Annotated in this window: 41 protein-coding genes and 4 pseudogenes; 12 read left to right on the forward strand and 33 right to left on the reverse strand. The window is 70.9% G+C overall.

The features are described 5' to 3' along the window. Window positions 1-156: 156 nt before the first annotated feature. Window positions 157-567, reverse strand: a complete 411-nt coding sequence (locus SSOG_RS12095; RefSeq protein ID WP_009714504.1) for a nucleotide pyrophosphohydrolase — start codon at window positions 565-567, stop codon at window positions 157-159. Then, the gene (locus SSOG_RS12100; RefSeq protein WP_039937314.1) at window positions 551-1,705 is read right to left on the reverse strand and encodes an AAA family ATPase; all 1,155 of its coding nucleotides are present in this window, start codon (window positions 1,703-1,705) and stop codon (window positions 551-553) included. Before SSOG_RS12100 ends, SSOG_RS12095 begins: the two co-directional genes overlap by 17 nt. Window positions 1,706-1,812: 107 nt before the next feature. Here SSOG_RS12100 and SSOG_RS12105 point away from each other — a divergent pair, with 107 nt between their 5' ends. After that, on the forward strand, window positions 1,813-2,337 hold the full coding sequence (locus SSOG_RS12105; protein ID WP_009714506.1) for a hypothetical protein: 525 nt from the start codon (window positions 1,813-1,815) through the stop codon (window positions 2,335-2,337). A gap of 19 nt (window positions 2,338-2,356) precedes the next feature. Here SSOG_RS12105 and SSOG_RS12110 read toward each other — a convergent pair whose 3' ends face one another. The 3 genes and pseudogenes from SSOG_RS12110 to SSOG_RS55905 all read right to left on the reverse strand — a co-directional run. Beyond that, window positions 2,357-2,797 (reverse strand): hypothetical protein, encoded by a 441-nt coding sequence (locus SSOG_RS12110; RefSeq protein ID WP_009714507.1) that lies wholly within the window; start codon window positions 2,795-2,797, stop codon window positions 2,357-2,359. Window positions 2,798-2,820: 23 nt separating this feature from the next. Continuing rightward, entirely contained in the window at window positions 2,821-4,422 is a 1,602-nt protein-coding gene (locus SSOG_RS12115; RefSeq protein ID WP_009714508.1) for a restriction endonuclease fold toxin-2 domain-containing protein, read from the reverse strand. 108 nt (window positions 4,423-4,530) lie between these two features. Beyond that, a pseudogene (locus SSOG_RS55905) lies at window positions 4,531-4,656 on the reverse strand (ATP-binding protein); the annotation flags it as partial. Window positions 4,657-4,871: 215 nt separating this feature from the next. On the opposite strand from SSOG_RS55905, the pseudogene SSOG_RS12120 reads away from it, so the two are divergent. The 3 genes and pseudogenes from SSOG_RS12120 to SSOG_RS12130 all read left to right on the forward strand — a co-directional run. After that, a pseudogene (locus SSOG_RS12120) lies at window positions 4,872-5,686 on the forward strand (helix-turn-helix domain-containing protein); the annotation flags it as partial. A gap of 8 nt (window positions 5,687-5,694) precedes the next feature. Further along, the gene (locus SSOG_RS12125; RefSeq protein WP_009714510.1) at window positions 5,695-5,880 is read left to right on the forward strand and encodes a DUF397 domain-containing protein; all 186 of its coding nucleotides are present in this window, start codon (window positions 5,695-5,697) and stop codon (window positions 5,878-5,880) included. A 123-nt stretch (window positions 5,881-6,003) separates the two neighbouring features. Further along, window positions 6,004-6,411, forward strand: a complete 408-nt coding sequence (locus SSOG_RS12130; RefSeq protein ID WP_039937317.1) for an MmpS family transport accessory protein — start codon at window positions 6,004-6,006, stop codon at window positions 6,409-6,411. 212 nt (window positions 6,412-6,623) lie between these two features. Here SSOG_RS12130 and SSOG_RS55910 read toward each other — a convergent pair. The 10 genes and pseudogenes from SSOG_RS55910 to SSOG_RS12170 all read right to left on the reverse strand — a co-directional run. Continuing rightward, a pseudogene (locus SSOG_RS55910) lies at window positions 6,624-6,967 on the reverse strand (hemerythrin domain-containing protein); the annotation flags it as partial. Window positions 6,968-7,046: 79 nt separating this feature from the next. Further along, window positions 7,047-8,390: a class I SAM-dependent RNA methyltransferase gene (locus SSOG_RS12135; RefSeq protein WP_009714513.1), complete on the reverse strand. Its 1,344-nt coding sequence runs from the start codon at window positions 8,388-8,390 to the stop codon at window positions 7,047-7,049. 99 nt (window positions 8,391-8,489) lie between these two features. Continuing rightward, the gene (locus SSOG_RS12140; protein WP_009714514.1) at window positions 8,490-10,571 is read right to left on the reverse strand and encodes an APC family permease; all 2,082 of its coding nucleotides are present in this window, start codon (window positions 10,569-10,571) and stop codon (window positions 8,490-8,492) included. Between the two features lie 88 nt (window positions 10,572-10,659). Continuing rightward, window positions 10,660-11,187 (reverse strand): cytochrome P450, encoded by a 528-nt coding sequence (locus tag SSOG_RS58415; protein WP_425385411.1) that lies wholly within the window; start codon window positions 11,185-11,187, stop codon window positions 10,660-10,662. Between the two features lie 48 nt (window positions 11,188-11,235). Next, window positions 11,236-11,772 carry a cytochrome P450 family protein gene (locus tag SSOG_RS58420; protein ID WP_425385412.1) on the reverse strand — a complete coding sequence of 179 codons (537 nt, stop codon included), beginning with the start codon at window positions 11,770-11,772 and terminating at the stop codon, window positions 11,236-11,238. Then, entirely contained in the window at window positions 11,757-13,142 is a 1,386-nt protein-coding gene (locus SSOG_RS55915; protein WP_009714516.1) for a cytochrome P450, read from the reverse strand. Before SSOG_RS55915 ends, SSOG_RS58420 begins: the two co-directional genes overlap by 16 nt. 138 nt (window positions 13,143-13,280) lie before the next feature. After that, entirely contained in the window at window positions 13,281-13,877 is a 597-nt protein-coding gene (locus tag SSOG_RS12155) for a GTP-binding protein (RefSeq protein WP_009714517.1), read from the reverse strand. Then, window positions 13,855-14,211 (reverse strand): DUF742 domain-containing protein, encoded by a 357-nt coding sequence (locus SSOG_RS12160; protein ID WP_009714518.1) that lies wholly within the window; start codon window positions 14,209-14,211, stop codon window positions 13,855-13,857. The genes SSOG_RS12155 and SSOG_RS12160 overlap by 23 nt, the downstream gene beginning before the upstream one ends. Further along, a complete protein-coding gene (locus tag SSOG_RS12165; protein ID WP_039937322.1) occupies window positions 14,208-14,636 on the reverse strand; it encodes a roadblock/LC7 domain-containing protein in 429 nt (142 codons plus the stop codon). The genes SSOG_RS12160 and SSOG_RS12165 overlap by 4 nt, the downstream gene beginning before the upstream one ends. After that, window positions 14,633-16,120 (reverse strand): ATP-binding protein, encoded by a 1,488-nt coding sequence (locus SSOG_RS12170; RefSeq protein WP_039937325.1) that lies wholly within the window; start codon window positions 16,118-16,120, stop codon window positions 14,633-14,635. Before SSOG_RS12170 ends, SSOG_RS12165 begins: the two co-directional genes overlap by 4 nt. 482 nt (window positions 16,121-16,602) lie before the next feature. Here SSOG_RS12170 and SSOG_RS12175 point away from each other — a divergent pair, with 482 nt between their 5' ends. Continuing rightward, window positions 16,603-17,271 (forward strand): potassium channel family protein, encoded by a 669-nt coding sequence (locus tag SSOG_RS12175; RefSeq protein WP_009714521.1) that lies wholly within the window; start codon window positions 16,603-16,605, stop codon window positions 17,269-17,271. After that, window positions 17,268-17,951 carry a potassium channel family protein gene (locus SSOG_RS12180; RefSeq protein WP_009714522.1) on the forward strand — a complete coding sequence of 228 codons (684 nt, stop codon included), beginning with the start codon at window positions 17,268-17,270 and terminating at the stop codon, window positions 17,949-17,951. The genes SSOG_RS12175 and SSOG_RS12180 overlap by 4 nt, the downstream gene beginning before the upstream one ends. Before the next feature lie 75 nt (window positions 17,952-18,026). Here SSOG_RS12180 and SSOG_RS12185 read toward each other — a convergent pair whose 3' ends face one another. From SSOG_RS12185 to SSOG_RS12245, 12 genes and pseudogenes are all read right to left on the reverse strand, one after another. Continuing rightward, window positions 18,027-18,872, reverse strand: coding sequence for a DUF3159 domain-containing protein (locus SSOG_RS12185; RefSeq protein WP_009714523.1), 846 nt, complete (start codon window positions 18,870-18,872; stop codon window positions 18,027-18,029). Window positions 18,873-18,875: 3 nt separating this feature from the next. Then, window positions 18,876-19,286: an OB-fold nucleic acid binding domain-containing protein gene (locus SSOG_RS12190; RefSeq protein ID WP_078510292.1), complete on the reverse strand. Its 411-nt coding sequence runs from the start codon at window positions 19,284-19,286 to the stop codon at window positions 18,876-18,878. A gap of 90 nt (window positions 19,287-19,376) precedes the next feature. Then, a complete protein-coding gene (locus SSOG_RS12195; protein ID WP_009714525.1) occupies window positions 19,377-20,060 on the reverse strand; it encodes a response regulator in 684 nt (227 codons plus the stop codon). Next, a complete protein-coding gene (locus SSOG_RS12200; protein WP_009714526.1) occupies window positions 20,057-22,636 on the reverse strand; it encodes a sensor histidine kinase in 2,580 nt (859 codons plus the stop codon). The genes SSOG_RS12195 and SSOG_RS12200 overlap by 4 nt, the downstream gene beginning before the upstream one ends. 59 nt (window positions 22,637-22,695) lie before the next feature. Then, complete coding sequence (gene kdpC / locus SSOG_RS12205) at window positions 22,696-23,352, reverse strand: potassium-transporting ATPase subunit KdpC (protein ID WP_009714527.1); 657 nt, start codon at window positions 23,350-23,352, stop codon at window positions 22,696-22,698. Between the two features lie 10 nt (window positions 23,353-23,362). After that, window positions 23,363-25,482, reverse strand: a pseudogene (gene kdpB, locus SSOG_RS12210) (potassium-transporting ATPase subunit KdpB). After that, window positions 25,479-27,164 (reverse strand): potassium-transporting ATPase subunit KdpA, encoded by a 1,686-nt coding sequence (kdpA, locus tag SSOG_RS12215; RefSeq protein ID WP_039937330.1) that lies wholly within the window; start codon window positions 27,162-27,164, stop codon window positions 25,479-25,481. The pseudogene kdpB and the gene kdpA overlap by 4 nt, the downstream one beginning before the upstream one ends. Window positions 27,165-27,171: 7 nt before the next feature. Next, window positions 27,172-27,261, reverse strand: a complete 90-nt coding sequence (gene kdpF, locus SSOG_RS47550) for a K(+)-transporting ATPase subunit F (protein ID WP_037817630.1) — start codon at window positions 27,259-27,261, stop codon at window positions 27,172-27,174. A gap of 318 nt (window positions 27,262-27,579) precedes the next feature. Next, the gene (locus SSOG_RS12230; protein WP_009714531.1) at window positions 27,580-28,449 is read right to left on the reverse strand and encodes a hypothetical protein; all 870 of its coding nucleotides are present in this window, start codon (window positions 28,447-28,449) and stop codon (window positions 27,580-27,582) included. 207 nt (window positions 28,450-28,656) lie between these two features. Continuing rightward, window positions 28,657-29,439 (reverse strand): DUF3710 domain-containing protein, encoded by a 783-nt coding sequence (locus SSOG_RS12235; RefSeq protein ID WP_009714532.1) that lies wholly within the window; start codon window positions 29,437-29,439, stop codon window positions 28,657-28,659. A gap of 1 nt (window position 29,440) precedes the next feature. Next, on the reverse strand, window positions 29,441-29,956 hold the full coding sequence (gene dut / locus SSOG_RS12240; protein WP_009714533.1) for a dUTP diphosphatase: 516 nt from the start codon (window positions 29,954-29,956) through the stop codon (window positions 29,441-29,443). Next, window positions 29,953-30,492, reverse strand: coding sequence for a PaaI family thioesterase (locus SSOG_RS12245; RefSeq protein ID WP_425385413.1), 540 nt, complete (start codon window positions 30,490-30,492; stop codon window positions 29,953-29,955). Before SSOG_RS12245 ends, dut begins: the two co-directional genes overlap by 4 nt. 101 nt (window positions 30,493-30,593) lie before the next feature. Here SSOG_RS12245 and SSOG_RS12250 point away from each other — a divergent pair, with 101 nt between their 5' ends. Then, complete coding sequence (locus SSOG_RS12250; protein ID WP_039937332.1) at window positions 30,594-31,046, forward strand: DUF3093 domain-containing protein; 453 nt, start codon at window positions 30,594-30,596, stop codon at window positions 31,044-31,046. A 16-nt stretch (window positions 31,047-31,062) separates the two neighbouring features. Here the strand turns inward: SSOG_RS12250 and SSOG_RS12255 are convergent, their stop codons facing one another. The 4 genes from SSOG_RS12255 to SSOG_RS12270 form a co-directional block, all read right to left on the reverse strand. Next, window positions 31,063-31,845 carry a hypothetical protein gene (locus SSOG_RS12255; RefSeq protein WP_245606285.1) on the reverse strand — a complete coding sequence of 261 codons (783 nt, stop codon included), beginning with the start codon at window positions 31,843-31,845 and terminating at the stop codon, window positions 31,063-31,065. A 35-nt stretch (window positions 31,846-31,880) separates the two neighbouring features. Continuing rightward, entirely contained in the window at window positions 31,881-32,183 is a 303-nt protein-coding gene (locus SSOG_RS12260) for a DUF4193 domain-containing protein (RefSeq protein WP_009714537.1), read from the reverse strand. A gap of 421 nt (window positions 32,184-32,604) precedes the next feature. Then, the gene (locus SSOG_RS12265) at window positions 32,605-33,840 is read right to left on the reverse strand and encodes a sensor histidine kinase (RefSeq protein WP_009714538.1); all 1,236 of its coding nucleotides are present in this window, start codon (window positions 33,838-33,840) and stop codon (window positions 32,605-32,607) included. A 7-nt stretch (window positions 33,841-33,847) separates the two neighbouring features. Then, window positions 33,848-34,501: a response regulator transcription factor gene (locus SSOG_RS12270; RefSeq protein WP_009714539.1), complete on the reverse strand. Its 654-nt coding sequence runs from the start codon at window positions 34,499-34,501 to the stop codon at window positions 33,848-33,850. A 310-nt stretch (window positions 34,502-34,811) separates the two neighbouring features. Between SSOG_RS12270 and SSOG_RS53485 the strand changes: the two genes are divergently transcribed. Continuing rightward, entirely contained in the window at window positions 34,812-34,979 is a 168-nt protein-coding gene (locus tag SSOG_RS53485; protein WP_167542486.1) for a hypothetical protein, read from the forward strand. Window positions 34,980-35,165: 186 nt separating this feature from the next. Here the strand turns inward: SSOG_RS53485 and SSOG_RS12275 are convergent, their stop codons facing one another. Continuing rightward, window positions 35,166-35,966 (reverse strand): inositol monophosphatase family protein, encoded by an 801-nt coding sequence (locus tag SSOG_RS12275; protein ID WP_009714540.1) that lies wholly within the window; start codon window positions 35,964-35,966, stop codon window positions 35,166-35,168. A gap of 89 nt (window positions 35,967-36,055) precedes the next feature. After that, window positions 36,056-37,198: a ferrochelatase gene (locus tag SSOG_RS12280; RefSeq protein ID WP_009714541.1), complete on the reverse strand. Its 1,143-nt coding sequence runs from the start codon at window positions 37,196-37,198 to the stop codon at window positions 36,056-36,058. 173 nt (window positions 37,199-37,371) lie between these two features. Between SSOG_RS12280 and SSOG_RS12285 the strand changes: the two genes are divergently transcribed. From SSOG_RS12285 to SSOG_RS54775, 4 genes are all read left to right on the forward strand, one after another. Then, window positions 37,372-38,628, forward strand: a complete 1,257-nt coding sequence (locus SSOG_RS12285; protein ID WP_039941007.1) for an MFS transporter — start codon at window positions 37,372-37,374, stop codon at window positions 38,626-38,628. Beyond that, window positions 38,582-39,907, forward strand: coding sequence for a D-arabinono-1,4-lactone oxidase (locus SSOG_RS12290; protein WP_039941008.1), 1,326 nt, complete (start codon window positions 38,582-38,584; stop codon window positions 39,905-39,907). The genes SSOG_RS12285 and SSOG_RS12290 overlap by 47 nt, the downstream gene beginning before the upstream one ends. 441 nt (window positions 39,908-40,348) lie before the next feature. After that, a complete protein-coding gene (gene sepH / locus SSOG_RS12295) occupies window positions 40,349-41,443 on the forward strand; it encodes a septation protein SepH (protein ID WP_009714544.1) in 1,095 nt (364 codons plus the stop codon). 32 nt (window positions 41,444-41,475) lie between these two features. Beyond that, the coding region (locus tag SSOG_RS54775) for a hypothetical protein (RefSeq protein ID WP_208867348.1) at window positions 41,476-41,722 on the forward strand (247 nt) is incomplete at its 3' end.

Genomic DNA, 41,722 nt, shown 5'->3' on the forward strand with positions numbered 1-41,722 from the left:
ACCGATCAGCCGCATCGCGTCCATGCCCCGAACCCCTCTCAACGGACTTTCCGCACCCGTCACTCCTCCACTACCCAGAGTGATGACTAACAGGCCGAAAAGCTAGGGGAATTCAGGAATCTGTTCACAACAGTTGCGTTGTGGATAACTTTATCGCTACGGAGAGTGACGAACGGGGCTTCCAGGCGCCGCAATCGGGAACCGGCCCTCGTTGCGGTCGATCTTCGCGGCCAGCGCGGCGAGCGCGTCGATCCCCAGCACTTCGCAGAACTGGAGCAGATACGCCAGCACATCGGCGACCTCGTCCTCGACCCGGGCCGCCTTCCCCGGCTCCTCCATCACCCGCGCCGACTCCTCAGGCGTCAGCCACTGGAAGATCTCCACCAGCTCCGACGCCTCGACGCTCAGCGCCGCCGCGAGGTTCTTCGGGGTGTGGTACTGCTGCCAGTCGCGCACCGCCGCGAAGGCCGCCAGCCTGCGCTGGAGGCCCGCCACATCAAGGCCGTCGGGTCGACGCTCACACGCGGCGGGAGGCGCACCGGACTCGGGTTCAAGAGACTCGCTCACGCTCCAGGTTTACCACCGTGACAGGAGCGTCCCCCGTGACGGGGGCGTCCCCGACCGCCCCCGTCACGTCCCCCACCGTCCCCACCAGCCGGATGTGCCCCCGTGCGCACATCCGGACCGCCACCCCCAGCAGCTCCCGCGCCTGCCGCCGGTCCAGGCACCGGTCGAAACCGTCCGCCAGCACCGTCAGCACCTGCCGCGCGGGAAGCACATCCGCCGCCGGTTCCATCGCCAGCACCCCCGGACCGGTCAGCAGCACCAGCGCGAGCGCCAGATAGCGCAACTCCCCGTCCCCCAGCCGCTCCACCGGCATCGCGCCCAGCTCCCCCTGCTCCACCAGGGCCCGCACCCCTCCTCCCCCGGCCCCCTCCGTCACCAGGCCCTCCACCGGCCCCGCGCACCCCGCCCGCACCGCCGCCACCAGCGCCGCATGCCGGGAGACGCACTCCCGGCTGGTGCGCCGCAGCACCGCCGCCAGGTTCTCGCAGCCGCCGCGCAGCCGCCCGTCGCGCGGCGCCGCGGGCGCCCGCATCCCATCCGGCCGCGGATCGCAGGCGAACACCGAACGCAGCGCGATCACCACCTGCTCGGCCCCCGCCAGCGCCAGCCGCTGCCCCTCGGTGATGCCCGCCACCCGCAGCGGCAGCAGCGAGGTCGCCAGCCGGTCGTCGGGCAGCGGAGCCCGGGTGACCGCGACCGCCCCCGCCGTATGCCAGGCGGCCTGGACGGAGCGCCGCTCCGGATCCCGCAGCGCCGTCTCCAGCAGCGTCTCCCCCGCCCCCGTCAACCGCTCGCCCACGATGCGCAGTTCGGGCTCGGCCTGTACGGCGACATCGAGCCGCACCGGCCCGACCGGGCCGTCCACGGTGCACCCGATACGGAAGCCGCGCCGCCCCTGCCGGTCCGGCCGCGCCCGGCGCGGGATGTACGACGCGGGCTCGCGGAACACCTCCGCGAGCCGGGCGCCCCCCGCCAGGCGCGCGAGCGCCGCGTACGCCTCCAGCACGCCCGATTTACCGCTTCCGCTCGGCCCGGCGAACAGCGTCAGCGGCCCCAGCGAAAAGGCCGCACGTCGATGGGACTTGAAGGCGGACAGCCTCAACTCGGTCACGGCGGGCCGCAGCCCGGATGCGCTCATGCCCGGAACATATCTGTGGGGACATACCGCCGAACCGTTACTCCTTCCGTATCTTCCTACCATCGGGGGATGGTGGATGTGACCGAAGATGACCACGGGGGCGCACGATGGCCGACAGCACGTTCTGGATCGCGGCCCTCACCGGTGGCACCGCCGTCGTCGCCAGTTGGGTCACCAGCCGTGGCAACACCCGCGCCGCCCAGATCCAGGCCGACACCGCGGCCCGCGCCCAGCAGACGGAGCGGCTGCGCGACAGCAGGCGGACCGCGTACCTGGAACTGATCGAACAGATCCACATCATGGGCGACTTCTACTGGGAGATCTCCGCCGCCCAGCGAAACGGCGACTTCCGCACCCGCCCCGCCCTGCTGGACGAAACGCTGGAGCGCGAGCGCGACCACTACGGGAAGCTGCGGCACCGTGCGCGGGTGGTCGAGCTGGAGGGTCCTGCCGCCGCGGGCGAGGCGGCGCGCAAACTCCAGAAGTCGACCGGCCGGTTCCACCGCTCCCTGGTGGCCATGGCCGCCGACGACCCGGAGGCGATACGCCGCTTCAACGACGCCTACAGCCCCTTCTGGGCCACCCTCGGGGACTTCGTGGACGTCGCGAAGACGTCGCTCCAGGAGCCGTAGGCACAGCACCGCTCGGGGATCACTCCCCGACAAGCGCTCCGGCAAGGTGCGTGGCCAGGGCTTCGGCCATGGGCCGCAGCCCCATGGCGCGCGGAAGCACGTGGTCGTCGTAGTCGCCGTCCTCGATGGACTCCCGGTTGTTGAACAGGACACGCACGTCGGAATCCAACATGGCCACGAACCAAGACATGAACTCGGCCGCGTCCAGGGCCGTATAGCCGGTCAGGGTCAACCCGGTGTGGCTGTACTCCCCGGACCGCTCGGCGCCGCCTTCGAAGATCATGGCGAACTCGGCTGACTCGGCCACCCCGGAGTCATCTTCGGTCAGGGCGGTCGTGCAATTGGGCCACCGGCCCCGAGCAGCCTGCGCGAAGTCCTCGAGCGTAACCCCCCACCTCCCGCCCCCGGCCGGGGCGAAGTAGTAACTTGTGATGACGAGGGCGGCTTCATCGGGAGTCATAGGTCACTCATTTCTCAGTCGTTCTAGCCAGGGTGGTACCGGACACTACCCGGCACTCCATCTTTCGCCATCAGGTACTGCCAATATGCCATGCTTTCCGGGCCATTTGTAATGATCTCCAAGCCTTTGACTTTACTTCCGTCAGCCTTTATAGCGCGACCGTAGTCCCTGACCTCCTTGGCGTCCTCTCTATGCGGACCCTTTTCCCACTGCTTCTTCGCATCTTCGGGAAGTTCGAGCTTTTCCAGCGTGCGCGGAGTCTTGCACGAGTTCGGATCATTGACGTACTTGGCGTCGAGAGCATACCCGTCCTCAGCCCGTAGTCCGTCGGCTTGCTGGACGCTCTTCTGACCTTCTTTGGGCGGCAGGGGTAGATCGTATTCGGGGTAGCCCGCGGTGTCGGCCTGATAGCGGTTGACCGGGTCCTTCTCGGTCCGTTGGTTGGCGAAGTCGTGTTGATGCAGGCCGGACGCCCACTTACGGAAGTCGGCCTGCTCCTTGGCACTCAGCCGAGTCGCGCCAGGCTCCGGCGGAATGGGCCCCTTGGGATTGACACCCGGGCGGGGCGGCCCCGGGACCGGAGGTTTGCGATTTCCGTAGAACGCAGCGAAGATGCCGCTCGTCCCTGAAGAAGCCGGAGCCTTCGCTACGACTGGAACGGCGGGCATCGGCACACGCAGAGGAGCCGCCGGAAAGATCGACGGGAGGTCGGGGTCCAAGGGGGCCGCTGGCTCGGGCAGCTTCACCTTGCGCCCCGAGCCGTCGAGGACGCCGGGAATGCGCCCGAGCCCGTTGATACGCGTGTCGCCACAGACAGCGTCGTTAAGGCCGTGATCGTTGTCGTTGTCCAGCAAGGAGTCACCGAGGGGCCCGCCGCCCGCCATCCAGTCCGCCTTGGCGTCCTCGACATGCCCGGCATAGGCGTCGCAGGCGCCAGCGATCTCATAACAAGCCGTGGCCAGGTTCGCCAACAACGCCTCGCCCTCGACGCTTTCGGCAGGACGGTCTCCGGCGCCTATGAACATGTCGAAGTAGTCGACGAACCCCGTGACAGCTCGCCCGGCCCAGTCTCCGACCAGCATCCGCTGGCCCGTCTGCGCACTGATACGCGTATCGTCCAGCAACTCCCCGGCCTTACGCCAAGCCTTGCCCGCTTCCTTGGCCTTGGCAGCGTCTCCCCGTGGCCCCTGAGTGTTGAAGTCATCGAGCCAGTCTTCCTTGGCCACGACTTCTGGAAGGTCGTCCTCGCTGCCCACGGGATTGCACTCGCTGTTCGTGGCGGGCCCTTTGAGCATATTGATGGCTTCGTCCGGTGAGAACTTCCCTATCATCGATGCCGCGATCTTGCTATCCGTCGCAAGGAAGTCGAAGGCCATCTTCATCACCGTGGCGGAGAGATTGCCCATCGTGTACGTGGAGAAGGACATCTGAGCCACGGCTTCACGGGCAGCGCCCTGGTACACCTTTGCGAAGTTGCGTCCGCCCTCGTCGTCACCGGCCATGCCCTTGGAGGTCTCCAACGCCACTACCAGAGCGTTGACGACCTCCACCAGAAAGTTCATGTGGGTACTGAAACCGCCGGATATGCCCACCAATTGGTCTGATTTGACATGCACGTCCGCCATTTAGCACTCCTCCCCCGACAGAAAACCGACCACGCCGAACAGTCTATCGACAGCAACACACTTATGCGCGGCACGACTTGCCAGCCCGGGAAGTCACAAGCACACACGTCACCGCGGCATGTCCAGTTCTGCGCGGACGGTTTTCCCGACCGGCGGGCGGTCAATTACCGTCCACCGGTTGGCGAGGGTGTCAACCAGAAGAAGCCCGCGCCGGGTCTCGGACAGAGTCGGCGGGGCGTGAACACACGTGCGGTGACGGGCCCTTGGCAGGTGGAGCGTGACGCCATGCGCCCACCGTGGCCTGCGGATTTCCCTGCGCACCAGGATGACGACGCGTACGCTGAGTCATCGTACGCACACAACTGGTGGACGGTACTCGTAACCGACCGTAAGCATGGGTGCGATCAGGAGGGGCACCGCGGGGCGGGTTGCACAGGAGGTGGCCAGCGATGGCCGAGGAAAGTGTCAGTACGGATGGTGGGTCGGAACCGGGTGAGGTGCCCGCGTCGCTGTGCGGCGGGGAACCGGAAACTTCCGGCAGTCTGCGGACGTTCGGGGCCGTCGTCGAGGCTCTGCGGGAACATGTGGGTCTGAGCAGGGCGGAGTTCGCGGAGCTCGTGCGGTTCTCCAAGCACACGGTGGCGTCGGTCGAACAGGGACGGCGCATGCCGGACCCCTCACTCGTGGAACGGGCGGAGGAGGCGTTGGGGAACACCGGCGCCGCGCGGGAGGCCGCCCGGCACCTTTGCCGACAGCCGGGGCTGGCGGCCTGGTTCCGGCAGTGGGCGCGCCTGGAGAGGGTGGCGATCAGCCTCTACACCTACGAATGCCCGGGTGGTGCCGGGCCTGTTGCAGACCGAGGCATACGCGCAGGCAGTGTCGCTGAGCGTCCCCGCCCCGTGCCGGACGAGGCGGAGGATGGCCCGAGCGCATCGCCGCCCGGCTCGCACGACAGGAGCTGCTGTCCACCAGCCGTAAGCCGCCGGCGGTGTTCAACTTCATCATCGAACAGGCGGTGCTGGAACGGTACACGGGTGGCGAGGACGTCACGCGGGAGCTGCTGGATCATCTGCTGGACGTGGACGAGCGGCACTGGAACGTGGAGTTGCAGATCATGCCGTTGCGGAAGCCGGTGCGCGCTGGGCTGGACGGTCCCGTGCAGTTGCTGGAGACCCCCGAGCACCGCTGGTTCGGGTACTCCGAAGGGCAGAAGAACGGCCGCCTGATCTCTGACCCAAAGGAGATCAGCGTGGAGCGGATGCGAGGAGACCTATGAGCACGTCGGAACTCATCTGGCACAAGTCCAGCTACAGCAGCGGCAGCGAAGGCGACTGCGTCGAGGTGGCCACCTGCCCCGGCACAGTCCATGTGCGCGACTCGAAGGACAAGGCGGGCGCACAGCTCGCCTTCTCCTCCACTGAGTGGGCCGATTTCGTGGCGTACGCCGCCGGGCGCTGACCTACCCGCCCCGAACCGGATCACCCCCCGGTACGGGGCGGCTTCATGGGGGCAACCTTCGGCATCACTCGACTGTCTATCTGTGATGAGCTGCGGCGTCTGTTTCTGACATCGGGGTCCCGCATGAATCGCACCGTACGTACCGCCGTCCTGTCCATCGCCCTCACCTGCCTCGCGCTGAGTGTCTCCGCCTGCTCGGAGGAGAAGGCCGTCGACGCCGTGGACAAGGCGGTGGACCAGACGTACGAGGTCACCTACGAGGTGACGGGGAAGAACGTCCAGTCGATCGAGTTCCACGGGGGCGGCGGTAAGGCCATGAACCCCAGAACCGCGACAGTGAAGAAGCCCGCACTGCCCTGGAAGAAGACGGTGACGCTGCGGGGCATCATGCCGTCGGCGGTGGCGCCGGTCTCCACGGACGCCTCGGTGACCTGCAAGATTCTGCACAAGGGCAAGGTCATCGCGGAGGCCAAGGGCAAGAGCATGATCAACGCCGGTGGCTGCGTCGCGGAGTCGCCGATCGGCAAATGACCCGGCGGGGTGCCCCCCTCCGGTCCTGGCGGACCTTCCATCCGTGCATGGGCGTCGCGTATCCGGGGCAGCCAGACCGCGTGCGGGCCGATGCGGTGGGCGACGCGGGTGGGCGGGGAATCCCTTGCAAACCGTCTCGACCGCAGCTGCCCCGCCCGGCCCCTGGGCTTCCTGCCACGAGCGACCGGGCCCACGAGGGCCGCCCTGCTCCGTCAGTCCTTGCCACGCCGTGTCAGGGCGTCCCTGAAACGGTCCACGATGCCTGCTCCCGGGGGCAAGCAGCTTGTTGGCGGGCGAGGTGTGCGGGGCGGAGGGGCGCGGCCGGGTCGGAGCGGTCTTCTTCGCCTGGCGGACCTTGTCGGTTGTCCTCCTCGTCACGCACGTGCGAGCACATCTCCGTCATCAGCTCACCGACCCGGTCGAACGCGGGGGCGTCAGCGTTGACGCCCCCGAGTTCCTTCATGGTCCGCTCGGCATCGGCGTGGTCCGCGATCTCCTCGTCGGCGACGCTGTCGCCGTCGGGCAGGAACTCGCGGACGGCTGGATAGAGGTATGCGGGCGTCCCGGAAGTCCATCGCGACGACCGTTCCCTCGCAGGAGGTCGACCGTGGCGCCCAAGGAGGGGAACAGGCAGCTCAGGAGCCCTTCCCCGCCGGCTCCAGCACCGCCACGCACTCCACGTGGTGCGTCACCGGGAACAGGTCGAACGCGCGCAGGCGGCGCGGGGCGTAGCCCGCGTCGTGGAAGTAGGCGAGGTCGCGGGCCAGGGCTGCCGGGTCGCAGGCTACGTAGGCGATGCGGCGGGCGCCCAGGGAGGCGAGGTGGGCGACGGTCTCCTTGCCCGCGCCCGCGCGGGGCGGGTCGAGGACGATCAGGTCGGCCTCGGTGATGCCGGTGCGGGGCAGGACCTGCTCGACCTTGCCGTGTTCGATGCGGACGCGGTCCAGGTCCTGGAGGTTGTGGCGGGCGTCCTCGGCCGCGCGCTTGGAGGACTCGATGCCGAGCACCGCGCCGCGCTCGCCGACGCGCTCGCCGAGGGCGCCCGCGAAGAGGCCGACACCGCAGTAGAGGTCGAGCGCGGTGTCGCCCTTGCGGGGCATGAGGCCCTGCATGACGGCCTCGACCAGCAGGTCCGCGGCCTTGGGGTGGACCTGCCAGAAGCCGCCCTCGCCGACGCGCCAGGTGCGGTCCGCGGCGCGTTCGCGGACGAAGGGGCGGCCGTGGACGCGGTGCACCAGGCGCTGGCGCTCGCGGCCGCGGGACTCCGCGATGCGCAGGACGGAGACCGGGCGGTCGAGCTCGACGATCGGCAGCCGGGCGCCGGGGCGGGGGGTGAGGACGACCTGACGGTCGGAGGAGCCGGTGGCGGCGATGGCCTCGATGCTTTCGATCTGCGGCCATTCCCGCTTCTCGATGCCGAGTTCGGTGACCCCGGGCGCGGCGATCAGGCAGTGGTCGACGGGCTCCACCTCGTGCGAGCGGTGGCGGCGCAGCCCGGGGCGACCCTGCTCGTCCACCGCGTACTGGAGCCGGGTGCGCCAGGCCGGGACCTCGCCGCGGGCCACCTTGTCGCCGGGGGCGGGTTCGACGGTGCCGTCCCAGCGGGCGTCCTCGGGAGTGAGCCCGGCGAGCCGCTGAAGCTGCTCGGTGATCACCTCGGCCTTGAGCCTGCGCTGGGCGCCGGGGGCGACGTGCTGCCAGTCGCAGCCGCCGCACCGGCCGGGGCCGGAGAACGGGCAGGGGGCTTCCACCCGGTCCTTGGCGGGGTCCAGGATCCGCACCGCGTCGGCGCGCAGGAAGCGCGCGCCCTCCTCGCCCTCGGTGATCCTGGCGACGACCCGTTCACCGGGCAGGGTGTGGCGTACGAAGAGCACCTGGCCCTCGGCGGTGCGGGCGATGCAGTGACCGCCGTGCGCCACCGGGCCGACCTCGACCTCGTACTCCTCGCCGACCAGCGACGTCTTGGGCTCACTTGGCATGGCGGGCTCGGCTCCAGAGGGGGTGAGGGTGTGGTGGGAACAGCAGCCCACCAGTCTACGGCCCCGCACCCCCGGCCCGTCCCGCGCGGGCCCGCGGGGCTACCGCCCCGGCGTGCGGACGCCCGTCTTCTCGGCCTTGCGCTCGCCCTTCGGCCGCTGCGGGACGACGGGGCCGCGCCGGACCGAGCCCGGGGCGTTCCACTCGGCGCGCTTGCGGGCGCGCTTGCGGGCCAGCTCCGAGGAGTCCAGCTGCCAGGGTACGGAGGTCACCATCACGCCGGGGGTGAACAGCAGCCGGCCCTTGAGCCGCAGCGCGCTCTGGTTGTGCAGCAGGTGCTCGTACCAGTGGCCGACCACGTACTCGGGGATGTAGACGGAGACCACATCGCGCGGGCTCTCCCGGCGCAGCCCCTTGACGTAGTCGATGACCGGGCGGGTGATCTCGCGGTACGGCGAGTCGAGGATCTTCAGCGGGACGTCGATGCCGCGCTCGTGCCACTCGGTCTGGAGCGCCTTGGTCTCGGCGGGGTCGACGTTGATGCTCAGCGCCTCCAGCCGGTGGGAGCGCATCAGCTTGGCGTAGGCCAGGGCGCGCAGCGTCGGCTTGTGGATCTTGGATACGAGGACGATGGAGTGCACCCGGGAGGGGCGGACCTCGTCCTCGTCGTGCTGCTCCTCGGCCGCGGCCAGTTCCTCGGAGACGCCGTCGTAGTGGCGCCGGATCGCGCTCATGGTGATGTAGAAGACGGCCATGCCGAGCAGCGCCACCCACGCGCCGTGGGTGAACTTGGTGAGCAGCACGACGACCAGGACAAGACCGGTGAAGAAGGCGCCGAAGGTGTTGATCGCGCGGGCGCGGATCATGCGGCGGCGGGCGGCCTGGTCGCGCTCGGTGGCCAGATGGCGGTTCCAGTGCCGCACCATGCCGGTCTGGCTGAGGGTGAAGGAGACGAAGACGCCGACGATGTAGAGCTGGATCAGCCGGGTCGAGTCCGCGCCGTAGATGTAGACGAGGACCGCGGCGGCCCCGGCGAGCAGCACGATGCCGTTGGAGAAGGCGAGCCGGTCGCCGCGGGTGTGCAGCTGGCGCGGCAGGTAGCGGTCCTGGGCGAGGATCGAGCCGAGCAGCGGGAAGCCGTTGTACGCGGTGTTGGCGGCCAGGAACAGGACCAGCGCGGTGGCCGCGGCGAGCACCACGAACAGGAACGAGCCGTCGCCGAAGACGGCGGCCGCGACCTGCGAGATCACGGGGTTCTGGGTGTAACCGGAGCCGAGCGCGGCGCCGTCCTTGAACAGATCGTGGGCCGGGTCCTCGGCCATCTTGACGTTGGTGACCATGGCGAGGGTGATGATGCCGACGAACATGGTGACGGCGAGGCCGCCCATCAGCGCCAGCGTCGTCGCGGCGTTCCGGCTCTTGGGCTTGCGGAAGGCGGGCACCCCGTTGCTGATGGCCTCGACGCCGGTGAGGGCGGCGCAGCCGTCGGAGAAGGCGCGCAGCAGCAGGAAGATGAGGGCGAAGCCGGCCAGCCCGGTCTGTTCGGCGTGGACCTCGAAACCGGCGGTGGGGGCCTTCATGTCGTCGCCGAGGACGAGCGCGCGGTAGGCGCCCCAGAGGATCATCACGAAGACGCCGCCGACGAAGACGTACGTGGGGATCGCGAAGAGCTTGCCCGACTCGCGGACGCCGCGCAGGTTCATCAGGGTCAGCAACAGGATCATCGCGACCGCGACGAGCGTCTTGTGCTCGACGATGAAGGGGACGGCGGAGCCGAGGTTCTCCACCCCGGAGGAGATCGACACGGCCACCGTCAGGACGTAGTCCACCAGCAGGGCGCTGGCGACGGTGAGACCCGCCTTGGGGCCGAGGTTGGTGTTGGCGACCTCGTAGTCGCCGCCCCCGCTGGGGTACGCGTGCACGTTCTGGCGGTAGGAGGCGACCACCGTGAACATGAGCACGATGATCGCGATCGTGATCCACGGTGAGTAGTGGTAAGCCGACGCACCCGCCACGGAAAGGACGATCATCACCTGCCCAGGCGCATACGCGACGGAGGACAGGGGGTCGGAGGCGAAGACAGGGAGCGCGATGCGCTTCGGGAGGAGGGTCTCCCCCAGCTTGTCGCTGCGCAGCGCGCGCCCGATCAGGATCCGTTTCGGGACGTCGGTCAGTTTGGACACGCTGAGGATCGTAAAGGGTGGGCCGGGCGCCCGCCCAGCCGCCTGCCCACGCTGAGACGGGCGGGCGGCGGGACGGGCCGTACGGCGGTCAGGACAGCCGAACCGGCAGGGCGCGGTGGCCGTTGGAAATGAAGGACTCCACCGGCTCCAGCGCGTCCTGCCCGGACGCTAGCGAGAGTCGAGGGAAGCGGTCGAACAGGGCCGGGAGCGCGATCGCGGCCTCCAGCCGGGCCAGCGGTGCGCCGACGCACAGATGGACACCGTGGCCGAAGGCGAGATGGCTCTTGAGCTGCCGGGTGACGTCGAAGGCGGCGGCGTCCTCGCCGTGGATCTCGGGGTCGCGTCCGGCGGCCGCGTAGGCGGCGAGGATCGCGTCGCCCTTGCGCAGCACCACCCCGCCCTCCAGCTCGATGTCCTCGACGGCGTAGCGCAGCGGCAGGTTGGCGACCGGGGCGGAGTGCCGCAGAGTCTCCTCGATCACGTCCTCCCACGAGGCCCGGCCCTCGCGCACATGGGCGAGCTGCTCGGGATTGGTGAGGAGCGCGTGGACCGCGTTGTCCAGGAGGTTGACCGTGGTCTCGTGCCCGCGGTGAGCATCAGCGCGAGGGTGTCGCACAGCTCACGCTCGCTCAGCGGCGGAGTCCTCCTCCGCTGCGTACGGCGATCAGCCGCTGGTCAGGTCGTCGCCTGGCCGCTCGCGCTTGGAGGCCACGAGCGCCGCCATGATGGCGTCCATCTCGGCGGAGGCGGCCGCGACCTCCTCCGGCGAGGTGGTGGTGCGGAAGGAGCTGTCAGCGAACGCGCTCATCCGCGCGCGCAGCCCCTCGTCGGTGAGCCCGAACAGCTCGTAGATCACCTGAAGCGGCAGCGGGTACGCGTACCCCTCGCGCAGATCGACCGGCTCACCGGGCGGGGCGGCGGCCAGGCGGTCCAGCAGATCGGCGGAGATCGCCTCGATGCGCGGCCGCAGGGCGGCGGTGCGCCGCGCGGTGAACGCCTTGGAGACCAGGGTGCGCAGCCTGCGGTGGTCCGCTCCGTAGGCCGTGAACATGTTCTGCACGGCCACCCAGTTGATCAGCGGCCAGTCGGACGTGACCTCACCCTCGTGCCAGGCCCGCCAGTGCAGGCGCGGGTTCTTGGACACCCGCGGGTCGGTCAGGAGCTGCTTGAGCAGGCTCTGGCGGCTTATTGCCCACGCCACCAAGCCCCCAGGAAGCCCCACAGGCGTCGCGGGCCCTTGGCTTCGGACGCGGTCGGCTTCGGCGTTGATGTCGCTGCCGGTGGGGTCGAGGACGAGGGGACGGGACTCGTGGACCACTGGTTGTCTCCCTGGGGCTCGGCGGGCTGTCGTTGCGCGGGCACGGCCGCGGCGGGCGGCATGGAGGCGGGTTCAGGGGCCGGCTTCGTGAGGACGGGGAACCGCACGGGGAGCGACGCCAGAGCGCGGTTGAAGGGGCCGGGGCGCCAGGTCAACTGGTCGGACGACACCGCGAGTTGCATATCGGGGAGGCGGTCGAGAAGCCTTTCGATGGCCACGGAGGCGATGACCCGGGCGGGACCCTCGGCGGGGCAGCGGTGGGCGCCCACGCTCCAGGCGAGGTGGGCACGGTTGCCCGCGCGGCCCTGGGAGGTCAGCACGGGGTCGGTGTTGGCCGCGGCGTAGCTGGTGAGCACCACGTCGCCCTTGCGCAGCCGCACGCCGCCCATCTCGACGTCGTAGCGGGCGAACCGGGTACCGAAGTTGGCCAGCGGCGGATCGGCCCACAGCACCTCGTCCAGGGCGTCCTGGACGGGCAGGCTGCCGCCGGACAGCTCACCGGCGAACCGGTCGTCCGACAGCAGCAGCCGCAGCGCGTTGCCGATCAGGTTCACCTGGGGTTCGGTACCGGCCGCCATCAGCAGCGCGATCTGCTGCATCAGCTCGTCGTCGGCCAGCCGCGAGGGGTGGGCGATCATCCAGGAGGTGACGTCGGCGCCGGGCTTCTGGCGCTTGGCGTCGACGAGGTCCGCCATGTAGCGCGACAGGTCCTCGTTGGCCTGCCCCGTTTCGGCGCTGCTCGCGTCGAACATGATCGTGAGGATCCGGATCAGTTCGCTGCTCTGCTCCGGAGGGGCACCGAAGAGCCGGTTGAACACCATCAGCGGGATGATCCCCGCGTACTCGCTCAGCAGCTCGGCCTCGCCCTGCTCCACGAAGGAGTCGATGAGGGTGTCCGCGCTGCGCTCCACGTAGTCGCTCAGCGCGTGCGAGTCCACCCGGCTGAGGCTGTCGGTGATCGCCCCGCGGTAGCGGGCGTGCTGCTCGCCGTCGGTGAACAGGGCGTTGGGCCGGAACTCCATCATCGGCAGCACGGGGCTGTCCGCCGGGAGCCGGCCCTCAGTGAGGGCGGCCCAGTGACGGGGGTCCTTGGCGAACCGCTCGGTGTCGCGCAGGACCTCCAGCGCCGTGGAGTAGCCGGTGACCAGAAACGCGTCGACCCCCGGGGCGAGCTCCACCGGGGTGATGGGCCCCGCGGCCCGCATCCGCGCATAGATCCCGTGCGGATCGGCGGCGAAGTCGGCGCCGTACATCGGCACCCGGGCGCCATGCCCCAGGGGACCGGCGGAACCGGACACACCGCCTTGGTGCGCGGGGCAGCCCGGCGGTGGTGCGGTTCCGGTGACGGCCTCGAGGTCTGGACGGTGGGTCACACATTCTCCTGGGACGAACTAACGGGTGTGCCGGGCCTGTAGATACTGGACGAGGGCGATCAGGGCGTGGGTGGAGGAGATCCGGTCCCTGGCGTCACAGGTGACCAGCGGGGTCTCCGGCAGCAGATCGAGCGCCTCCCGGACCTCCGTCTCGGCGAAGCGGGGCGCCCCCTCGAAGTGGTTGACGGCGACCGCGTACGGCAGCCCCTGCTCCTCCAGGACGGCCATCACCGGGAAGGACTGCTCCAGCCGACGGGTGTCGGCGAGCACCAGCGCGCCCAGCGCGCCGTGCGTCATGTCCTTCCACATCCGGGTGAAGCGCTGCTGTCCGGGCGCGCCGAAGAGGTACAGGACCAGGGACTCGCTGAGGGTGAGCCGGCCGAAGTCCATGGCGACCGTGGTGGTCGTCTTCTCCTCGATGCCGGCGAGGTCGTCGATCAGCGCACCGGCCTGAGTCATCGTCTCCTCGGTGCGCAGCGGGCGGATTTCGGACAGCGAGCCCACGAAGGTCGTCTTGCCGACCGCGAAGTGCCCGACGACCAGCAGCTTGGCCGCGGTCCGTACGGTCTGGGGCAGATAGACCGCGCCCTGGTCAGAGGCGAGCGCGGAGTCCATCGAGCACCTCCTGGAGGAGCTGGGTCTCGGGGAGTTCGGCCTTCGGGATGGGGGCCCGGGTGCTGATGTGGCCGCTGTCGACCAGATCGCCCAGCAGGACCTTGGTGACGCTCACCGGCAGCTCCAGATACCCGGCGACCTCGGCGACCGACAGCGCGCCGCCGAGGCAGAGGTCCATGACCCCCCGCTTCTCCGGGCTGAGCCCGGTGAGCGGCCGGTCGGGGTGGGCCATGACCAGGGTCACCAGGTCGAAGGTGTTGCGGCTCGGGTAGGCACGGCCGTCGGTCACGACATACGGCCGTACCAAACCTCGTTCGTGCCTGCCCGGACTCATGCGGGACTGCCGATCCCCTGCCAGGCCGCGCCCTGCCGCGGCGGGCTGGTCAGTTCCTTGCCCAGCCGGTCGACCAGCTTCTGCATCCGGTAGCTGACCGCCTCCATGTCCACGTGCTCGGTGGCCGAGACGGCCAGGTACGCGCCGGGACCGGCGGCGATCAGGAAGACGTAGCCGCCGACGAACTCGACCAGCGTCTGCTGCCAGGGCGTCTCGTCGCGGTCGCAGAACTCGGAGGTGCTGCGACTGATCGACTGGAGCCCGGAGAGCGCCGCGGCCTGGCGTTCGGCCTCGTCCCGCGCGATGCCCGCGGAGTGCGCCCGCAGCATCCCGTCCGCGGAGAGCAGGATCGCGTGCTGTGCCTCCGGCATCTTGACCACCTCGTCGAGCATCCATCCCAGCTCGTTGTTCATGTGGTCGTTCATGCCTGGCGGTTCCCTTCTTCGGTGTGAGGGGCGGCATCCTGTGTGACGCCACGGCCGGAGCGCGTACCGCGCGCGAACGCGCCCATGCGCTTGGCGGTCTCTTCGGCCGAGCGGACACGGTGCGACCCCGTGTCGGTTTCGGGGGCGCCGGACCACGGTCCGGACGCGGGCCCGTCCGCCGGTGGGGTGGCGGTGGGCTGCCGGCGGCGGCGCTTGGGCAGACCGCCCGCGGTCTCCCCGTACACGCGCGTCGCCTCTTCGTCCGCGGGCGCGTGCGCCGGGGCCGCGGCCTGGGCCGGTGCCGGGGCGGGCTCCGGGGCCGGTGCGGGGGCCTGTACGGGCGCCTGCGCGGGCGCCTGGGGCTCGGCGGGGGCCTGGGGCGCGGCCCGGCGGCGGGTCGCGCGGGACGGGAGGGTACGCAGCGGGGCGGCGGCCTCGGCCTCGTACGGGTCGTGGGCCGCCGGAGCGGCGGCGGGCGCCTCCGCGTCGACGTGGGTGAGCAGCGCGCTGGGGAGGAACAGGACGGCGCGCACACCGCCGTACGGGGACCGGGTGTCCACCGAGACGCTGAAGCCGTACCGGGCGGCGAGCAGGCCCACCACGGCGAAGCCGAACTGCGGCGGGTCGCCCAGCCGCGAGACGTCCACGGCGCGCTGGCCGGACAGCAGCCCCGCGGCCCGCTGGACCTCCAGGCCGTCCATGCCGACCCCGGCGTCGTCGATCACGATGCAGGCGCCGTTGTGCACCGGCTGGAGGCTGACCTCGACGTTGGTGTTGGGCTGGGAGTGCCGGGCGGCGTTGTCCAGCAGTTCGGCGACCGCGAGCACCACGGGCTCCACCGCGCGGCTCACCACGCCGATGTCGATCAGGGCGTGCACCTGGACCCGCCGGTAGTCGCGGATGCGCGACTTGGCGCCCCGGACGACGTCGGTCATCGGGGAGGCGGTGCGCTGACGGCCGGGCCAGGAGCCGCACAGCACGGCGATGGCCTGGGCACGGCGGCCGAACTGCGCGTTGGCGTGGTCGATCTCCAGCAGGTCGCGCAGCACGTCGGGGTTGTCGTGCCGGTCCTGCATCTCCGAGATCGATACCTGCTGTTCGTTGGCGAGGCCCTGGAGGGCGCGCATCGACGCCTTGAGCGCGGCCTTGGCGGAGGCGTCGGCCCGCGACTGTGCCTTGTCCACCGCGCGCGCGAAGTGTTCCATGACCGCGTGCAGGCTCTGCGCGTAGGCGGTTCCGGCCAGCTTTTCGTCCCGCAGTCCGGGCAGCGGGGTGGGCTGGCTCAGCGCGTCCGCGATCGCCGGGAGGCGGACCTCGACCAGATGTTGCACTTCCTCGTCGCGGGAGCGCACATTGTCCTCGAGCGTGGCGTTACGCCTGCGCACTCCGGCGGTGATCCGGCGCTGGCGTATCAGAAGCACCGACACGACCAGGAGGACGACGGCCAGACACCAGCTCACCGCCTCCGTCATGTGATCTGTCATCAGGAACCTCGTGCAGAGAACGCGGGCGCGGAAGGAACGATTCAGTGCCCTGATGTCCCGTCCGAAAACGGAATACAGCGATCATCTTAGCCACGCCGTGACCGAGTGTCCGACGGCCGTAACAAAGTTCGAACTCACGGGACTCTATTGCCAATTCCCGTAATGGTTCAGTGAAGATCCTGGATATCGGGCAAAGATGAGGGAGCACGCCCCCCGGCGGCCGTCATCCGTGCCCGCCCCACACCGTAGCCGCCGGGCCGCCCGCGCACCACGTTTCCTCCCGCCCGGTGCACTCGGGCGGGGAATCGCCCCATGGGTATGGATACGGTGGGAACAGACGCCGTGGCGGACGACCTCCGTCGCCGTGCGGCACCGGCACCGGGGCCCTTCGCCCCGCTGTCGCCCCGTAGGTCCTGGAAGGAAGATGTGAGCAGGGTGTTTGCGCAGGTCAGCACGGTCATCAGGAGTGCGGGGTAAGACGCATGCATATCGTGATCATGGGCTGTGGCCGGGTGGGCGCGGCGCTCGCCCAGACCCTGGAGCAACAGGGACACACGGTCGCGGTCGTCGACCAGGACCCCACCGCCTTCCGCCGCCTCGGCGCGGGTTTCGGCGGCCGCCGGGTGACGGGCGTCGGATTCGACCAGGACACGCTCCGCGAGGCGGGCATCGAGGAGGCCGGGGCCTTCGCCGCGGTCAGCAGCGGCGACAACTCCAACATCATCGCGGCCCGGGTGGCCCGCGAGATGTTCGGCGTGGAGAACGTCGCGGCCCGGATCTACGACCCGCGCCGCGCCGAGGTCTACCAGCGCCTGGGCATCCCGACCGTGGCCACCGTGCGGTGGACGGCCGACCAGATGCTGCGGCGGCTGCTGCCGTCCGGCGCCGAGCCGCTGTGGCGGGACCCGAGCGGCGGGGTGCAGCTCGCCGAGGTGCACACCTCCCCCGCGTGGGTGGGGCACAAGGTCAGCAAGCTCCAGGAGGAGACCGGAGTGCGGGTCGCGTTCCTGACCCGGCTCGGCGAGGCGATGCTGCCCACCTCGCAGACGGTCCTGCAAGAAGGCGACCTGGTGCATGTGATGATGCGCACCGACGAGGTCGAGAAGGTCGAAGCCTCGTTCGACGAGGGGCCTGAGGAGGGAGCCCGATGAGGGTTGCCATTGCCGGAGCGGGCGCCGTGGGGCGCTCCATCGCGGGCGAGCTGCTGGAGAACGGGCACGAGGTCCTCCTCATCGACAAGGCACCGACCGCCATCTCCGTGGAGCGGGTGCCGCAGGCCGAATGGCTGCTGGCCGACGCGTGCGAGATCACCTCGCTGGACGAGGCGGCCCTTCAGCGCTGCAACGTGGTCATCGCGGCCACCGGGGACGACAAGGTCAACCTGGTCGTGTCCCTGCTCGCGAAGACCGAGTACGCGGTGCCGCGGGTGGTCGCGCGGGTGAACAACCCCAAGAACGAGTGGCTGTTCAACGAGGCGTGGGGCGTCGACGTCGCCGTCTCCACACCGCGGCTGATGTCGGCGCTGGTCGAGGAGGCGGTGAGCGTCGGCGATCTGGTGCGGCTGCTGCGCTTCAGCCACGGCGACGCGAACCTGGTGGAGCTGACGCTGCCGCCGGAGGCGGCCCTGGTCGGCACCCGGGTCGGCGACGTGGCGTGGCCGGAGGACACCTCGCTGGTCACCATCATCCGGGGCACCCGGGTGCTGACGCCGACCAACGACGACATCCTGGAGGCGGGCGACGAGCTGCTGTTCGTCGCGGCCCAGGCGCGCGAGGAGCAGCTGGAGCAGCTGCTGTCCGTGCAGCGTCAGGACGCCGCGGGCCAGGTCTAGCGGGGCATCAGCGAGGCCCCGGGTTCCCTGTGCGGGAGCCCGGGGCCTTCGTGGTGCCGCTCGGTGCTCAGATGCTCAGTGCCGGGGCGGGCGCCGGTCGGCCGACTCCGTACGGGCCTCGTTCACGATCTGGTCCGTCCACTCCGAGAGCAGCGGGTCGGCGATCCGCTCGGCCTGCTCGGCCTCCCGCTTCGCGCGCTCGCGGTCCCGCTCCGCCTTCTCCTCGGCCTCCATCTCGGCGATCACGTCGATCGGCGGCGGGGCCTTGGCGAGGAAGATCCACGTCAGGTAGACGCACAGCAGGAACGGCGGAATGCCGAGCGCCACCTTCACCCAGCCGAGCTGGGTGACGTCCCCCCACCAGTACAGCGGGAAGAGGATCGCCGACTTGGCGAGCAGGATCAGCCCCCACGCCCAGGTGGCCCGGGTGTAGGCGCGGAACCGGCCGGGGTTGCGGGTGCGCCAGGAGAGGTTCTCCTTGAGCATCGGCCCGAGCAGCACGCCGATCAGCGGATAGCGGAAGATCGCCGAGAGGACGTACGCGACCGCCAGGCCGAGCGTGTAGAGCATGCCCGGCAGGTAGAAGTTCTTGGCGTCGCCGGACATCATCGCGAAGATCGCGCCGAACGCGACCCCGAACACCCCGCTGAAGGCGTGCTTCAGCGTCTCCTTGCGCACCAGCCGGGCCAGCGCCAGCAGCACGGTCAGACCGAGCGCGCCGATCGCGGCCAGGTGGATGTCGCGTTTGATCGTGTACAGCAGGACGAAGACCAGCCCGGGGACGGTGGTGTCCACCATGCCCCGTACCCCGCCGAACGCCTCCAGGAGCGCGGTGTCCGCCGCCGCCCTGCTCTGCGCGTCGTCGGCGGCGGCGTCCTGGTGATCGGTGTCGGTCGGGGTCGTCTTGTCGTCAGACGTCACCGGCTACTCCTGTCCGAGCGGTCGGAGTTCGTACTTCGGATTGAACAGCACCCGGCGCCCGTGGCTCATGGAGATCCGGCCGGTGGCGATCAGCTTGCGGCCCGGTTCTATGCCGATGATGGAGCGGCGGCCCAGCCACACCACGTCGAGGGCGGCGGTGCCGTCGAAGAGCTCTGCCTCCAGCGCGGGCACTCCGGCCCGCGGCCGCAGCGTGACCGTGCGCAGTGTACCCGTCACCTTGACGATCTGCCGGTCGCCGCAGTCGCCGATCTTGGTGCAGCCCGCATCCTCCGCGTCCTGCTGGAGCTCGGCGGAGTGCAGCTCCTCCTGGGAGCTCGACAGCCGGTCGATCATCCGCCGGAAGCGGCCAGCCGGCTTGTCACGCTTCCCGGGGGGCTGGGGTACGGAACTCATACGGCCAGCGTACCGGTGAGCCCCCGCCGATTCCCGGCGCTGCCGCATCCCCGCCCGCGACTCACCGCCCGCGACTCACCGCCCCACCGCTCACGGCTCGAAGCGGTACCCCATGCCCGGCTCGGTGATGAAGTGCCGGGGATGCGAGGGGTCGTTCTCCAGCTTGCGGCGCAACTGCGCCATATAGACCCGCAGGTAGTTGGTCTCGGTGCCGTACGAGGGCCCCCAGACCTCCTGGAGCAGCTGCTTCTGGCTGACGAGGCGGCCCTCGTTGCGCACCAGCACCTCCAGCAGATGCCATTCGGTGGGCGTCAGCCGGACGTCGCGGCCGTCGCGGTGCGCCTTCTTGGCGGCCAGGTCGACGCTGAACCCGTCGGTCTCGACGACCACCGCGGCGTCCGAAGGGCCGGAGGGCTCGGCGCGGCGTACCGCGGCGCGCAGCCGGGCCAGCAGCTCGTCCATGCCGAACGGCTTGGTGACGTAGTCGTCGGCCCCGGCGTCCAGGGCCTCGACCTTCTCGTCGGAGGTCTGGCGGGCCGAGAGCACCAGGATCGGGACCCGGGTCCAGCCCCGCAGCCCCTTGATCACTTCCACGCCGTCCATATCGGGCAGGCCCAGGTCGAGCACGACCACATCCGGGTGGCGGGTGGCGGCGAGCTTCAGGGCGGTCGCACCGTCCCCGGCGGCGTCGACCTCGTACTTGCGCGCCTTCAGGTTGATCACGAGGGCGCGTACGATCTGCGGCTCGTCGTCCACCACGAGCACCCGGTTCATCTGACGGCCTGCCTTTCCGTTGTGCCGCGTGTGCCGTCCCTCAGGGGCCCGGAGGCGGCCCGCAGGGTCAGCACCATGGTCATCCCGCCTCCGGGGGTGTCCTCGGCGGCCAGCGAGCCGCCCATCGCCTCCACGAAGCCGCGGGCGACCGCGAGTCCGAGACCGACCCCGGCGCCGCGCGGGGCGTCCCCGTACCGCTGGAAGGGTTCGAAGATACGGTCCTTCGCGGCGTCCGGCACGCCAGGGCCACGGTCGGCGACGCGCAGTTCGACCCGCTCGCCCAGCGCGCTCGCGGACACCAGCACGGGCCGGTCCCGCGGGCTGTACTTCACCGCGTTCTCGACGATGTTGGCGACGCTGCGCTCCAGCAGCCCGGGGTCGACCTCGACCATGGGCAGGTCCTCGGGGATCTCCAGGGTGACGTCGCTCTCGGGGACGCCGACGAGCGCCATCGGCACCACCTCGTCCAGGTCGATCTCCCGGATGAGCGGGGCGACGGTGCCGGTCTGGAGCCGGGACATGTCGAGCAGATTGCCGACCAGGTGGTCGAGGCGGTCGGCGCCGTCCTCGATGCCCTCCAGCAGCTCGGCCTCGTCCTCGGCGGACCAGGCCACGTCGTCCGCGCGCAGGGACGTCACGGCCGCCTTGATGGCCGCCAGCGGGGTGCGCAGGTCATGGCTGACGGCGGCGAGCAGCGCGGTGCGGATGCGGTTGCCCTCGGCCAGCTCTTGGGCCCGCTCCGCCTCCCCCACCAGCCGCTGCCGGTCCAGTACGACGGCGGCCTGGGCGGCGAAGGCGGCCAGCACCCGGCGGTCCTCGGCGGGCAGCACCCGGCCGGACAGCGCGAGCGCCATGTGGTCGCCGACCGGCATGTCCACGTCCGCGTCCTCGGGCCGCTCCGGCGGCGGCGCTCCCGCGGTGCCGCCGACGCTTCCCGCGCAGGTCCAGGGCGCGACGTCGCCCTCCCGCTCCAGCAGGGCCACCGTGTCCATGCCGAAGGTCTCGCGGACCCGTTCCAGCAGCGCCTCCAGGCTGGTCTCGCCGCGCAGCACGCTGCCCGCGAGGAAGGACAGCACCTCGGATTCGGCGCGCAGCCGGGCGGCCTGATGGGTGCGGCGCGCGGCCAGGTCGACGACGGAGGCGACGCTGACCGCCACCGCCAGGAAGATCGCTATGGCGACGATGTTCTCGGGGTCGGCGATGGTCCAGGTGTGGGTGGGCGGGGTGAAGTAGTAGTTGAGCAGCAGCGATCCGACGGCCGCCGAGGCGAGGGCGGGCAGCATCCCGCCCAGCAGGGCCGCCAGCACGTTGAGGAAGAGGAACAGCAGCACCTCGTTGGCGAAGCCGGGACCGGCGTCCGCGGTGAGCGTGGCCCCGGTACCGGTGAGCGCCAGCGTGAGCAGCACGGGTCCGGCGATCCCCACCAGCCAGCCCGCGATCAGCCGGGCGCGGCCGAGCCGGGCGCCGCGCGCGACCGGCAGGCCGCGGCCCTTGGCGACCTCGTCGTGGGTGACGATGTGCACGTCCAGGTCGGGCCCGGAATCCCGGGCGACGGTCGCGCCCACCCCCGGCCCGAAGACGTACTGCCACGCCTTGCGGCGGCTGGAGCCGAGCACGATCTGGGTGGCGTTGACCCCGCGCGCGAACTCCAGCAGCGCGGCCGGGATGTCCTCCCCGATGACGTGGTGGAAGGTGCCGCCCAGGTCCTCGACCAGGGTGCGCTGGACCGCCAGCTCCTTCGGGGAGGCCGAGGTGAGGCCGTCGCTGCGGGCGATGTAGACGGCCAGGATCTCGCTGCCTGAGCCCTTGGCCGCCATCCGGGAGGCGCGCCGGATGAGCGTGCGCCCCTCGGGGCCGCCGGTGAGCCCGACGACGATGCGCTCGCGTGCCTGCCAGGTGGAGCGGATGCTGTGCTCGTCGCGGTACTGCTGGAGGTATTCGTCGACCCGGTCGGCGGTCCACAGCAGGGCCAGCTCGCGCAGCGCGGTGAGGTTCCCGGGCCGGAAGTAGTTGGACAGCGCGGCGTCGACCTTGTCGGGCGCGTAGATGTTGCCGTGCGCCATACGGCGGCGCAGCGCCTGGGGCGACATGTCGACCAGCTCGATCTGGTCGGCGCGGCGGACCACCTCGTCGGGCACGGTCTCCCGCTGCCGTACGCCCGTTATCGACTCGACCACGTCCCCCAGCGACTCCAGGTGCTGGATGTTGACGGTGGAGACGACGTCGATCCCGGCCTTCAGCAGCTCCTCGACGTCCTGCCAGCGCTTGGTGTTGCGGGAGCCGGGGACGTTGGTGTGGGCCAGCTCGTCGACGAGCGCGACGCCGGGGCGGCGGGCGAGCACCGCGTCCACGTCCATCTCCGTGAAGGCGGCGCCCCGGTACTCCAGCTCCCGGCGCGGCACCTCCTCCAGACCGGCCATCATCACCTCGGTGCGGCGGCGGCCGTGGTGCTCCACGAAGCCGACCACGAGGTCCGTGCCCCGCTCGACCCGCCGGTGCCCCTCGGACAGCATCGCGTACGTCTTGCCGACGCCCGGCGCCGCGCCGAGGTAGATCCGGAGTTTCCCGCGTCCCATGACCCTATTTTCCCCGTTCGCTGGGTTTTCCCGGCTCACCGCTTTCCCGTGCGCCGGTGTCAGCGCCGGGCGAGCGCCTGGAGCGCGATGTTCAGCTCCAGCACATTGACGTGCGGCTCGCCGAGGAAGCCCAGGGCGCGGCCGTCGGTGTGGTCCTCGACCAGCCGGGCGACCTCGGCGCGGGGCAGCCCGTTGGCCCGGGCGACGCGGGTCACCTGGAGGGTGGCGTACGCGGGCGAGATGTCCGGGTCGACGCCGGAGCCGGAGGCGGTGACCGCGTCCGGGGGCACGGCGCCGGGCGCGACCCCGTTGAAGGCGGCGATCTGCCGGCGGCGGTCCTTGATCTGGCCGCTCAGCACGGTGCTGTCGGCGGCGAGGTTGGACCCGCCGGAGACCAGGATCTTGTACTGGGTGTTGACGGTGTTGGTGCCCGCCGCCGAGGGGCGGGGCTGGAAGTACTTCGGGTCCGGCAGCGGGTTCCCGGCCTTGTCCTTCCGGTCGAGGGTGTACGTCTGGCCGATGAGCGCGGAGCCCGCGGTCCGGCCGTCCGCCCGCACCTCGGAGCCGTTCGCCTGGTGGGGGAAGGCGGCCTGCGCGATGCCGGTGACGGCGAGCGGATAGAGCACCCCGCAGAGCACCGTGAGGGCGATCAGTGCGCGCAGTGCGGCGCCTGCCAGCCGGGCCGTGGAGCGTGCTGTGCCGTTGAGGAGGGTCATGTTCTTCGCGTCACCCGATGCCCGGTATGAGGGAGATGAGGAGGTCGATGAGTTTGATGCCGATGAACGGGGCGATGAGCCCGCCCAGTCCGTAGAGGGCGAGGTTGCGGCGGAGCATCCGGTCGGCGCTCATCGGGCGGTAGCGCACGCCCCTGAGGGCGAGCGGCACCAGCGCGACGATGACGAGCGCGTTGAAGACGACCGCGGACAGGATCGCCGACTGGGCCGAGGCCAGATGCATGATGTTGAGCGCGTCCAGGCCCTGGTAGCCCGTCACGCCCGCGAACATCGCCGGGATGATCGCGAAGTACTTCGCGACGTCGTTGGCGATCGAGAAGGTGGTCAGCGCGCCGCGGGTGATCAGCAGCTGTTTGCCGATCTCCACGATCTCGATGAGCTTGGTCGGGTTGGAGTCCAGGTCGACCATGTTCCCGGCCTCCTTGGCGGCCGACGTGCCGGTGTTTCATGGCCACGCCGACGTCGGCCTGGGGCGAGCGCCGGGGCCTTCTTGGGGCCGTCGCCGGTCATCGCGACCAGCTTGCCGCCCGCCTGCTCCCGCTTGATGAGCGCCATCTTGTCCTCGGGCGTGGCCTCCGCCAGGAAGTCGTCCACGCCCGCCTCGGCGGCGATGGCCTTGGCGGTCAGCGGGTTGTCGCCGGTGATCATCACGGTCTTGATGCCCATCCGGCGCAGCTCGTCGAACCGCTCCCGCATGCCCTCCTTGACGACGTCCTTGAGGTGGATCACGCCGAGCACGCTCGGGCTGCCGGCGCCGTCCGCCGCGACCAGCAGCGGGGTGCCGCCCGCCGCCGAGATCGCGTCGACCTTCTCCTGGGCGTCGGCGGGGATGAGCCCGCCGCGTTCCCGGACCCAGGCCATGACGGCGCCCGCCGCGCCCTTGCGCACCGAGGTGCCGTCCACGTCGACACCGGACATCCGGGTCTGGGCGGTGAAGGGGACGAACGTCAACGAGGCAGCGTGGCCCAGTTCGCCCTCGTGGCGGGCCCGCAGGCCGTACACCTCCTTGGCGAGGACGACGATCGAGCGGCCCTCTGGCGTCTCGTCGGCGAGCGAGGACAGCTGGGCGGCGTCCGCGAGCTCCGCCTCGGTCGCGCCGTCGACCGGGACGAACTCGGCGGCCTGCCGGTTGCCGAGCGTGATCGTGCCGGTCTTGTCGAGCAGCAGCGTCGACACGTCGCCCGCCGCCTCGACCGCGCGGCCGGACATGGCGAGGACGTTCCGCTGGACCAGCCGGTCCATGCCCGCGATGCCGATCGCGGAGAGCAGCGCGCCGATGGTGGTGGGGATGAGGCAGACCAGCAGCGCGGTGAGCACGATCATCGTCTGCTCGGCGCCCGCGTAGATCGCGAACGGCTGGAGGGTGACGACGGCGAGCAGGAAGACGATGGTGAGCGAGGCGAGCAGGATGTTGAGCGCGATCTCGTTCGGGGTCTTCTGCCGGGCCGCGCCCTCGACCAGGTTGATCATCCGGTCGATGAAGGTCTCACCGGGCCTTGCCGTGATCTTGATGACGATGCGGTCGGAGAGCACCTTCGTCCCCCCGGTGACCGCGCACCGGTCGCCGCCGGACTCGCGGATGACCGGCGCCGACTCGCCGGTGATGGCGGACTCGTCGACGGACGCCACGCCCTCGACGACGTCCCCGTCGCCCGGGATGACGTCGCCCGCCTCGCAGACCACCAGGTCGCCGACGCGCAGCGCGGTGCCGGGGACCCGCTCCTCGCCGCCGTCGGCGAGCCGCCGGGCCTCGGTGTCGGTCTTGGCCTTGCGCAGAGTGTCGGCCTGGGCCTTGCCCCGGCCCTCGGCGACGGCCTCGGCGAGATTGGCGAAGAGCACCGTCAGCCAGAGCCAGGCCGTGATCGCCCAGCCGAACCAGTCGCCCGGGTCGGTGGCTGCCAGCACGGTGGTGAGCACCGAGCCGATCTCCACCACGAACATCACCGGGGACTTCGCCATCACCCGCGGATCGAGCTTGCGGAAGGCGTCCGGCAGCGAGGTGAGCAGCTGCCGCGGGTCGAAGAGGCCGCCGGAGACCCGGCCGCCGTCCGGGTCGTGCCGGTGCGGGCTCGTCCCGTCGAGGGCGGGGCGTACGGGGGTGGTGGTGCTCATGAGAGTCCCTCCGCCATCGGACCAAGGGCCAGGGCCGGGAAGTAGGTGAGACCGGTGACGATGATGACCGCGCCGACCAGCAGCCCCGCGAAGAGCGGCTTCTCGGTGCGCAGGGTGCCCGCCGTCTCGGGGACGGGCTTCTGCTCGGCGAGCGAACCGGCCAGCGCCAGGACGAAGACCATCGGCAGGAAGCGGCCGAGCAGCATCGCCAGGCCGATCGTGGTGTTGTACCAGTCGGTGTTGGCGCCCAGTCCCGCGAAGGCGGAGCCGTTGTTGTTGGCGCCGGAGGTGAAGGCGTACAGCACCTCGGAGAAGCCGTGCGCCCCGCTGTGGCCGGTCGCGTTCCCCGCGGTGTTGAGGATCGAGTCCGGCGGGGTGGACAGCACCATGGACACGGCGGTGAAGCCGAGCGCCAGGGCCGGGGTGACGAGGATGTAGCACGCCGCGAGCTTGATCTCGCGGGAGCCGATCTTCTTGCCCAGGTACTCGGGCGTACGGCCGACCATGAGCCCCGCGATGAAGACCGCGATCACGGCCATGACCAGCATGCCGTAGAGGCCGGAGCCCACCCCGCCGGGCGCGATCTCACCGAGCATCATGCCCAGCAGCGCGATGCCGCCGCCGAAGCCGGTGAACGAGGAGTGCATGGCGTCCACCGCGCCGGTGGAGGTCAGCGTCGTACTGGTCGCGAAGATCGAGGACGCGCCGACGCCGAACCGCTGCTCCTTGCCCTCCATCGCGCCGCCCGCCGCCTGGAGCGCAGGGCCGCCGTGGTGGAACTCGGTCCACATCATCAGCGCCGTGAAGCCGAGCCAGATCAGGCCCATGGCGGCGAGGATCGCGTACCCCTGCCGGACGTTCCCGACGAGCACGCCGAAGGTGCGGGTCAGCGCGAACGGGATGACCAGGATCAGGAAGATCTCGAAGAGGTTGGTGAAGGCGTTGGGATTCTCGAACGGGAAGGCGGAGTTGGCGTTGAAGAAGCCGCCGCCGTTGGTGCCGATCTCCTTGATGGCCTCCTGCGAGGCGACCGCGCCACCGTTCAGCTGCCGGCTGCCGCCCGTGAGCTGCCCGACCTCGTGGATGCCCGCGAAGTTCTGGATCGCGCCGCAGGCGACCAGCACGACCGCCGCGATCACCGACAGCGGGATCAGGACGCGGACGACCGTACGCACCAGGTCCGCCCAGAAGTTGCCCAGCTCGCCGGTGCGGGAGCGGGCGAAGCCCCGGACGAGGGCGATGGCCACCGCGATGCCGACGGCGGCGGACAGGAAGTTCTGCACCGCGAGCCCGGCCGTCTGGACGACGTGGCCCATGGCCTGCTCGCCCGCGTACGACTGCCAGTTGGTGTTGGAGACGAAGGACGCGGCGGTGTTGAACGCCTGCGCCGGGGTGATCGAGGAGAAGCCGAGCGAGAGCGGCAGACCGCCCTGGACGCGCTGGAGCAGGTACAGGAACAGGACGCTGACGCCGGAGAAGGCGAGCACTCCGCGCAGATACGCGGGCCAGCGCATCGCGGTGTCGGGGTCGGCGCCGACGCAGCGGTAGATCCACCGCTCGGCACGCAGATGCCTGCCGGAGCGGTACACGGCGGCCAGGTAGTCGCCGAGCGGCCGGTACACCAGGGCGAGCGCGCCGATGAGCGCGGCGAGCTGGAGCACCGCGGAAAGTTCGGAACTCATGACGCCCTCAGAACCTCTCGGGGAAGAGGAGGGCGAGGACCAGATAGCCCAACAGCGCGACGGCCACGACCAGGCCGACGACATTCTCGGCGGTCACAGCTTCGTCACCCCTTTGGCGACGAGGGCCACCAGCGCGAAGACCGCGAGCGTGGCGACGACGAAGGCCAGATCGGCCATCGTGGGCTCCTAGAGGATCGGTGGAGTGCTGTCCTCTTGAGGAAACCCCCGCGGGGAGCGCGTGAGCCCGCCGTTGACGGCTCCCTTACGGCGCCGGGCGCCGTCTTGACGCCTCCCTGACGCCGCGGCGCGCGCACGCGAACCGGGGCACGCGAAATAGCCGGTGGGCCGTACTCCGCAGAGAAAAGTACGGCCCACCGGTAGAACGCTCACATCAGCCGAGCCTTACGCCGGGGACTCAGCCGGATGCGAGCGAGCAGCCCGCCAGGGCGTCAAGACCGGAGGGGGCGGTCGAGCCCTGGCGGGAGAATGAAATCTTGATGCGGTCGATCGTGGACTTCCGCTTGTCCTCCAGCGGGCCCAGGATCGCGTTCTGCACGAAGTTCGGGCCGCCTTCGCCCGCGGAGGTCGAAAGTCTCTTGTTGGCCTCGCTGAGCTGGGTGTCCAGGAGCGCGAGGTTGCGGTCCACCTCCGCCTGGGCGGCGGCCGGCACGTCGCCGATCTCACCGGCGACGTCCGGGCAGCTGATCCCCTCGCCGGAGCCGGCGCCCGCGTCCGCGCCCTCGTCCGCACCGGCGCCCGTGTCGGCACCGGACTCCTCCGCGGCGGGGTCGGCCGAGGCCGCGGCGCTCGCTGCGGCCGTCGCCTCGGCGCCCGCCCCGGCGTCGCCGCCGGAGAGCGTGCACTCGGCGAGCGCGTCCAGACCGGTCGGCTTCTCGGCCTGGCGCCCGATGGAGATCGCGATGCGGTCGAGGGTCGACTTCCGCTTGTCCGCCAGCGGACCGAGGATCGCGTTCTGCACGAAGTTCGGGCCGCCTTCGCCCTGGCTGGTGCTCAGCCGCTTGTTCGCCTCGGCGAGCTGGGTGTCCAGAAGGGCGAGGTTACGGTCCACCTCCGCCTTGGCCTTCGCGGGGATCTCCGGAAGGGATCCCTCCACGGCGGGGCAGCTGATGGAGGACGCGGCCTTGACCGACGCCTTCGCCTCGCTGCCGCTGTCGTCCTGACCCGCCATGGCGGCTCCCACCGCGACGGACGCACAGGTAATACCGCCGATCACACCGGCGACGACGATCCGCCGACGGTGAAGTAACGGAAGGCCTCGGGACATTGATCACTCACCTCGTTGAGGTCGGACAGGGGATGAACCCGTCGCGTCCGCTCTCCCACTGCCGCGGGCGCGCCGGGGGTCTCTCGCCCATCAGTACGCCGCAGGTGGCACGGGTGTTCAACGATTCACAGAAAAAAGTCGAAGGGGCCCGGGGAGACTCCCCGGGCCCCTTCGGACCTGGTCATACGTACGCGGCGCGGGCCGCGGTCAGCGCACCTCGGTGATCTCCGGACCGCGCTGGAGCCGGTCGGCGCCACCCGCGAACCGCGAGCCCTGCGCCTCCTCCTGCTGCACCCCGTCGGGCACCATCTGCGCGTCGTTCGGCAGCTTGAGCACGACCGGATCGCGCGGGGCCATCGGGCCCTCACCGCGCACCACGACCGTGTCCTGGAAGATCGCCTCCAGCAGGCTGCCGGTCTCGGGCTGCACGGCGCCCTGCCCGGAGATCACTCCGCGCAGGAACCAGCGCGGCCCGTCGACGCCGATGAAGCGCACCACCTGGACGCCGTTCTTGCCGTCCGGCAGCTGCACCGGCACCTGGGCCCGCAGCTCCCAGCCGAGCGGGCCCTCGACCTCGTCCACCACACCGCCCTGCTGGGTGATGCCGGTGGCGATCTCGTCCCGCACCTCGCCCCAGATGCCTTCCTTCTTGGGCGCGGCGAACGCCTGCAACTGCACGGCACTGTCCCGCAGCACCACGGTCGCGGCCACGATCGCGTCCCCCGCGACCTCCACCCGCAGCTCCATGCCCTCGACCCCGGGCACGAACATGCCGCCGAGGTCCACCCGGCCCTCGCCGGGCTCCCGCACCTCGGACACGTCCCACGGGCCGTCGGGACGCGGCGCGGGGGGCAGGCTCACCCTGGGAGCCTCCTCGTCGCCCTCGTCGACGAGGCCCGCCGCGTCCTCCGCGTCCTCGGCCAACTCCTCGGAGGTCACGTCGAGCGACTCGACGTCCTCCTCGCTGCGCTTGCGGCGACGTCCGAACACGTCATCGTCCTTCCCGGTCGGAACCGACCGAAGCGTATCCATTCCCACCCGTTGTGCCGTCCACGGCGGCATGACCGCCGGTGGACCCGAAGCCCCCTTCGGCCCGCGCCGACCCGGGAAGCTCCGCCACCTCCTGGAAGCGCACCTTCTCGACCTGCTGGACGACCATCTGGGCGACCCGGTCGTAGCGCTCGAACCGCACGCTCTCGCGCGGGTCGAGATTGACCACGATCACCTTGATCTCTCCACGGTACCCGGCATCGATGGTCCCCGGGGCATTCACCATGGCGACCCCGCAGCGGGCGGCGAGTCCGGACCTCGGATGCACGAAGGCGGCATACCCCTCCGGGAGCGCGATAGACACTCCGGTGGGCAGAACCGCGCGCTCCCCCGGGGCCAGCTCCGCCGCCTCGGTGGTGACGAGATCGGCACCGGCGTCCCCCGGGTGGGCATACCCCGGGATCGGCACCTGCGGGTCCACCCTGCGGATCAGCACGTCCACCGGTACGGGAGTCACGGATTCACCTCGAATGCGCGCGCGACCTTCACCTGATCCGGGTCGGCGAGCGCCGCGTTGATCTCCTCCGACCGGCCGTTCTTGATGAAGTGGTCGACCCGCACCTCTATGAAGAGGGCCTCCGCGCGCACCGCGACGGGCCCCTCGGGACCCCCGATGCGGCCCGTGGCCGCACAGTAGATCTTGCGGCCGTGCACGGCGGTCACCCGTGCCTCCAGGTGCAGCACGGTGCCGACGGGCACCGGCCGGACGAAGTCCGTCTCCAGCCGCCCGGTCACCGCGATCACGCGCTGGAGCCAGTTGAGGGACCCGAGCGTCTCGTCCAGCGCGGCGGTCAGCACCCCGCCGTGGGCCAGGCCGGGCGCGCCCTGGTGGGCGGCGTCCACGGTGAACTCGGCCGTGAGGCCGACGCCCTCGCCCGCCCGCACCCGCAGGCGCAGGCCCCCGCTCTGCTCGCCGCAGCCGAAGCACTGGTCGTAGTGCGCGCCGAGGAGCTCCCCGGGCGCGGGCGCGTCGGGGTGGCGCACGGGTGCCATGGCGCCTTCCGGCGGCTTCAGCACTGTCGTTCTTCCACTCACAACGGCTGACCTTACCCGCGAGAGATGCCCCGGCAGGCGGCCATGCCAAGCTGATACGCATGCAGCCTTACGACGAACGTCTCACCGCGCCTCGTTCATGGTGGTTCATCGCGGTTCTGATCGGGTTCGGCACGGCGTTGATCATGCTGCCTTTCGGCACCCTGCCGATGCTCGGCGGCCTGATCGCGGGCGCGGCGCTGGCGTGTGTCGCGGTGAGTTCGTACGGCTCGGCCCGGGTGCGGGTGGTGGCGGGCTCCCTGGTCGCGGGAGAGGCCAGGATCCCGGTGTCGGCGCTCGGGACCGCCGAGGTGCTGGACGCCGACGAGGCGGCCGCCTGGCGGAGCTACAAGGCCGATCCGCGGGCCTTCATGCTGCTGCGGAGCTACGTCCCGACCGCGCTGCGGGTCGAGGTCACCGATCCGCAGGACCCCACGCCCTACGTGTACGTCTCCACCCGGGACCCCGAGGGGCTGGCCGCGGCTCTGACGGCCGTACGCGCCGAGACGGCCTAGGAAAGCGCCCTACGACCTAGGGAGCGTCCTGAGGGCCCTGCTGCGGGGACTGAGGGCCCCGCGGGGGCTGTGGGGGCGCCAGCTCGCCCGGGGCGCCGGGCGGCTCACCGGATGCGTCCGGAGACGGAGGAAGGGCCTCCCAGGGCACCTGGCGGGCGCGCAGATCCCTGCGGATCTTGCGCGCGAGTCTCTTGGTGTCGCGCCGGTTCATCGAGGCGCCGACGGCCGCGCCGACCATGAAGGGCGCCAGGACGGGCAGGTTCCGGAAGCTCCGTCTCAGCACCTGCTGGCGCAGCTCGCGCTTCATCCGGACGTTCAGCGCGGCGTTGACGCTGCCGGGGACGGTCGGGTCGATACCGCGCTCCTCGGCCCATGAGCTGAGGTAGACGGTGCCCCGCTGCCGCACGGCCCCGGGCGCCCGCAGCCCGTAGACCTCGTGCAGCTCGGCGATGAGCTTGAACTCTATGGACGCCACGCCGACGATCTCGGCGGCCAGCTCGGTGGGCATGGCGGGCGGGGTTGGCAGCATCGCCGCGGCACCAACGCCCGCGCCCACGGTGGAGGTGCCGTTCGCCGCACCCGCCACCAGCTTGTCCGCGATCTCTTCCGGGCCGAGCCCGGGGAACTGCTTGCGGAGCGTCGCGAGGTCGCGGACCGGAATACGCGGTGCGTTCGCCACGATCCGGTCGGCGACCGCGTACACCCCCGCCCGGGCACGGTCACCGCCCTGCCGGACGCCGCGGCCGAGGGCGGCCGCGAGCGAGGCCGCCCGGCCTCGCTCGACATGTGCCCCGTCCACGCCGTCGTGCTCCGCGTCCACGACTGGCCTGCGGCTCAGGCCGCGCAGTCGCGGCAGATCGGCTGGCCGTTCTTGGTCTCGGCGGCCAGCTGGCTGCGGTGGTGCACGAGGAAGCAGCTCATGCACGTGAACTCGTCGGCCTGGCGGGGCAGGACCCGGACGGACAGCTCCTCGTTGGAGAGGTCCGCACCGGGCAGCTCCAGACCCTCGGCCTGCTCGAACTCGTCGACGTCGACGGTGGACGCCGACTTGTCGTTCCGCCGGGCCTTGAGTTCCTCGATGCTGTCCTCGTTGACGTCATCGTCGGTCTTGCGTGGGGTGTCGTAATCCGTTGCCATGTCGCTCTCCCCCTCTGGGTGTCTGCGGTGTCTCAGCGCTCGTAACGCGTGAGAGGCCGGACTTGTGCCCGACCTGAGGCGGAGATTTTGCCTCACATCAAGGTCTGTTACTCAATCGACACCCAACCGCACCCCTGAAGAGGTGATCGGGTTGGATGGCCATCGGGACCGTACACGGTCCGAATGTCGCACTCTCATGCGCCATGACGTGTACTTCCCGTGATCACGGTGCCTGAAAACCCGGATTTTTACGGCTTTCCGGCAACCGGCACGATCACGCAGAGTGTATGGCTTGAAAATCGCCCATGTGATCGATCACACACGATACAGGCGGTGGGCGGATCACGAAAATTCCGCCCAAAGCGAACACCCCACGAGGGTACTACCCCTTTCGCCATTCCGCCGTTCCGCCGTTCCGCGCTCAGACCGGGAGCACCACCCGCATCACCAGGCCACCGCCCTCCCGCGGCTCGGCCGCGATCCGCCCGCCGTGGGCGCGCGCCACCGAGCGGGCGATCGACAGCCCGAGGCCCACGCCCTTGTCGCTGCCGGTGCGCTCGGTGCGGAGCCTGCGGAACGGTTCGAAGATGGCGTCCATCTCGTACGCCGGGATCACCGGACCGGTGTTCGCGACCAGCAGCAGCGCCTGCCCCTGCCGCACCTCGGTGGTCACCTCCACCCAGCCGTGGTCCGGAACGTTGTAGCGCACCGCGTTCTGCACCAGGTTCAGCGCGATCCGCTCCAGCAGCACCCCGTTGCCCTGGACCACCGCGGCCGCCCGCTCGCCCCGGATCTCCACGCCCTTGGCCTGGGCCTCGGCCCGGAGCTGTTCGAGGGCCTGGGAGGCCACCTCGGCGAGATCCACCGGCTTGCGGTCCACGATCTCGTTGTCGCTGCGGGCCAGCAGCAGCAGGCCCTCCACCAGCTGCTCGCTGCGCTCGTTGGTGGCCAGCAGCGTCTTGCCGAGCTGGACCAGCTCCGGGGACGCCTGTGGATCGGACAACTGCACCTCCAGCAGGGTGCGGTTGATCGCCAGCGGGGTGCGCAGCTCGTGCGAGGCGTTGGCGACGAACCGCTGCTGGGCGGTGAACGCCCGGTCCAGCCGTTCCAGCATCTCGTCGAAGGTGTCCGCCAGCTCCTTCAGCTCGTCGTCCGGCCCGTCCAGCTCGATCCGGCGGGACAGGTCCGAGCCCGCCACCTGACGCGCCGTACGGGTGATGCGGCCCAGCGGCGAGAGCACCCGCCCGGCCATGGCGTAGCCGAACGCGAACGCGACCACGGCCAGCCCCAGCAGCGCCAGCAGCGAGCGGCGCAGCAGCCCGTCCAGGGCGTAGTCGCGCTGCTGCGACATGCACTGGGCCACCGCCCGGTTGAACGCGTCGTTGTTGCCCTGGCTGGGCAGATGGCAGGTGTCGGAGGGCTTGTAGTCGATCCGCACGATCTGGAGCGGGAACTCGCTGCCCCGGCGGATGGCGTCGGCCGCCAGCAGGTAGATGATCGTCAGCAGCACCACACCGGCGATCAGGAACATCCCGCCGTACAGCAGGGTGAGCCGTATCCGGATGGTGGGCCGCAGCCAGGGGTTGGGCGGCGAGGTGTGCTGCGGGTCCCAGCTGGGCTTGGGCGGTGCGGCGGGCGGAAGCGGAGTCGTGGCCATGTCGCGGTCAGATCCGGTATCCCGAGCCGGGGACGGTGACGATCACGGCGGGCTCGCCGAGCTTGCGGCGCAGCGTCATGACGGTCACCCGGACGACGTTGGTGAACGGGTCGGTGTTCTCGTCCCAGGCCTTCTCCAGCAGCTGCTCGGCCGAGACGACGGCGCCCTCGCTGCGCATCAGGACCTCCAGCACCGCGAACTCCTTGGGCGCCAGCTGGATCTCCTTGCCGTCCCGGAACACCTCGCGGCGGTTCGGGTCCAGCTTGATCCCGGCGCGCTCCAGGACCGGCGGCAGGGCGACGGTGGTGCGGCGGCCGAGCGCCCGCACCCGGGCGATCAGCTCGCTGAAGGCGAACGGCTTGGGGAGGTAGTCGTCGGCGCCGATCTCCAGCCCCTCGACGCGGTCGCTGACGTCACCTGAGGCGGTGAGCATCAGGACGCGGGTGGGCATGCCCAGTTCGACGATCTTGCGGCACACATCGTCGCCGTGGACGAGCGGCAGGTCACGGTCGAGGACCACGACGTCGTAGTCGTTGACGGCGATGCGCTCCAGGGCGGCGGCACCGTCATACACGACGTCGACAGCCATGGCCTCCCGGCGCAGTCCGGTGGCCACCGCGTCGGCGAGCAGCTGCTCGTCCTCGACGACGAGTACACGCACGTCGTTGGTCCTTCCCTCAGGGCCGCGGCGGGCTCTCGTGCTCCACAGCGTTCGGCGCCTCCATCCTGCCTCGAAGTCTCATAAACCGGCGGTAAGAGGTGCCGGGCGGCCCACTTCAAGATCATCAAGAAACTTTTGGCGCCGGAGGTTTCCGCTCCGAGTGGGGTGGGGAGGACGACTGCACACCCCGCGATCACGCCCTGTATGTGGCTATCCATAGACGCCGCTGCCACCCTCAGGGATTCACGTACGTGATCGCTCCCGCCGTCGGCACACCCCGTGCCACCGACCCACGACGAGGGGGCGCACCATGGACGCGTTCACCGCAGGCATTCTGCAGCGTATAGAGACCACTCAGTCCGATCTGACTCGCGCCCGTGAGACGGGCGACGAGTTCCTCGCCGATGTGGAGCTGGCGGAGCTGGAAGACCTCCGTCGACTGGCCGCCGAGCACGGCGTCGAAGTAAGCGCCGCTTGATCCAGGTTGCTTGATCCAGTGCGCCGCCGGTTCCGTTCGGCGGCTTGATCACCCGGTGTGACGGAGACCGATCCAGCTCCGGTACGCCGATCCGCCCAGCACGACCGGCACAATCCACGCCGAAGCGCCCCGGTGTCCTCCTGGCACCGGGGCGCTTCGCGTGCCCGGGGGTGGTGGCGGCCCGGCTCAGTCGTGCCAGGCGCCCAGGCCCTCCAGCAGCGACTGGAGCGGCTCGAAGAGGCCGGGGGCGGCGGCGATGGTCAGCTCCGTCGAGGCGGGTACGCCCGGCCGTCCGCCGGTCAGCGCGCCCGCCTCGCGGGCTATGAGGGCACCGGCCGCGTAGTCCCAGGGGTTGAGCCCGCGCTCGTAGTACGCGTTGAGCCGGCCGCAGGCCACGTCGCACAGGTCGATGGCGGCCGATCCGCCGCGCCGGATGTCGCGCACCTGGGGCAGCAGCTCGTGGAGGACCCTGGCCTGCCCGATGCGGCGCTCGCGCACATAGCCGAAGCCGGTGCCGATCAGCGCCTGCTCGAAGGGGGGCGCGGTGCGCACCCGCACCCGCTCCCCGTCGGCGTACGCGCCCTGGCCGAGCACCGCGTGGTACGTCTCGCCGCGCATCGGCGCCGCCACCACGCCGACGACCGTCTCGCCGTCCCGCTCGACGGCGATGCTGACCGCCCAGGACGGGAGGCCGTAGAGGTAGTTCACCGTGCCGTCGATCGGGTCGATCACCCAGCGGACACCGCTGCTGCCCTCGCTGCTCGCGCCCTCCTCGCCCAGCACGCCGTCCTGCGGGCGGTGCTGCGCGAGGAAGTCGGTGATCAGCTTCTCGGAGGCGACGTCCATCTCGGTGACGACATCGATCGGGCTGGACTTGGTGGCGGCCACGCCGAGGTCGGCCGGGCGGCCGTCACGCAGCAGGTCCCCGGCCCTGCGGGCGACCTCCAGGGCCAGATCGAGCAGTTCGGCGTTGAGCGAGTCGGTCATCGTGCTCCTTGGTGGATTACCCGTGCGTCGTGCGTGTGCGCGTGCGACGGCCCTGGAGATCCGCCGGAACGGTCCCCTGGTCGGCCCGGCTAGTCGGCCCCGGCGGCGGCCGGCCGCGGCGAGCGGGCCGGACAGCAGCCCACCGGGCAGAGGTCGTGGGACGGGCCCAGCGCGCCCAGGGCGCAGCGTTCGGGCACCGCCGGGGCGTCCCCGGCGGCGAACCGCTCGGTGGCCGCGCGCTCCAGCAGCAGATCGCGCACCGCCGCCGCGAACCGCGGATCGGCGCCCACGGTCGAGGCGCGGGCGACCGGCAGGCCCAGGTCGGCCGCCTTGGCGGCCGCCTCGGTGTCCAGGTCGTACTTGACCTCCATATGGTCCGATACGAAGCCGATCGGGACCATCACGGCGGCGGGCACGCCCTCGCCGTGCAGCTCCTCCAGGTGGTCGCAGATGTCCGGCTCCAGCCAGGGGATGTGCGGGGCGCCGCTGCGGGACTGGTAGACCAGCCGCCAGGGGTGCACCGCGCCGGTCTCCTCCCGCACCGCCTCGGCGATCAGCCGGGCGACGTCGAGGTGCTGGGCGACGTACGCACCGCCCTCGCCGTGGTCCGGGACCGGTCCTGAGGTGTCCGCGGCGGCGGTCGGGATGGAGTGGGTGGTGAAGGCGAGGTGCGCGCCCGCCCGCAGCCCCTCGGGCAGCTCGGCGAGCGCGGCGAGCGTCGCATCCACCATGGGCCGGACGAAGCCGGGGTGGTTGAAATAGTGCCGCAGCTTGTCCACGCGCGGCAGCGGCAGCCCCTCGCCCTCCAGGGCGGCGAGGGCGTCCGCAAGGTTCTCGCGGTACTGGCGGCAGCCCGAGTACGAGGCGTACGCGCTGGTGGCGAGCACCGCGATGCGGCGGTGGCCGTCGGTGACCATCTCGCGCAGGGTGTCGGTCAGGTACGGGGCCCAGTTGCGGTTGCCCCAGTAGACCGGCAGGTCCAGCCCGTGCTCGGCGAAGTCCTTGCGCAGCGCGTGCAGCAGCTCGCGGTTCTGGGCGTTGATCGGGCTGACGCCGCCGAACAGGAAGTAGTGCTGCCCGACCTCCTTGAGCCGCTCCCGCGGGATGCCCCGGCCCCGCGTGACGTTCTCCAGGAACGGCACGACATCCTCGGGGCCTTCGGGCCCGCCGAAGGAGAGCAACAGCACGGCGTCGTACGGGGCGGGGGATGGCTGCGGTGGCTGTTCCGGCATGGTTCTGATCCTGCCACCGGTCCCGGACCGGCGGGAAATGCCCCTGCGCGGGCCCCGGGGTGACCGTAAGCTGTATCAGCTTCGACGTTCCTTACCCCCTCGGCCCCGCCGACCTGCTCTCTTTCGCTCCTTCGTCCCGTTCTGTCGCTCTGCCCGCCCGCGGAGGCCCCGCCATGCCCGGACCCGGTCCGTACCGTGTGATCTTCGCCGCCCCCGGCGCCAAGGCGTTCTCCGCGGCCGGGTTCATCGGGCGGATGACCGTGGCCATGACGAGCATCGGCGTGGTCACGATGGTCTCCCAACTCACCGGGCGGTACGGGCTCGCCGGTGCGCTGGCGGCCACCCTCGCGCTCTCCGTCGCCGTCATCGGCCCGCAGACCTCCCGGCTGGTCGACCGGTACGGCCAGCGCCGGGTGCTGCGCCCCGCGACCCTCGTCACGCTCACCTCGCTGGCCGGACTGCTGCTGGCGGCCCACCTGGGCTGGCCGGACTGGACGCTGTTCGTGTTCGCCGCCACGGCCGGCTGTGTGCCGAGCGTCGGCTCCATGGTGCGGGCCCGCTGGGCGGCGATCCACCAGGACGCGCCGCGTGAGCTGCACGCCGCGTACGCCTGGGAGGCCATCGTCGACGAGGCGTGCTTCATCCTCGGACCGATGATCGCGATCGGGCTGTCCGCCGCCTGGTTCCCGGAGGCGGGTCCGCTGCTGGCGGGCTGCTTCCTGGCCGTCGGCGTCTTCTGGCTCACCGCGCAGCGGTCCACCGAGCCCGCGCCGCATCCGCGCGGGTCGCACAGCGGTGGCTCCGCGCTACGGTCGCACGCGCTCCAGGTGCTGGTCCTCACCTTTGTCGCGGTCGGGACGATCTTCGGTGCGATCGACGTGGCGACGGTGGCGTTCGCCGAGGCCGAGGGTCACAAGGCGGCGGCGAGCCTGGTCCTGGCGGTGTACGCGCTGGGCTCGTGCGCGGCGGGAGCGGTCTTCGGGCTGCTGTCGCTCAAAAGATCGCTGTCTTTCCGCTGGTTGCTGGGTATTTGTGCGATGACCGTGAGTATGATCCCCCTCCAACTGGTCGGGAACCTGTCGTTTCTGGCCGTGGCGCTCTTTGTCGCGGGCCTGGCCGTCGCACCGACGATGGTCACGACCATGGCCCTCGTCGAACAGCACGTACCACGCGCGCAGCTGACCGAGGGCATGACCTGGGTGAGTACCGGGCTCATGGTCGGAGTGGCACTCGGTTCGTCGGCCGCCGGAGGGGTGGTGGACGCCGCCGGGGCCCGCGCGGGGTACGCGGTGCCGGCCGTGGCCGGGGCGCTCGCGGCGGCGGTGGCGTTCCTCGGGTATCGCCGGCTCCGGCCGGCGCCACAGCGGGAGGGGTCGGGTGCGGATGGCCGTCAAGACCGTAAGAACCGAGCGGAACAGCGTGTGGCGTAACTGGGCGGGGAACGTCATCGCCCGTCCGGTGCGGAGCGTGGCCCCCTCCTCGACCCAGGAGCTGGCCGAGGCGGTGCGTCAGGCCGTGGCGGACGGGCTGCGGGTCAAGCCGGTGGGCACCGGCCACTCCTTCACCACCACGGCCGCCACCGACGGCGTGCTGATACGCCCGGACCGTCTGGTGGGCGTGCGGGAGGTGGACCGGGAGGCGGGCACGGTGACCGTCGCGGCGGGCACCACACTGCGTCAGCTCAACGAGACCCTGTCGGTCCACGGTCTGTCGCTGACCAACATGGGCGACATCATGGAGCAGACGGTGGCCGGGGCCACCTCCACCGGCACCCATGGGACGGGGCGCGACAGCGCCTCGATCGCCGCCCAGATCAAGGGGCTGGAGCTGGTCACGGCGGACGGCTCGGTACTGCGCTGCTCGGCGACCGAGCACCCGGAGGTCTTCGCGGCCGCCCGGGTCGGCCTCGGCGCGCTCGGCGTGGTCACGGCGATCACCTTCGGGGTGGAGCAGGAGTTCCTGCTCACGGCGCGCGAGGAGCCGATGCCCTTCGACCGGGTGATGACGGAGTTCGAACAACTCGTCGCCGAGAACGAGCACTTCGAGTTCTACTGGTTCCCGCACACCGGCAACTGCAACACCAAGCGCAACAACCGCAGCACCGGCCCCGCCTCCCCCATCGGCCGGGTCAGCGGCTGGGTGGACGACGAACTGCTGTCCAACGGCATCTTCCAGGTGGCCTGCACGGTGGGCCGGGCGGTCCCCGCCACCATCCCCGGGATCGCCAAGATCTCCAGTCGCGCCCTGTCCGCCCGCACCTACACGGACATTCCTTACAAAGTCTTCACCAGCCCGCGCCGGGTCCGCTTCCTGGAGATGGAGTACGCGGTGCCGCGCGAGGCCGCCGTCCCGGCGCTGCGCGAACTCAAGGCGACCGTCGAGCGGTCGGGGCTGCGGGTCAGCTTCCCGGTGGAGGTGCGGACGGCACCCGCCGACGACATCCCGCTGTCCACCTCCTCCGGCCGGGACACCGCGTACATCGCCGTCCACCTCTACCGGGGCACCCCGCACCGGGCGTACTTCACGGCCGCCGAGCAGATCATGACCGCGCACGGCGGACGCCCGCACTGGGGCAAGCTGCACAGCCGCGACGCCGCGTATCTGTCGGGGGTCTATCCGCGGTTCGGCGAGTTCACCGCGCTCCGCGACCGGCTCGACCCGGACCGGGTGTTCGGCAACGACTACCTGCGGCGGGTGCTCGGCGGCTGAGCCGCCCGGCCGGGAGCGGGTGCCCCCTCGGGCCGCGCCCGCTCCGGCGGCTCCGGGCCCCGGCGTGGACATTCGTTCCAGCTCGCGGGGGAAAGCGGACTATAAACGAAGCGGATCGTTCCGATTCTGACGTTCCTGTGAAACTTGCGGCCCAAAATGCGCTCCACTTCGAAGGATTCGGCGCCGGATCACCACGCCACGCCCGAACTCGGCTGGCGCGCCGCTCCACCCGAGCGGCCCAAATGGAGTACTGTGGCGAGCCCTGGCCCCGCTTTCCCGTCCGGCCGCCCGGACCCAACGGGAGGGGGCAGAGGGCGGCAACCAACCGGCCCGGGCAACTCGGCAAAGTTGTGGCAGGCTGCACCCGGGCAGGCCACACTCGTCTAGCGGGAGAGCAGCGACGCAACCGTGACGTCGGCAGGCACCACCCGGGAGGTCCCCATGCCCGAACTGCGTGTCGTGGCCGTCAGCAACGACGGCACACGGCTGGTGCTCAAGGCTGCGGACAGCACGGAGTACACACTTCCCATCGACGAGCGACTGCGCGCCGCGGTGCGCAACGACCGCGCTCGGCTCGGCCAGATCGAGATCGAGGTCGAGAGCCATCTGCGGCCCCGTGACATCCAGGCCCGTATACGGGCCGGCGCCACGGCCGAAGAGGTCGCGCAGATGGCCGGCATTCCCGTCGACCGCGTGCGCCGCTTCGAGGGCCCGGTGCTCGCGGAGCGCGCGTTCATGGCCGAGCGCGCCCGTAAGACCCCCGTGCGCCGCCCCGGCGAGAACACCGGACCGCAGCTCGGCGAGGCCGTGGCGGAGCGGCTGCTGCTGCGCGGCGCCGAGAAGGACACCGCGCAGTGGGACTCGTGGCGGCGTGACGACGGCACCTGGGAGGTGCTGCTGGTCTACCGGGTCGCCGGTGAGCCGCACTCGGCGAGCTGGACGTACGACCCGCCCCGGCGGCTGGTCCAGGCCGTGGACGACGAGGCGCGGACGCTCATCGGCGAGGCCGACGACACCCCGGAGCCCAGCTTCCCCTTCGTCCCGCGCATCGCCCGGCTGCCGCGCGACCGGGACAAGGACAAGGACAGAGACCGGGACAGAGAAAGAGACTGGGACCGGGGGACGTCCTCCGACCACGGCGACGACGAGGACGAGTCCGCGCTGCCGGTCCCGGCGTCCGCCTCGGCGGAGGACGGCTTCGGCGGCGAGCGCGACTCGCTGACCAGCCTGCTGGAGGCCGTGCCCAACTTCCGTGGCGACATGGTCGTGCCCGAGGCGCCGGTCGTGGCGCCGCCACCCCCGTCGGACGAGCCGGTGGAGGAGGCGGAGGCCGTCGAGCCGCCCGCCCCGGCGGCGAGCGCGGGTTCGGCGTACGCGGATGTGCTGATGCCCCGTTCGGTCGCGGGCCACCGCGACCGGCTGACCGGTACGACGGACCGCCAGGCGGAGGCGGACGGTGTCCGTCCGGGTCGCCGGGCGGCGGTGCCGAGCTGGGACGAGATCGTCTTCGGTACGCGCCGCAAGAAGCAGGAGTAGCCTCCGGGCCGCTCGTTCTCCGCACGGCTCCGGTGAAGGATTTCCATCACCTGACGGTAGAAGCAGCAGCCTTCTGGACCTGGCAGATTTCCACCGCCCGCCCCGACCTCTTGCCGCGAGCCGCGTCTACAGGCGAGCTGTACGTGAGCCTTTCCTTCGATAATCCCTCAGCGTGCCAGGCTGCGTTGGACGGCAATCCTGGTACAGAAAGTGAACGCCCCTGGGTCGGGCGTGCATGGCGGCCGAACCTGGGCTCGTCGATCTGCGCCTCTGCGCGGA

It is taken from the genome of Streptomyces himastatinicus ATCC 53653, assembly GCF_000158915.1.
In the GTDB taxonomy this organism is placed as follows: Bacteria; Actinomycetota; Actinomycetes; order Streptomycetales; family Streptomycetaceae; genus Streptomyces; species Streptomyces himastatinicus.

What these genes read in the sequence shown, in the direction of transcription:
- SSOG_RS12245 (WP_425385413.1), bottom strand. Translation starts at nt 30,492, where the DNA reads ATGGCACCCGTGCGCCACCCCGACGCGCCCGCGCCCGGGGAGCTCCTC.
- SSOG_RS55915 (WP_009714516.1), bottom strand. Translation starts at nt 13,142, where the DNA reads ATGTACGGCGCCGACTTCGCCGCCGATCCGCACGGGATCTATGCGCGG.
- sepH (WP_009714544.1), top strand. Translation starts at nt 40,349, where the DNA reads ATGCCCGAACTGCGTGTCGTGGCCGTCAGCAACGACGGCACACGGCTG.
- SSOG_RS12275 (WP_009714540.1), bottom strand. Translation starts at nt 35,966, where the DNA reads ATGACCGACTCGCTCAACGCCGAACTGCTCGATCTGGCCCTGGAGGTC.
- SSOG_RS12170 (WP_039937325.1), bottom strand. Translation starts at nt 16,120, where the DNA reads ATGACAGATCACATGACGGAGGCGGTGAGCTGGTGTCTGGCCGTCGTC.
- SSOG_RS12155 (WP_009714517.1), bottom strand. Translation starts at nt 13,877, where the DNA reads ATGGACTCCGCGCTCGCCTCTGACCAGGGCGCGGTCTATCTGCCCCAG.
- SSOG_RS12130 (WP_039937317.1), top strand. Translation starts at nt 6,004, where the DNA reads ATGAATCGCACCGTACGTACCGCCGTCCTGTCCATCGCCCTCACCTGC.
- SSOG_RS12115 (WP_009714508.1), bottom strand. Translation starts at nt 4,422, where the DNA reads ATGGCGGACGTGCATGTCAAATCAGACCAATTGGTGGGCATATCCGGC.
- SSOG_RS12165 (WP_039937322.1), bottom strand. Translation starts at nt 14,636, where the DNA reads ATGAACGACCACATGAACAACGAGCTGGGATGGATGCTCGACGAGGTG.
- SSOG_RS12105 (WP_009714506.1), top strand. Translation starts at nt 1,813, where the DNA reads ATGGCCGACAGCACGTTCTGGATCGCGGCCCTCACCGGTGGCACCGCC.
- SSOG_RS12180 (WP_009714522.1), top strand. Translation starts at nt 17,268, where the DNA reads ATGAGGGTTGCCATTGCCGGAGCGGGCGCCGTGGGGCGCTCCATCGCG.
- SSOG_RS12200 (WP_009714526.1), bottom strand. Translation starts at nt 22,636, where the DNA reads ATGGGACGCGGGAAACTCCGGATCTACCTCGGCGCGGCGCCGGGCGTC.
- kdpC (WP_009714527.1), bottom strand. Translation starts at nt 23,352, where the DNA reads ATGACCCTCCTCAACGGCACAGCACGCTCCACGGCCCGGCTGGCAGGC.
- SSOG_RS12230 (WP_009714531.1), bottom strand. Translation starts at nt 28,449, where the DNA reads ATGTCCCGAGGCCTTCCGTTACTTCACCGTCGGCGGATCGTCGTCGCC.
- SSOG_RS12190 (WP_078510292.1), bottom strand. Translation starts at nt 19,286, where the DNA reads ATGAGTTCCGTACCCCAGCCCCCCGGGAAGCGTGACAAGCCGGCTGGC.
- SSOG_RS12290 (WP_039941008.1), top strand. Translation starts at nt 38,582, where the DNA reads ATGGCCGTCAAGACCGTAAGAACCGAGCGGAACAGCGTGTGGCGTAAC.
- SSOG_RS12265 (WP_009714538.1), bottom strand. Translation starts at nt 33,840, where the DNA reads ATGGCCACGACTCCGCTTCCGCCCGCCGCACCGCCCAAGCCCAGCTGG.
- SSOG_RS12285 (WP_039941007.1), top strand. Translation starts at nt 37,372, where the DNA reads ATGCCCGGACCCGGTCCGTACCGTGTGATCTTCGCCGCCCCCGGCGCC.
- SSOG_RS12175 (WP_009714521.1), top strand. Translation starts at nt 16,603, where the DNA reads ATGCATATCGTGATCATGGGCTGTGGCCGGGTGGGCGCGGCGCTCGCC.
- SSOG_RS12195 (WP_009714525.1), bottom strand. Translation starts at nt 20,060, where the DNA reads ATGAACCGGGTGCTCGTGGTGGACGACGAGCCGCAGATCGTACGCGCC.
- SSOG_RS12160 (WP_009714518.1), bottom strand. Translation starts at nt 14,211, where the DNA reads ATGAGTCCGGGCAGGCACGAACGAGGTTTGGTACGGCCGTATGTCGTG.
- SSOG_RS12110 (WP_009714507.1), bottom strand. Translation starts at nt 2,797, where the DNA reads ATGACTCCCGATGAAGCCGCCCTCGTCATCACAAGTTACTACTTCGCC.
- SSOG_RS12135 (WP_009714513.1), bottom strand. Translation starts at nt 8,390, where the DNA reads ATGCCAAGTGAGCCCAAGACGTCGCTGGTCGGCGAGGAGTACGAGGTC.
- SSOG_RS12100 (WP_039937314.1), bottom strand. Translation starts at nt 1,705, where the DNA reads ATGAGCGCATCCGGGCTGCGGCCCGCCGTGACCGAGTTGAGGCTGTCC.
- SSOG_RS12250 (WP_039937332.1), top strand. Translation starts at nt 30,594, where the DNA reads ATGCAGCCTTACGACGAACGTCTCACCGCGCCTCGTTCATGGTGGTTC.
- SSOG_RS12260 (WP_009714537.1), bottom strand. Translation starts at nt 32,183, where the DNA reads ATGGCAACGGATTACGACACCCCACGCAAGACCGACGATGACGTCAAC.
- SSOG_RS12125 (WP_009714510.1), top strand. Translation starts at nt 5,695, where the DNA reads ATGAGCACGTCGGAACTCATCTGGCACAAGTCCAGCTACAGCAGCGGC.
- SSOG_RS12280 (WP_009714541.1), bottom strand. Translation starts at nt 37,198, where the DNA reads ATGCCGGAACAGCCACCGCAGCCATCCCCCGCCCCGTACGACGCCGTG.
- SSOG_RS53485 (WP_167542486.1), top strand. Translation starts at nt 34,812, where the DNA reads ATGGACGCGTTCACCGCAGGCATTCTGCAGCGTATAGAGACCACTCAG.
- kdpA (WP_039937330.1), bottom strand. Translation starts at nt 27,164, where the DNA reads ATGAGTTCCGAACTTTCCGCGGTGCTCCAGCTCGCCGCGCTCATCGGC.